This is a genomic window from Kluyvera sichuanensis, assembly GCF_014218705.1.
GTDB lineage: Bacteria > Pseudomonadota > Gammaproteobacteria > Enterobacterales > Enterobacteriaceae > Kluyvera > Kluyvera sichuanensis.
The window spans coordinates 1-54086 of sequence record NZ_JABBJF010000009.1 but is presented as its reverse complement, the minus strand read 5'-3'; the positions used below and the strand labels follow the sequence as shown (position 1 = coordinate 54086).

The following is a 54086-nucleotide window of genomic DNA, read 5'->3' as shown; positions in this document are numbered from 1 at the left end:
AGGCGCTCCATCACCGCACGCGGGTAGCCGGAGCAGGAGCCAATCTTGATGCCGGCGTTACGCAGTGCCGCAATCGTGTCGATAACCCCGGCGATCGGCGCGGAAAAATCGACAACTTTGGCAATTTGCAGCGGCATAAAGGTGGCATAAATCTCATCGATATCTGCCGCATTCATCGCGCGGCCAAACTTCGCCTGCCAGCGGGCATCGACGGACGGCAGTTTGCCCAGCGCTTCAATATGCTGCCACTTGCCCAGCCCCATCGGCACGCGTGCTTCGGCAAGCGTTATCTCCACGCCAAACGCCCGGCGGAAAGCTTCGACAAAAATCTGCGTCGGCGCAAAGGAGCCAAAATCGACGGTGGTGCCCGCCCAATCGAGAATAACGGCGTTAATACGGTTCATGATGGCTCCTTATTTTGTCCAGTACATCGCATGGCGAACGGCGGTCAGCAGGGCAGCGATATCGGCGTCATACACCTCACCGATGTTGCCGATCCGGAAACAGTCGCTCTGTGATACCTTGCCCGGATAGATAACAAACCCCTGATCTTTCAGGCGGCTATAAAACGCTTTAAAGCGGTACTGCGGGTCTTCTGGAGAATAGAACGCGGTGATGATCGGTGAATGCAGTGCGTCGTCCAGCAGGGTGGTAAAGCCCAGTTCCCGCATACCGGCAACCAGGTTGCGCTGGTTTTGCTGATAGCGCTGATAACGCGCCGCCACGCCGCCTTCTTCCGCCAGCTCTTTCAGCGCCTGAGCAAACGCCAGCACGGTATGGGTTGGCGAGGTGAATCGCCATTTGCCGTGGTTATCTTCCATGCAGCGCCACTGGGCGTAGAGATCCAGCGACAGCGAGCGGGAGCGGCCTTTGCACGCGGCGAGTTTGTCCGCGCGGGCAATCACGAAGGCAAAGCCCGGCACGCCCTGAATGCATTTGTTGGCGGAGCTAATCAGGAAATCGATATTCAGCTCGGCAATATCCATCGGAATACCGCCGAAGCTGCTCATCGCGTCCACGATATAGGTTTTGCCGTACTGACGGGCCAGCACGCCGACCTCATCAATCGGGTTGAGCATCCCGGTGGTGGTTTCGCTGTGTACCATGGCGATATGGGTGATCGCCGGGTCGGTTTTGAGGATCTCAGCGATCGCCTGCACGTCCGGGTGGGACACTTCGCTGCAGTCATAGGCGTGATGGGCGATATCCATCATCCCCGCCATCTCCACCATGCGAGCGCCGTAGGCACCGTTGCTGACAATCAGCACCTTATCCTGCTTGCCGAGCGCGCTGCCCAGCACCGCTTCCACAGCGTAGCTGCCGCTGCCCTGCAGAAGCACGGAGGTGTAGCCGTCAGCGGCGGTTGCCAGTTCAGTCAACTGCTGGCGGATAGATTCCACCACGCCGATATTGTAATCATCGTCCCAGGTGCAGCTATCGAACAGCATCGCTTCTTTCACGGTGCGTGAGGTGGTCAGTGGGCCGGGGGTCAGCAGCAGATAGTTACGCGAAGTCATGTTATTTACCTTTGGTCTATACCAGATTTGCATTTATCATGACGATCTTTTCGGCAAAGGGTCAAAGGGAAAATGGCTCTGCAACAAAAAATTCATCTGCGTCTGTATAATGGCGGCAGAGAAAAGTGACAGCGAGCGACTATGAAAGCGATTCCGGGCGATGTCCCACAGTACCTGTTGATCAAGGCGCAGCTGCAGGCGCGCATCCAGAGCGGCGCGCTGAAAAGCGGCGATAAGCTGCCGTCTGAACGTGAACTGTGCGCGATCTTCAACACCACGCGTATCACCATTCGCGAAAGCCTGGCGCAGCTGGAGGCCAGCGGGCTTATCTGGCGCGCCGACCGTCGCGGCTGGTTTGTCACGCCGGAACGCCTGTGGCTCGACCCGACCCAGAACACCAACTTCCACAAGCTGTGCCGCGAGCAGGGCCGTGAGCCGAAAACCGCGCTGCTGAGCGGCGTGCTGACCACCGTGCCGGTGGAGGCGATGGAGCCGTTACAGCTTCAGCCGTTTGACCAAATCTACCTGCTGACCCGTCTGCGCTACGCCGATGGCCGCGCTGTCTGCTACAGCGAAAACCACTGTCTGCCCGCCCGCGTGCCGGAGCTGTTGCAGTACGATCTCAACGGCAGCCTGACCGAGGTGTATGAGTCGCACTACAACCTTGTCTATACCAGTATGCATCTGTCGTTTTACCCGACCGCCATGCCAGCGCAGGCCGCGCAGGCGTTGGGCGTGATGGAAGGGCGCCCGGCGCTGCTGCTGCGCCGTCTTAACTACGATCAGCACGGGCGCGTGCTCGATCTGGATATTGAATACTGGCGTCACGATAGCCTGCGTATTGAGGTGGATACCCACTAACCGCCGTTTGCCGGATGGCGTTGCTGCGCGCCATATCCGGCCTACAAACGATCCTGCCGATTCGCGCATCAATAAATCCTTCATCGTATTGTCACAAAAGCCGTTTAGCGTAAAAAGCAAATCTGGTATAGGCCAGAAACACAAAACGCACGCTATGAGGCTATTACGATGAAACTTTCCCGACTTGCTCTGCTGTCTGTTTTTGCCCTCGCCAGCGCCCCGTCATGGGCGGAATCGGTGGTCACGGTTTACTCCATCGACGGACTGCACGACGGTGACAACAGCTGGTATCAGTCACAGTTCGACGCGTTCACCAAAGCGACCGGCATTACCGTGCGCTACGTTGAAGGCGGCGGCGGCGTGGTGGTGGAGCGCCTGGCGAAAGAGCGCACTAACCCGCAGGCCGACGTGCTGGTGACCGCACCGCCGTTCATTCAGCGTGCCGCTTCTGAAAAACTGCTGGCAAGCTTTAAAACCGACGCCGCCAGTGCGATTCCGGATGCCAACGACCTCTACTCGCCGCTGGTGAAGAACTACCTGAGCTTTATCTACAACGGCAAGGTGCTGAAAACCGCCCCGGCCACCTGGCAGAGCCTCCTCGACGGCCAGTTCAAAAACAAACTCCAGTACTCCACCCCAGGCCAGGCCGCTGACGGCACGGCAGTAATGCTGCAGGCCTTCCACAGCTTCGGCAGCAAAGACGCCGGGTTTGATTATCTCGGCAAACTGCAGGCCAACAACGTCGGGCCATCCGCTTCTACCGGCAAGCTGACCGCGCTGGTCAATAAAGGCGAACTGTATGTGGCGAACGGTGACCTGCAGATGAACCTCGCGCAGATGGAACGTAACCCGAACGTGAAAATCTTCTGGCCTGCTAACGACAAAGGCGAGCGCAGCGCGCTGGCTATCCCGTACGTGATTGGCTTAGTTCAGGGCGCGCCGGAGAGTGAAAACGGCAAGAAACTGATTAACTTCCTGCTGAGCAAAGAGGCGCAAACCAGCGTCAGCGCGCTCTCCTGGGGGATGCCGGTGCGTAGCGACGTGACCCCGAGTGACGATCACTATAAAGCGGCAACCGCCGCGATGGCGGGCGTGCAGAGCTGGCAGCCAAACTGGGATGACGTCGCCGTCTCGCTGTCAGCAGACATCTCCCGCTGGCATAAAGTGACCGATAGCGAGTAAGCCTGATGCTGATGAAAACGACCGCCGTTCCTGCCCCTGCAATGCAGGGGACCTCGGGGATTGTCCTCGACTCGCTGCGCGTGGCGTACCACGGCAACGTGGTGCTTAAACCGCTCTCTTTGACGATTGAACCCGGCGAAGTGCTGGCGCTGATTGGCCCTTCCGGCTCTGGAAAAACCACGGTGCTGCGCGCGGTGGCGGGCTTTGTCCAGCCTGCGGGCGGTCGCATTCTCATCGGCGATACGGACGTCACTCAGTTGCCGCCTTATAAACGCGGGCTGGCGATGGTGGTGCAGAACTACGCGCTGTTCCCGCATATGAAGGTGGAAGATAACGTTGCCTTTGGCCTGCGCGCGCAAAAGCAGCCAAAGGCGCTGATTAAGGAACGCGTGACCCAGGCGCTGAAAACGGTCGGCATGAGCGACTATGCCACCCGTTATCCGCACCAGCTGTCCGGCGGCCAGCAGCAGCGCGTGGCGATTGCCCGCGCTATTGCCGTGCGCCCGCGGGTGCTGCTGCTGGATGAACCGCTCTCGGCGCTGGACGCGCAGATTCGCCACAACATGGTAGAGGAAATTGCCCGCCTGCACCGCGAACTGCCGGAACTCACCATTCTCTACGTCACCCACGACCAGACCGAAGCGCTCACCCTGGCGGATAAAATCGGCATCATGAAGGACGGCTCGATGATCGCCCACGGCGAAACCCGTACGCTGTACCGTCATCCACCGAACCGTTTTGCTGCCGAGTTTTTAGGGCGCGCCAATATTCTTTCCGCCACCGCGCTGGGCATCACGGATGCACCGGGGCTGGTGGACGTGAGCTGCGGCGGCACGGTGATCCGCGCCTTCAGCCAGGGCAGCCATCACGGTTACAACAAGCTGCTGTGCATTCGCCCACAGCACCTGAGCCTGGCGCCGCGCTCGGCCGTCAGCAACCGCTTTAATGCCACGCTGCAATCGGTGAACTGGCAGGGGGATCTCACCCATCTGCTGTGCGATGTGACTGGTGAAGCGGTGCGTATTGTCCTGACGCACGTGGACCCGCTGCCGAAACCCGGCGACAAGCTGGCGCTATGGTTCGAACCCGATGATGCGGTTTTGATTGAGGTATAACGATGTCGCTCTCTCTGACCCAGACCAAACCGCTGCCCAACCTGCGCCCGCTGCTGTGGCTGTTGTTGCCGCTTTTGGTGCTGACCACGCTGTTCTTCTGGCCGCTTTCGCTGATCGTCGAGCAGGCGCTGCGCGACGCCAACGGCAGCGTCGGGCTGGACACCTTCTGGCAGGTGATTGAATCCCGGCGCTTTGTCAGCGCGCTGATGAACACCCTGCAAATTGCGCTGACCGCTACCGCAGGCTGCCTGCTGCTGGGCAGCGTGCTGTCGTTGATTCTGGTGTTTATTCCGTTTCCCGGCAGCGAACTGATTGGCCGGGTGGTGGATACCTTTATCGCGCTGCCCACTTTCCTGATAACCCTGGCTTTCACCTTTATTTATGGCTCGGCAGGGCTGCTCAACGGCACGTTGATGCATCTGTTCGCCTTCGAGCTACCGCCGGTGGATTTCCTCTATTCGATGCAGGGGGTGATTCTGGCGGAGATCACCGTCTTCACCCCGCTGGTGATGCGCCCGTTGATGGCGGCGCTGCGCCAGATTGATAAAAGCCAGCTTGAGGCCGCCAGTATTCTCGGCGCGCATCCTCTGCGGGTGATTGCGCAGGTGATCTTCCCGGCGGCGCTACCGGCGCTGATGGCGGGCGGCAGCCTGTGTCTGCTGCTGACCACCAACGAATTCGGCATCGTGCTGTTTATCGGCGCGAAAGGGGTCAATACGCTGCCGATGATGGTCTACAGCAAAGCAATCCTGGAGTCCGACTATAGCGTCGCCTGCATGATTGCGTTGATTAACATTGTGCTGTCGCTGGGGCTGTTCTCGCTCTACCGCCTGGCGGCCGCGCGAACGGGCGTAAGGGGATAACCATGTTGATTTGGTCGCGCAAAGGGCGCGTTGCGGCGGGCGTGGTTGCTACCGCGCTTGCCAGCGTCTTCTTTTTCCTACCGCTGGCGGTGATTTTAATGTCCAGCCTGAGCCAGCAGTGGAACGGCATCCTGCCCAGCGGTTTCACGCTCAACCATTTTGTTAATGCCTTTCGCGGTGCGGCGTGGGATGCGCTGCTTGCCAGCCTGATGATTGGTTTTTGCGCCAGCCTGTTTGCGCTGCTGTGCGGTGTTTGGGCGGCGCTGGCGCTGCGTCAGTACAGCGGCAAGGTGCAAAAGGGGCTGAGCATGTTGTTCTATTTGCCGAGTGCGATTCCTTCGGTCTCCGTCGGGCTTGGCATTCTGGTGGCCTTCAGCCAGGGGCCGCTGCAGATGAACGGCACGCTGTGGATTGTGCTGGTGGCGCACTTTGTCTTGATCTCCGCGTTCACCTTCAGCAACGTTTCCACCGGGCTAGCGCGGGTGTCTGCCGATATTGAAAATGTCGCTTCAAGCCTTGGTGCCTCGCCGTGGTATCGCCTGCGTCACGTCACGCTGCCGCTGCTGATGCCGTGGATGGTGTCGGCGCTGGCGTTGAGCCTTTCGCTATCGATGGGGGAACTGGGGGCGACGATGATGATCTACCCGCCGGGCTGGACGACGCTGCCAGTGGCCATCTTTAGCCTGACCGATCGCGGCAATATTGCCGACGGCGCAGCGCTGACTATTGTGCTGGTGGCGATGACGCTGCTGCTGATGATGAAGCTGGAGCGTATAGCGAAACGGTTAGGGCAGAAATAAAAAACCTCTCCCTTAAAAAGGGAGAGGGAGCACATTGGTGCCGCTGAAGTACTGTGAAATAAAGCACCACACTCAACGGTCCCCTCGCCCCTTTGGGGAGAGGGTTAGGGTGAGGGGAAAAAGAGGGCACATTGCACAGGAAGATCCCCTCTCCCCCTTTAGTGAGAAGGTGGGGGTGAGGGGCGTATGTTGGCTCGAAAGTCAAACCCTCACCCCAACCCTCCCCGTAAAAGGGGAGAGAGGGTTTATCACACGAACTTAGAACCAGGCTTCAAACATCCCGCCGAAGTTCAGCGAATCCAGCTGCTCGTCCTGCGTTCCGTTCACCTTCGCCGTACGCTTGTTATCCACCTGACCGCCGGTCACGTAGAAGCGCAGCATTGGGCGGAATTCCGGGCCCATACCAATCGCGATGTTCTGCGACAGGGTCAGCTTCCAACCGTGGTTATCACCGCCCTGATCGTAATCTACGCGCTGGTAACCCGCTTCCAGCCAGGTGGAGTGCACGTCGTTCCAGAAGTACATTGGACGAACGATCGCGCCGTAGTTTTTACGGTTGTCGGTGTTGTCTTTGCTGTTGTCGTAGTCGTGGAAGGCCAACAGGTATTCCACCTGCGCCTGCTGGGTGAACTTATAGTTACCTTCGAAGCTGGCGTAGATAGCGGTCAGCCCGTCAGTTTTGTTGAATACGCTGTTATCCGAGTTATCGGAGTAGCGCAGGATAACTTTGTTCACGCCGCTGTCGTCGCTGTTGGTGTGGCTGAACAGCAGGCCGCCCTGCCAGGCATCAAGCTGCTTGTCGTTATCCACTGCTTTAGAGTCGAAACCGTAGTTAGCGTAAACCTCAACGTCAATCGGGCCCGCTTTGATGTTGTGGGTTTTGGTGGTCAGCGCGTAGTGGCCGTCGTCACCGGTGTCAGAGTTACCGGTACAGGTGATGCGCGATGGGTTAGACGCATCGGCCATCACTTCCGGGCTACAGGATTTCACCTGCGACACGGTAGCGACGTCGAACTGCACGCCGCCCACGTCAAAGTTTTTCACCCCTGCGCCCTGGCCGTCGTGGTTCATCCAGAAGTAGTCGTTGATACCCTGTTGTGGACGCTGGTGGAAGTCGCGGCCCGCCCAGATATAGGCGTTAGGGTTAGATTCCAGTACGTTGGTGACGCCAACGTAGGCTTTTTTCAGGTTAACTTCGTCACTCCAGTGGTCGAACATGACGTTGATATCCCAGATCGCGCCTTTGCTGCTCTTAAAGGCTTTCGTTAGCTGGAATTCACCGCCGTTCCCTTCGTTACCCAGACGACCAATTGCTGAGGCACCGTTATAGGAACCGTCCACGCCGACGTATTTCTGGTCGCCGGCCTGGAAGTGTGCACCGTAGCGCGCATAGCCGCTGAACTTCAGGCCGAACGGCACGGCCATATCTGGCGTTTGTGCGGCGCTTTGCGGGTTGGTTTCCAGATCCACTTTTTTGGCCTGGGCGGCATCCATCTTAGCCTGGCGGTCTGCCAGCGCTTTATCGACGGCCTTGGCCACAATGGCGTCAATTTGTTCCTGAGTAAACTCTTGTGCCATTGCAGAGGAAAGCGGGCAAAGGGCGGCAATAACCGCCATAGCTAATGGAAGTTTTTTTACAGTTTTCATGGTTATCTCAAATTAATTAATTATATTTTCAGACAATAACCATCCCGTTCGGGTGGATAACTATCATCGCCACCAAAACAAGCTGATTTTATTTATTTTCTCGTAGGGTACCGTTAAATCGTTAGCGTAATTAATGTCTCCGAAGTTAAATGAAATTTAATATTAACGTTGGTAAAGATGAATGATTTCTTCCGAAAGTTCACGAGCAAGTAACGAATTCATCAAATGATCCTGCGCGTGTACCATAATTAGGGTCATGGGCTGACGCGCGTCACCTGCATCCTGCTCAATAAGCCGGGTTTGCATATGGTGCGCCTGACGGGCATAGCCATCGGCTTCCCGCAGGAGATTTCTGGCTTCCTCCATTTCACCCTGTCGTGCGGCGTGTAGCGCCTCAAAGCACAGCGATCTGGACTGGCCCGCGTTAATGATTATTTCCATTACCGCGTCCTCTAACCTAACCATAATAATATCCTCTAACTATTTAAAGTTATGATAAAAAGAGGTCGGAAATAATATATCAATGCTTACTGTTAAATTTATCTGACTTAACTAACGGTTCCAGGTTATGGCGCAGTTGATTTTAACGCCTGCACTTTGTTTTTCATTAATGAACGACTTTCGGGGTACAGCAATAGTCAATACATGGCCGCAGAGGTCAGCATATAAATAACGCACATGACCACCGTGTTTAGCGTCCATAAATAATGGTTCGCGAAACCACGAGTGATAACGAGAGTTCATTTAAACATCTTTTTCGCGCGCTGAATAAATCAGCGGCAGAGCATAATTTTGTTCATTGATGCCCATCCTCTAAATGTAAAAAGTTATTGCGATTGTGATTTGATATGAAACTGAAACCGGTTTCTATTCATAAAATCAAGAAGTGTGACATCCATCAATTTCTCATGCTTATGAGACTAATTATTTCGTCCTGGCTCACAGAAAATTGTCGTTTGGGGGTGAGAGAAATGCGCATCAATTGGACAAGTCATGTCAGAGGGGCGGGAGGTAAGCCTGATAAGCGTAGCGCCATCAGGCTTGGTGCGGCACGTTGCCGGATAGCGGCTTCGCCTTATCCGGCCGACGCTGACTCGATGCTATTGGGTCGGGCACTGAATGCTGTTAATCGCCTTCTCATAGGCAGAGCGATCGTTCTTATCCAGCGCCCGCGTGGCGCTCTGCACCGCGGTTTTGTTGTCTTTTGACTCCAGCACGCGGTTGGCAAACTGCGTATCGCTCAGCCCACTGCTGGCAGGGCAGTTCTGCTTCACGTCCTTCACCACCTGCTGTTTTTGCTGCTCAAACTTAAGACCTTCCAGCGGTGAGGCCAGTGCCACGGCGGGCAGCAGCAGGGAGATGGCGAGCGAAACAACAATACTGACTTTTTTCATTGCGAATATCCTTATGTTCATGCGCTTAGTTAACTATAGACGCATTCCTCGGCACGTCATTTTGCGAGGCGCTTTCCGGTCAAATGAAGGTGTTGCACTGGTACGCTAAAACCTTCCGTAGCGGCTCGTAGAAGCGGTAATTCGCGCCTGCTTTCTCGGCATCTTGTACGTAGAGTCCTACCATTAGCTCTCTGGGTGACGGAACGCCATGACCACCTCCACACCGCACGATGCGGTCTTCAAACAGTTTTTATGCCACCCGGAAACGGCGCGGGATTTTTTGGCTATTCATCTGCCGGAGGCGTTGCGAGCGCTGTGCGACTTGCAAACGCTAACGCTGGCATCCGGCAGCTTCATTGAGCCGAGTCTCCGTGCCTATTATTCCGATGTATTGTGGTCGTTACAGACCACGGAAGGTGAAGGCTATATCTACGTGGTGATTGAACACCAAAGTTCACCTGACCCGCATATGGCCTTCCGGCTGTTGCGCTACGCACTGTCGGCGATGCAGCGTCATCTGGATGCAGGCCACCCGACGCTACCGTTGGTGATCCCCATGCTTTTTTATCACGGCATGCAAAGCCCCTATCCCTTCTCGCTGTGCTGGCTGGATGAGTTCGCGAATCCGGCGGCGGCTCGCGCGCTGTATGCAGACGCATTTCCGCTAGTCGATATCACGGTGGTGCCTGACGACGAGATTATGCATCACCGGCGAATCGCGCTGCTGGAGCTGGTGCAAAAGCATATTCGTCAGCGCGATCTGCTGGGGCTGGTGGATAAACTCGCCCTGTTGCTGGTTACGGGATGTGCTAATGACAGCCAGATGGAAGCGCTGTTTAATTATTTGCTGCGGTCAGGAGATGCGGTGCGCTTTCATGAGTTTCTCCAGGCTGCGGTAGCGCGTTTACCTGAACAGAAGGAGAAGATGATGACGATTGCGGAGAGACTGCGCGAAGAGGGGCATCTGGCGGGATTGCAGGTGGGGGTTCAGCAGGGGTTGCAGCAGGGTATCCAGCAAGAGGCGCAGCGCATTGCCCGTACCATGCTGGAAAACGGAATAGATCGCGCTCTGGTTGAAATGATAACAGGGCTTTCGGCTGACGAAATTGCCTCGCTGTGCCACTAAAATCTGACCCGATAGCTCGCGCTATCGGGCAGCACACTGCTACGCCGTTTTCGTTCTGCGGCGTGAGTCCAGGGAAATCAGCACCACCGAGGAGAGGATCAGTAGCGTGCCTAGCCAGTCTGGCAGGGTGAAACTGATACCTAACAGCAGCAGCGACAGTAACGCGCTGCTGAGCGGCTCGGCGCAGCTGAGGATGCTGGCTTTCGGGCCGCCGATCATCTGTGCGCCTTTAAGGTACAGGCTGAAGGTGAGGGAGGTGCCAATCACCACCAGGTAGAAGAAAGCCAGCAGCAGGTTGCCGGTAATCACCACGTTTGCACCATCTCCCGCGTAGAACGGCAGCAGCATCGCGCCGCCGAGCAGCATGCTCCAGCCGACGATCGGCAGTGTGCCGTAGCGGGCGATCAGCGTGGAAGGATAGGTGGTGTAGAACGCGGCGGCGAAGGCCGAGGCGATCCCCCAGAACAGCGCCGCGCCGGAAATCGATAGCGACGTTGGGTCGCCGTGGGTGACCAGCAAAAACGTACCGATAAGCGAGGTCGCAATGGCGGCAAAGACAAAGCGCCCTGGGCGCGCTTTGCGCACAATGGCGAACCAGGCGACGATAATGGTTGGCGACAGGAACTGCAAAATGGTCGCCGTGGCGGCGTTGGATTTTTCAATCGCCAGCAGGAAGGTGAGCTGAACGGTCATTGCGCCGACCAGGGAGAAGAGCAGCAGGCTGAGAATGTCTTTACGCTCTTTCAGGATGCGGAAAATGCCATCGCCGTGCAGGAAAGAGAACGTCAGCAGGATAAAGCCACCGGAGAGCAGGCGGATCATCGTCAGAAACGGCGACGGCATCTGACTGTGCTCCATGATGTACTGCGCACAAACGCCTGAACTTCCCCACAATATCGCTGCAACTAAGACGTTCAGCATCCCTTTTCTGGTGGCACCCATTTTTCCTCAACCCTGTCATATGATTTTATTCTGGCGGGCATCATAGCATGGGCAGAGGCTTGCCCCCAGCGGTGCGCCGGGGGCAAAAGGGTTAGCTGAGATCGACGTTTTTACTGCCGAACAGCCAGGTGAGCAGGAAGCCGAAGAAGTAGGCCACCAGCAGGCCCGCGGCGTAGACCGCCATCCCAGCGTAGATGCCGCTATGGGAAGTCATCAGCGGCAGCGCCACCAGGCCGGAGGGGCCAAAGACGGTGTTGAGGCCGACTGGCAGCCCCAGCCAGGCCACCAGGCCGATAAAGAAGCCCCCGCAGGCGCCGCCGAGACAGGCGGTGACAAACGGCTTCATGCGCGGCAGCGTAACGCCGTAAATCAGCGGTTCGCCCACGCCGAGCAGGCCGGGAATGATCGCCCCTTTAATCTGCGTACGCAGCAATGAATCCTGCTTTGCACGGACGTAGAGCGCCAGCGCCGCGCCAACCTGGCCCGCACCGGCCATCGCCAGAATGGTGAACAGCGAGTTAAAGCCCTGGGCTTCCATCAGCGCAAAATAGACCGGCACAAAACCCTGATGTACGCCGAACATCACCGCCAGCAGGAACAGACCGGCCAGCACCGCGGAGCCGAACGGGTTACCGTTGAGGTGCAGGAACAGCCAGGACATCCCGGTAAACAGGTAGCCGCCGATAGGCATAATCACCACGAAGGTGACCGCGCCCATAATCAGCAGCGTCACCGCCGAGGTGAGGATCATATCCAGGTTAGCCGGCATGATGCGGCGGACCTGTTTTTCCACCCAGGCGCCAATAATCGCGGCGATCAGTACGCCGATAATATTGCCGCGTGGGTCGATACCGTGGCCGAAGAAGTCGGTGATGCCGGAGTAGAAGCCGACGGTGGCTTTCGGGTCATAGCCGAGGATAAACAGCGCGGCGATGATGGCGCCGTTGACGCCGGAGCCGCCAAAGGCTTTCTGCGCGTTATAGCCAATCAAAATACTCAGGAAGGTAAACATCCCTTTGCTGAAGATTTTCATGTAGCTGATGATGCCAACCAGCGTGGCGTTGGGGTGCGCGTTCTCCAGCACAAAGAGTTGCTCGGCGAGCGTGGCAAAGCCCAGCAGCAGCCCGACGGCGATAAAGCCCGGAATGAGCGGAGTAAAGATGGTGGCAAACTTCGCCAGAAACTTCTGCACGCCGCCGGTCTGTTTGCTCTTCAGCTCCTGCTTTTTGGCGCTGGCAATATCGGCCAGTGACCCACCGCTGGCTGGCTCATCGCGAGTAACGGGTTCATTTTCCAACAGCTCGTTCATCATCTCTGCCGCGGTCTGTGCTTTGCCCGGGCCGAGGATTATCTGGAACTGCTCCTCGCTGACCACCACGCCCAGCACGCCTTCCACCTGGCGGATGGCCGCTACGTCGGCGTGCACATCGCTGCGCAGGGTTAAGCGCAGGCGGGTCATGCAGTTACCGGCCTGCACGACGTTCGGTGCGCCGCCAACCAGGTCGAGGAGGCGGGCTATCATCGCTTTATTTATTTTGGCCATTCCACGGTATCCCAGTCAGTCGAATTAGTTTTTTAACGCTTTACGGATAAAGCCGTTGTTGTCCGCCAGCAGCTGTTTTGCCTCGTCGGCGCTCAGGTTTGCCAGCACCATGACGATGGCGGTTTTACAGTGGCGGCCGCAGGCGTCCAGCGCCGCCTGCGCGGTGGTGCGGTCGCATTCGGTGGCCTCCATCACGATGGAGATCTGACGCTCGATAAGCTTGGCGTTTGTCGCTTCCACATCCACCATCAGGTTGCTGTAGACCTTGCCGCTGCGGATCATCGCACCGGTGGTAATCATATTCAGCACCAGCTTTTGCGCGGTCCCGGCCTTCAGACGAGTAGACCCGGTCACCACTTCCGGGCCAACGACCGGGGTGATGGCGATGTCCGCGCGCTGCGCCATTTCGCCATGCGGGTTGCAGCTGACGATGGCGACCAGTGCGTTCTGCTGGTGGGCATATTCCATTGCGCCGAGCACGTACGGGGTGCGGCCGCTGGCGGCAATGCCGACCAGCACATCGCGTTCGTTAAAGCCCAGCGCCTGTAAATCTTCTGCGCCGCGCGCCGCGTTATCTTCCACGTTTTCGACGGCTTTCAGGATAGCGGTATGGCCACCGGCAATCAGGCCGACGACCTGCTCTGGACGAGTGCCGAAGGTGGGCGGGCATTCGCTGGCGTCGAGAATGCCTAAACGCCCGGAGGTGCCTGCGCCGATATAAATCAGGCGGCCGCCGCGGCGGAACGCGTCGGCTACGCTATCAACAAGTTGAGCAATTTGCGGAATGTAGGGGGTGATCGCATGGGCAACCAGCTGATCTTCGTTGTTAATCACCGTCAACATCGCTTCGGTGGAGAGGGTGTCAATGTTAGCGCTGTTGGCGTTGCGGCGTTCGGTCAGCAGTTTGCTCAGGTCGATACTCATCAGGAAACCTCATCATTCTCAGTGGCAGGCAGTATAAGGAATTAATTATTCCAATCATGTGAAGGGTATCACGATTAGCACGTTGAGGATACGCGGTGATTTCGATGAGAGCAGGAAGTTCGCGGCAATAGTATTGGAATATTTTATTACCGCGAAAGGGATTATTGCGCTACGCGAGGCTTCAGCAGGCCGAAGAACAGCGCCAGACCGTAGGAAATGGCCATGGCGAGACTCATCTTAAGCATCGTTTCGCCGCCAAGGCCCGCAAGCGGTGCGGCGATGCCGCCGCAGACGAACATCAGCGTACCCATCAGCGCGGAGGCGGTGCCTGACTGCGCGCTCTCCACCGCGTTCATCGCTTCGGCCCCGGAGACGGTACTGATGCCGCTCATAAACGACACGGTAAAGAACAGGCCGACCAGCGCCAGCACGGTGTGCTGCTGCCAGGCGAGCAACAGAGTCACCAGCGCGCAGAATACCGCCAGCAGCAGGCCGCGGCGCAGCAGGGTTTCTGCAGGGATGCGGCGGGCCAGGCGGGAGAAAATCAGCGCGGCGATAATCAGCCCGATACCGTTCAGGCCAAACAGCAGGCTGAACTGCATGGCGCTCATGCCGTATTCGCTTTGAATGACAAACGACGACGAACCGATGTAGGAGAACAGCCCAGCCATCATAAAGGCCTGAATCAGGCAGTAGCGCATAAAGCGGCGGTTCTTCAGCACCGGTGTGCCTTTAGCCTGCTGCGTGGTATTCGCGCTTTTTGGCGGTAGCGTTTCATGCAGCACGACAAGGCTCAGGAGCAGCAGTACCGCGCCGATCCCCGCCATCGTCCAGAATAGAATGCGCCAGTCGAAGGCGGTGATGATATAGCCGCCCAGCACCGGTGAAAGCACTGGGGCGATGCCGTTGACGGTCATCAGCAGAGCGAAAAACTGCGTCAGTTGCGTGCCCTGGTAACGGTCACGGGCGATGGATCGTGACAGCACGGATCCGCCTGCACCCGCGAAGCCTTGCACGAAGCGCCAGACGATCAGCATATGGATATCGTGGGTGATGGCGCACATTGCTGATGAGAAGATAAACAGCAGCAGAGAGATAGCCAGCGGTTTGCGGCGGCCGATGCGGTCGCTGAGCGGGCCGAAAAACAGCTGCCCGAGACCGAGGCCGATGAGTGCGGCGGTGAGGGACAGTTGGGTCTGGGTGCCGGTGGCACTCAGTTGATCGGTGATTTCCGGCAATGCCGGCAGGTAAAAGTCGGTACACAGTGGGCCGATGGCACAAAGCAGGCCCAGCACCACGACCCAGGAAGGGGAAATACGCGGCATGAAAGCTCCTTTTTATTTTTCATAATCAATGTGGGGGATGGTGCTCGTTGCACCCTCACCCCGGCCCTCTCCCTGGAAGGGAGAGGGAGAAAAAGATCCCCTCGCCCCTGCGGGGAGAGGGTTAGGGTGAGGGGAAACCCCGCACCAACACATCAACTCGCTCCGCCCCCCAGCGACTGCCACAGCGTGATCCGGTTCGCCAGATCCGTCTCCTGCAACGCAATCAGCGTCTGTTGCGCCGACCATAACGTACGCTGCGCCGTCAGCGCGGTCAGGTAATCCCCAACCCCCGCCTGATAGCGCTTCATCGCCACGTCCAGCGTCTGCTGTTCCGCCGCCACGTACTGGCGCTGAGCGTCCAACTGCTCGCTCAGCGTCTGGCGGCGCGCCAGCGCATCCGCCACGTCTTTAAACGCGCTCTGAATCGTCTTTTCGTAGGTGGCAATCAGCCCCTTCTTCTCCGCTTCGGCGTAGCGCAACTGCGCCAGATTGCTGCCGCCGGTAAACAGCGGCAGTGAAATGGAAGGTGCAAACGACCAGATGCTCATACCGTGGCTAAACAGTGAAGATAGCGCATCGCTGCCCACCCCGGCGCTGGCGGTAAGCGAAATGGTCGGGAAGAAGTTGGCGCGCGCCGCGCCGATATTGGCGTTGGCGCTCTTCAGATTGTGCTCCGCTTCCTGAATATCCGGGCGCGTTAGCAGCACGGACGACGAGACGCCTGCCGGGACCAGCGAGATGGTGTTGGCGGCCAGGCTCTCCAGCGTACCGGGGAGCAGGGAATCCGGCACGGTGGTGCCTGCCAGCAGGTTAATGGCGTTTTTATCCTGCATCACCAGCGTCTGATAGCTGGCGACGCTGGCGCGAGCCTGCTGATAGACGCTCATTGCTTCGCTGACGTCGGTGGCCGCTGCGGTGCCAACCTGCTGCTGGCGCTGGACGATTTTCAGCGAATCCGCGGCGCTCGCCATGGTCTGCTGCGCCAGCGCCAGATTGCTGTTGTCCGCTGCCAGCGTTACCCACGCGCTGGTCAGTTCGGCAATCATCGTCAGGCGAGTGTTCTGCGCGGTGTACTCGCTAGCAAGCCAGGTTTCGCGCGCCGCGCGGGACAGGCTCTGGTTACGACCAAACAGATCCAGCTCGAAGCTGGATACAGCGCCGTCGGCCTGCGCAGTCGTGCTCACCCCGCTCGCCAGCGTGCGGCTGCGGGTGTTGCTGAGTTCAGCGTTGGCGGTTGGCATCAGCGACGCACGGGTTTCGCCGTATTGCGCGCGAGCGGCGTCAATATCGGCAATGGCTTTTTGCACATCGCGGTTGCTGCTGAGTGCCTGGCTCACCAGCTTTTGCAGACGCACATCGTTCACCACCTGCTGCCAGTTACCGACAACCGCGGTGGCTTCGCCGTGGTTGCCCGGCAGGCTCGCCGGGATGGGGGCGTCCGGGCGCTGGTAGTTAGGGTCCATCGACACGCAGCCGACGCTCAGGAACGCAATAAATAACAAAGACAAACGAAACATAGCTTACTCCTGACGACCGCGTTTGCCGGCAAACAGACGTTTCACCAGCACAAAGAACAGAGGAACAAAGAAAATCGCCAGCAGGGTAGCCGTCAGCGTACCGCCGATAATCCCGGTACCGATGGCGACGCGGCTGTTAGCGCCCGCCCCGGTGGCGACCGCCAGCGGCATCACCCCGGCGATAAACGCCAGCGAGGTCATGATGATTGGGCGCAGACGGGTTTGTGCCGCCCGCATGGCCGCGCGGGTCAGCGAGTAGCCCTGGGCCACGGAGGCCTCGGCGAATTCGACGATCAGAATGGCGTTTTTCGACGACAGCCCGATGGTGGTCAGCAGCGCCACCTGGAAGTAAACGTCGTTGCTGAGCCCGCGCATCCACGCCGCCAGCGCCGCGCCGAGCAGGCCCAACGGGATAACCATGATGACCGAGAACGGCACCGACCAGCTCTCATAGAGTGCCGCCAGACAGAGGAACACCACCAGAATCGAGATGGCGTACAGGCTCATCGCCTGACCGCTCGCCAGTTTTTCCTGCAGCGACAGGCCGCTCCATGCCCAGGTGGTGCCAGCAGGCAGGCTGTTCGCCAGCGCTTCCATCTTCGCCATGGCAACGCCGGAGCTAAAACCGTCGGCGTTCTCACCCTGAATTTCATAGGCCGCGGAGCCGTTGTAGCGCACCAGACTTTCCGGGCCGTACTCCCAGCGGGTGGTGGCGAAGGCGGAGAATGGGGTCATGCTGTCATCGCTGCCGCGCACGAACCATTTGCCGAGATCCGACGGCACGCCGCGGGCGTCGCTATCGCCCTGGATATAGACCTTTTTCACGCGCCCACGGTCGATAAAGTCGTTTACGTAGGTGCCACCCCAGGCGCTGGAAAGCGTCGAGGTCACGTCGCTGAGCGACAGGCCCAGCGAGACGGCTTTGTTGTTGTCGATATCCACCTGAAGCTGCGGCATCTGTGGCAAATCGTTGGCGCGTACGGCGTGCAGCGATGGGTCCTGGTTGGCGGCCTGAATCAGCTGATTGCGCATTTTTAGCAGCGTATCGCGGTCGGTTGCGCCGTTGGCCATCAGCTCAAAGGTGAAGCCGTTGCTCTGCCCCAGGCCGTCAACGGCAGGTGGGGTCATGGCGAACAGCGTGGCATCGCGAATGCTGCTGAGCGCTTTGGTGGCACGCAGCGCAATGGCCTGTGCGCTGTTCTCTTCGCCCGGACGCAGCGACCAGTTTTTCAGCGCTACGAAGGCCATCCCGGCGTTCTGCCCGCTGCCGCTAAAGCTGAAACCATCGACGGTGAAAATGACGTTGGTGTTGGCTTTCTCTTTGGTCAGGAACCAGTCGATCACCTGCTGGCGCACTTCGGCGGTACGGGAAGCCGTGGCGCCTGCGGGCAGGGTGTACTGCACCATCACATCACCCTGATCTTCTACCGGCAGGAAGCTGCCCGGCAGTTTCCACATCGCCAGCGCCATGCCGCCGCAGATGGCGAGATAAACCACCATCACCGTGCCGGAGCGGCGCAGGACGTTCATGACGCGGTGTTTGTAGCCGTGTTCAGTGGCGCTGTAGAAGCGGTTAAATTTGCCGAAGAAGCCCTTTTTATGCGGCGGCGTGTGGCGAAGAATAGAGCCGCACAGCGCCGGTGTCAGGGTCAGGGCGACCACCACCGACAGCATCATGGCGGAGATAATGGTGACCGAGAACTGACGGTAGATAACCCCGGTGGAGCCGCCGAAGAAGGCCATTGGCAGGAATACCGCCGACAGTACCAGCGCGATGGCAATCAGCGCGCCGGAGATCTCGCCCATCGATTTTTCGGTGGCTTCACGGGCGGGCAGCCCTTCGTCGCGCATAATACGCTCGACGTTTTCCACTACCACGATGGCATCATCCACCAACAGGCCTATCGCCAGCACCATCGCAAACAGCGTCAGGGTGTTGATGGAGTAGCCAAACAGCGCCAGCACACCGAAGGTACCGAGCAGTACCACCGGCACCGCGAGCGCGGGGATCAGCGTCGCGCGGATGTTTTGCAGGAACAGGTACATCACGCAGACCACCAGAGCGATGGCCTCAAACAGCGTTTTCACCACGTCTTCGACGGAGATCTTGATGAATTCGGTGCTGTCTTTCGGGAAGGCAACGTCGTAACCCTGCGGCATATTGCGCTGGAACTCGGCGATTTTGTCCTTCACGCGGGTAGCGGTATCGAGCGCGTTAGCGCCTGGCGCCAGCATCACCGCCACCCCGGCGGCCGGGTGACCGTTGAGTTTGGCGGTAGCGGTGTAGTCTTCGCTGCCCATCTCGACGCGTGCCACGTCGCCAATGCGCACGACCGAACCGTTGGATTGGCTTTTAACAATAATATCTTTGAACTGCTCGACCGTTTGCAGGCGCGACTGCGCGCGCACGGTGGCGGTAAGCTGCTGGGTGGCTGGTGACGGCAGCGCGCCGATTTTACCGGCAGAAACCTGCACGTTCTGCGCTTCAATTGCCGTTTCCACGTCGGACGGCATCAGCGAATAGGAGGCCAGTTTTGCCGGGTCCATCCAGATGCGCATGGCGTATTCCGCGCCGAACACCTGCAGGCTGCCGACGCCTTCAATACGCGCCATCGGATCCTGCATATTGCTGACCAGCCAGTCGGCGATATCCGAGCTGGTGGCTTTGTCGGTGGTGTCGTAAACCGCCATGATCAGCAGGAAGCTGCTCTGTGATTTCACCACCGTGACGCCCGCCTGCTGAACCTCGCTCGGCAGACGGGATTCCGCCTGCTGCACTTTGTTCTGCACCTGAACCTGCGCGGTATCCGGGTCGGTACCCTGCTCGAAGGTAACGTTGATACTCACCGTGCCGTCGGAGCTGCTGGTGGAGGAGAAGTAGAGCAGGTTATCGAGGCCGGTAAGCTGCTGCTCAATCACCTGGGTGACGCTGTTTTCCAGCGTGTCGGCGGAGGCCCCGGTGTAGGAGGCGGAAATCTGGATGGTTGGCGGCGCCACGTCCGGGTACTGCGCCACCGGCAGCGTCTGGATTGCCAGCATCCCGGCGAGCATGATCAGAATGGCGATTACCCAGGCGAAGACCGGGCGACGCACGAAGAAGCGAGAGAACATCAGGCTTTGCCTCCGTTATGCTGCACGGCGACGGGTTTGACCGTCTGCCCGACCGTCACTTTATCGGTGCCTTCCACAATCAGCTGGTCGCCGTTTTTCAGGCCGCTTTGTACCAGCCATTTGTCGCCGTAGGTGCCGTCGGTTTCCAGCGTGCGCTGCTCAACCTTGTTATTGGCATCCACCACTAACGCGGTGGCGTTGCCCTTCACGTCGCGGGTGATACCTTGCTGCGGGGCAAGAATCGCATCGCTCATCACCCCTTCATCGATGCGGGCGCGGACGAACATGCCGGGAAGCAACTGCTGGTGCGGGTTGGGGAATACGGCACGCAGGGTGACCGAGCCGGTGGACTCATCCACCGCCACTTCGGTGAGCGCCAGGCGGCCTTTTTCGCTGTAGGTGCTGCCGTCTTCCAGGGTTAGCGTCACGCTAAGGGTGTCGCTGTTGGTCGCCAGCGATTGCTTGCGCAGACGCAGCAGGTCGACGCTGGAGCGGGTGAGGTCAACGTAGATGGTGTCGAGGCCGCGAATGGTGGCAAGCGTAGTGGTCTGCTCGGCGGTGACCAATGCCCCCGGCGTAACGGAAGAGATGCCGATGCGCCCGGCGATGGGCGCGGTGACGGTGGTCCAGTCGAGGTTAATACGCGCGCTGTCTAACGCGGCTTTTTTCGACTCGACGCTGGCTTTGTCCTGTGCACAGGTGGACTGCGCATCGTCGGCATCCTGCCGCGATACGCCGTTATCTTTCACTAACAGCGCATAACGCTGCGCCTTTTGACAATCGGCGACGACCAGCGCCTGCGCCTGCTTCAGCGCGGCGGCGGCTTCGTTATAGGTGGCGCGGAAACTGGCCGGGTCAATCTGGTACAGCGGTTGGCCCGCCTTGACGTTATCGCCTTCATTAAAAAGCCGTTTCTGGATGATACCGGAGACCTGTGGACGCACCTCGGCGCTCAGCGCGGCGGTGGTGCGCCCGGTCAGGTCGCTGACCACGGAAACGGGTTGGCTTTTTAATGTGACAATACCGACTTCCTGAGCGGGACGCTCCGGTGAGGCGGTGGGGGCATTATCGCATCCGCTCAGGAGAAATAATGCAGCGATGGTGGTTGTTATGTATTTCATATTTTTCTCAGGGTGAACGACACCCTCCTCGCCGAATAGGGATGAGGATTTTGGGTGCGAAAAAGCCTGCGTCTCCGGTGGGCTGGAAACGACAAAAGGGGGATAAAAATATCCCCTGGTATCTAAATGGAATTAATTATTTTGCGGATACGAGCATATTAATAATTTCCTGATAGATTTTTTCCATCTCGTCAGAGGCCACCTGTTGGGGAACCTGACGACGATAAATGGTGCCTTCAACCATCACGGCCATCACTTCTACGCAGCAGCGAATGCGCGTTTCACTCAGCTCAGGATACGTTTGACGCAGGTGCTCGCAGGCGTTGTTAAACATGCGTTCATCGGCGGCTTTCAGCCAGGCGGCGACCTGTGGATTGCGGGTGGCTTCGGCGGACATCTCCAGCATCAGTGCATCGTCGTCTTCGCTCAGCGTTTCGCGCCATGCCAGCATGTGCGGCATCAGATGGGTTTGGGTTTTGCCCTCCATCTCGGCGATGCGATGGTCGATAATCCGGCGGATCATCTCTTCGATAATGGCGTCTTTGTTGCTGAAATAACGGTAGATTTGCCCTACGCTGAGCTTCGCCTCGGCGGCAATCTGGGACATGCTGGCGGCATGAAAACCGCTCTGGCGGAAACAGCGCCGCGCGGCGGTAATGATGTCGTCCTGCCGGGCTTTTTGCCGGGCCTCCAGTTTGCTGCTCATTGCGAGTCTCCACCGTTTTGAAACGATGAGAACGATCGTTCTCATTTCGTGTTCATTATACGTAGCGAAAGCGTGATGAAAAGCATTTTCTGATACTGATTTTTTATTTTTTTCTTTGTGCAGAAAATAATGGAGAAAGAAAGAATTTTTTGTGAAATTACTGAGGACGGCCAATAAAAATAATGGAGAAAATATGCCTTTTGTTATTAAAGAAATTATTACGCAGGAAGATAAAGACGAATTACTGACTGGGCTTCGTGCCTATAACCGCCAGTTTGTGGATACCACGGATTGGTGCGATGTCTGCGTTTATCTGCGCGACGAGCAGGACGTGATGCGCGGTGGCCTGATTGGTCAACGCAAGGGCGATTGGCTCAGTATCGACTACCTATGGGTGTGCGAAACGGTGCGCGGCGACGGGGTCGGCAGCGAACTTATCAAGCGCGCAGAGGCGCTGGCGCGGGAGAAAGGCTGCTGCCATGCGCTGGTGGATACCATCAGTTTTCAGGCGCTGCCGTTTTATCAGAAGCAGGGGTATGAATTGGTGAAAACGCTGGAGGATTTCCCGCTGGCAGGGATGGCGCGGCATTATCTGACCAAGGCATTGTGAGGGTTGCCGGATGGCGTAGCCGCCATCCGGCGCTGTTTTACGCGTGTCGGGTTTTCAGCGGCGCCTCTTTCAACCACCACGACAGCAGGAACGCCACCACCATAATGCAGGCCGCCATAATAAACGCCGCGTGAATCGCCGAACCAAAGGCACTGAGATAGTCGCTGCGAATCGCCTCAGGAAGCTGGTGAATCGCCACCGGGTTCATCCCTTTTGGAATCGCCGCCCCTTCCGGTAACAGATTGGTCAGCCGGGATTGCAGCACTGAGGTAAACACCGCGCCAAACAGCGCCACGCCGATGGAACCACCAATCGAGCGGAACAGCGTCACCCCGGAGGTCGCCACGCCATAAAGGTTCGCCGCCACGGTGTTTTGCACCGCCAGCACCAGCACCTGTGTAAGGTGACAGTTATGTAGTGAACATCGGAACGAATCCGGGAACAAGTGAAAGAAAGCGGGATCAGATGGGACAAAGTCAGGCAGATTAAGGCTTGGCGGCAACCTGCTAGTTCACGGGCAGTGACGATGGGGTCGGCGTTAAAATTAGATCATCACTGGGAGCCTGTATACTTCTGACAGATAAATTTGTAACAGTGTTCGACTGTGTTTAATGCTTTTACATTGCGTTTAAATAGCGTGTTCCAAATCGATTTGAAGCTTTTTTGTAATCGTTTCGTACTGCTTTGATCGAGTTGAATCACAGTTTGATTCGTATCAACTTGTAACGAGCCATAGGCCGGTTAAGTTGTCCTGATGGATATCTTAACCGGCCTTTTTGCTATCACTCAAAGGGCCTGCTAAGGCTGCATTCTCACCACTCTCAGGTGACCCTTTTTTGGCCCCAGACTCAAGTAAGACTAGTAAGCGATCCTTCTCATAATCAGGGCACTGGATAAGTTTCAGATTCCTCTCGTCTTTCAGTTGCAGGACTGTGTCCACGCCTTTTCTGGCAATCAACTCAAACAAAGATTTTTTCTCCTCTTCGCTGAGTATGTTGAAAATCGAAGCAAGCCCAGTTTCATAATTAGCTGTAGGCTCATGTAGCACTTGGCGAGAAGGTTTAGCATCATAAGCAGGGCTAGGCGCTTGTCTTTCAAATACCTCTTCATGGCTGCTTTCTTTAGGAAGCACTTCCAGCTCCCTACCCAACAACCATTCAATAGAGACATTTTCTTGTGTCGAAATTTTCTCAAGGACTTCATAACGAGGGATTGAGCCTTGCCGAGAGAAGTAGTTTTTAAATGTGCTTAAATTTATGCCCCAATCCTTTGCTGCTTGATACTTACTTCTGCCTTTCAGTAGCTGTTCCAGTCTTTGCGTGAAACGTTCTTTTTCAATCGACTTAAAAGAACCATAGGTTTCTTTTTTGTCTGCCGCTGCATTGCTGTTATTAATCATAATAAAACCAATTAGTTAGATGGTAATCGTTAAGGGTTTATTTATCGGCTTAAAAAAACCTTGATTAGGTCTTTTTAAGGACTTATGCTTTATCCAGACAGATACCCGCGCAGTTATCCGCGCGGATAACTTTTTAGGATAGATGAATCATGAACCGAAATGAAGATCTGACTGATTGGCACCCTGAGACGATTAAGGCGGAAATCCACAAGCGTGGTTTATCTTTCCGTTCTTTATCGGTTCAGGCTGGCTATAAAAAAGACTCTTTAAAGAGTGTTTTGCGCACTCCATGCCGCCCGTATCAGCAAATTGTTGCTGATGCTCTCGGCGTTCCACCTGAAACCATCTGGCCGAGCCGATACAGCATTCACAGCTACATGAATAAGGCGGTTTAACTATGTTTGTCGTTGCTAAGGAATTGGTCGGTGCACCTGGTTTACCTAAAACCGTAAAAGGGATTCGTGAAGCGTTATCGCGTTATTCGGCTGGTGCTGAGGATAAAGTCCGTAAACGCGCTGGCAGTAAAGCTTTTGAATACCACATCTCCGTGCTTCCTCCTGAAGTACGTGCTGAATTGCTGACTTCAAAAGGCCTGGTAGAAACATCCTCTGGTGTCATCTCCCTGCCAGAACGTACGCAGGTTAACGCTGACTCAGCCACCAGTTTTGAACGTCAGCAGCTGTGGAAGCACTGGGAAAGTGCCACCAACGAACAGCGCCAACGTGCTGAGCAGCGTACTAATGCGGTTTCTCTTGTCGCTGAACTGGTTGATTCAGGTTTAACGCTGCGTCTGGCTCTGAGAACGGCAGCAATAAAACTGCATATGAGCGAAGGTTCACTGCGTAACCTGTATTACCGGGTGCAGAACCGTAGCCGTGATGTCTGGGCACCTGTTTTGCTTGATCGTCGGCTGCGTGAAAAGTGCAAAACCAACCGTGAAGCGCCAATCAGTGAGGATGCCTGGCAGTTCTTCCTCGGCGATTATCTCCGTCCGGAAGAGCCTTGCTTCACAAAGTCGTATGAACTGCTCCAGATTGCAGCGCGGGAATATGGCTGGGAAATCCCATCTGAGCGCACCCTGCGTCGTCGTGTAGACCGTGAAATTGATGCTCGGGTCATTGTGGCCACCCGCAAGGGTGATAACGCGCTGGCGCGTATGTTCCCAAGTCAACAGCGTACTGTCGCGCAGCTGCATGCAATGGAATGGATCAACGGTGATGGTTACCAGCATAACGTCTTCGTTCGCTGGTATAACGGCGAAGTTCTTCGCCCAAAAACATGGGTCTGGCAGGACGTTCACAGTCGTAAAGTTATTGGCTGGCGTACTGATGTCTCTGAAAACAGCGACAGCATCCGTCTGTCATTGATGGATGCTATCTCCGAGTTCGGCAAACCTGAACACGTCACCATCGATAACACCCGTGCAGCAGCGAATAAATGGCTCTCTGGTGGTGTTCCTAATCGCTATCGCTTCAAGGTTAAACCAGATGACCCGATGGGGATTCTGCCAATGCTGGGGATTCAGGTTCACTGGACCAGCGTGATAGGTGGTAAGGGATGGGGTCAGGCTAAACCAGTTGAACGTGCGTTCGGTATTGGTGGCCTGGGGGATTATATCGATAAGCATCCTTCACTGGCTGGCGCATATACCGGGCCAAATACGCAGAATAAACCTGATAATTACGGTGACCGGGTCGTTGATGTTGAGACGTTTCTTTCCGCAGTCAATGAGGGGATCGCCATGTACAACGCCCGTTTTGGTCGTGAAACCGAAATGTGCCAGGGCGAGCTGTCATTTGACCAGGCATTTGAGCGTAGTTTCAGTAACGCCATTGTCACTCGCCTCAGCGATGAACAAATCCGCCAGCTCATGCTTCCTGCGGAAGCGGTAACGGTGAAAACCACCGGTGAATTCTTCCTCCAGTGCGGCGGTTCTTTGTATGGCCGTAAAAACAGTTACTGGAATCCGGTTCTGGCCAATATTCGCCAGCGCAAAATTACAGTGCGTTTCGACCCTCGCAATCTTCACAGCGAAGTGGCGTGTTACGACCTTGATGGCCGTTTCCTTTGCATGGCGGAATGCCGTTCAGCTGTTGCGTTCGGCGATACCGAAACAGGTCGTGAACATAGCCGCCAGCGTAAGCAGATGATGACCCATACCAAACGCGCCGCCAAGGCTCAGCGCCGCATGACGGCAATAGAGGTGAACGACCTGCTGCCAAAAGTCGCGCCGCCAGAACCACCGCAGCGGCATGTTGTTGAACGTGTCTTTGCCCAGGGTAATGCACTGAAAAAAGTTCAGGAAGTCCAGGAGCATCAGCACGAGAACGATGTGATTTTCCAGACGCTGATGAAAAATGTCAGTAAATCGAAGAAATAAAAAAGCGACGTTTGAGCCGCCGCTTTTGAGAAGTGTTTAAAAACGTATTAACAATGGAAAAATACAGGATTAAAAACGATGACGCAAATTAACCATGATGTAATCCGTAATACCGTAAAAGGTCTGATTGATGACAAAACAATTTCTGGTGCTGCTCTGTCGCGTGAAACAGGGGTGTCTTCGTCTGCCCTTTCTCAGTTTATTAACGGTAAATACAAGGGCGATAATGATGCCGTGGCGGCATCAATCAGCACGTGGCTTGAATCCCGTAAGACGGCCCAGAGTGCACTGCCGGAAATCCCTGACTATGTCGTGACGCCGACCTCTGAAAAAATCACTGCGGCGCTGACGTATGCGCAGCTGACTCACACCATTGCGCTGATTTATGGCCATCCTGGTGTAGGTAAAACGGAAGCGCTGAAACAATACGCTCGTACCGGTAATAACGTCTGGCGTCTTACCGCCAGTAAATCCCGCACGAACGAGCTGGAAACCATGTACGAACTGGCGCTGGATATGGGCATTTCAGATGCGCCTTATCAGCGCGGCGCATTATCCCGCCTGCTGCGACGCCGGCTGCGTGACACTAATGCCTTAGTCATCATTGATGAAGCTGACTGGCTGAACTATGACGCCATCGAAGAGCTGCGCATCCTCCAGGAGGAATGCGGCATCGGGCTGGCGTTTATCGGTAACCATAAAGTCTATGACCGCCTGACCGGTGGTAGTCGCACCGTAGACTTTGCCCGTCTGTTCTCTCGCGTGGCAAAGAAAATTGTCATCAACAACGTGCTGGCTGCTGATGTGGATGCGTTCTGCGATGCATGGAAGGTTGACGGCCGCGATGAACGCAAACTGTTACGTGCGATTGCAAAGCGCCCTGGCGCTCTGCGCTCTCTCTCCCATATTCTGCCGCTGGCCCATATCTACGCCAGTGGTAAAAGCGAGCCGGTTAACTCTGGCCACATTCATTCAGCAATGCTTGAACTGGGGCATGCTGAAATCGTGGAGGAATAATGCCGTGATTAGTGAACTGATCTCTTCTCATATTCAGCAAGCGATGGCCACAGAGGCGTTGTTGAACAAAAAAGGCTGTCTGGTTACGGAGTTTCGCCAGACTCGTTCTCGTCCCGTTCTGGAGGTGTCATGTCCTCCGGCTGAACTGCTAAACAGTGCTGTGCGTATTGTTGAGCGTAACAATTCAGGTTCCCGCTCCGTGTGGGTAGCCAGTTTCAATGGTTGCCGGATTATCTGGCGCTGAGGAATCAAAATGGCAAAACTTATTTTTACAGTAATTACCAAGGATGTGTTTTCCGAAGGTGGTCAGGTTAAGGAAGTAGTCGATATCAATGCAGTTATGGAAGACGTAAATCATGAATGCCCATCGGCTGCTGACCACCTGGTCAATATCATTAATAAAATGGCACCACAAATTATTAAGGCCGCAAATTTCCATTATGTAAATGAATGGAAAGCGCGGACCGGGAATACCGAATCCAATACCACTCATTAAGGCGAATAGATGAATAATTCAAATACCGTACCTGTGGGTTACCGCACCAATGCTCAGGGGCATTTAATCCCTGAGTCTCAGGTCAAACCCGTGGATAAGCTGCGTGATGAAGTCGTGATGACGATCGTCGGCGCAGCACGTCAGCAGCGTCAGTTGCTGGCAGCGTTCAAACTGGAGTCTATGCAGAGAATCGCCGACTTCACAGACCTTTCGGCGTCTGAGTATGGCGTGGAGTATGGCGGCACGAAAGGCAATGTGACCCTGGTCAGTTTTGACGGCCGTTACAAGCTCATTCGCGCAGTTGGTGAGCATCGCGTATTTGATGAACGTATCCAGGCGGCTAAAGCGCTGATTGATACCTGCATCAGCGAATGGTCTGGCGGTGCGGATGAACGCATTATGGCCCTGGTAGATCATGCCTTCCGCGTTAACAAGCAAGGTCGCATCGACATCAACCAGGTTCTGGGCCTCCGTCAGCTCGATATCAATGACCCGAAATGGAATGAGGCGATGGACGCTGTTGCTGATGCAATTCAGGTTTCCGGCACTAGTCAGTATTTGCGTATTTATGAGCGTCAGGCGGATGGTAACTATCAGCAGATTTCGCTGGATTTAGCCAAGCTTTAAATACTTTTAAATAAAACTTCAAATTGAAAACGGCGCTTGCGTCAGGGATTCGTTCGCGCCGAATTCAGCAAAAGGAATATTTTATGAGCGAACAACAATTAATTTCGATGATTATCGACCTGAAATCCTGGCATCAAAATCGCGTTGATAAATGCCAGATGGTTATTGACAACAAAGACGCTGATATCTGTTTAGAAATGGGCGAAAGCGAGGTGCTGGAATTTGGGGCTGACACCAAAGAAGCCCGTTTCATCCGAATTGGTGTCCAACTGGCACTTCTTCAGTTCCAGCCTTTTCCGATCACCATGAAACCGGCGGATGACAACATGGAGGATGAAGACGATGAATAAACCTCATGTTTTCGATGCAGCCCTGGCGATGTGGGGTTATGACCGTCAGGTTCTGGCAACAGCCGAAGAATGTAATGAGCTAGCCGCTGCGTGCACTCGTTTTGTTACTCATAAAGCGAACGGCAACCGTATCGCCGAAGAAGCTGCCGACGTTGAAATTATGATTGAGCAGCTTCGCCATAATGGAATGAGCGACATGATTGATCAGCATAAAACACGAAAAATGGCCCGTTTATCTCAACGCGTAGGGGCTGAGATATCTGATGCGGTATCACCAGCCAGCCCGTCAGTATCTTCCTTACTTGAAGAAGCTGCAGAGCAACTTGAAATGGCACAGGCGCTTTATATCGACAGGCAATCCAGTAACCGTCTTGCTGCCGCCAGAACCCGCCGTTGCATCGCCGTTCTGATGCATGCGGCCCAAAGCATGATCCGCGAGCAGCAACAGGCAGAACAACCCCAGGGAGACAAATGATGATCGATGCAATCAAAGCCGTGCTGTCCGATAAGGGCGAAATGACCTGTCTGCAACTGGTCAGTGCGACGGGAACCAGTGCCCAGTTGCTTATCAAGGCGCTACGCAAAGCGGTGGCACGTTCCGAGCTGAAAGAGCGTAACGGTTATTACGACATTATCCGCAGCAAATCACCTGTAGCGGCTCGACGCTCATTTAGGTGGATTGAGGGTACTGAGATTCCCCGAAGTGTGATGTACCTGGCTTCCGGGCCACGGTCAGCTGAAACGGTGCTTGTTCTGGTTGAGCTGGATGACAAAAAGCAGATGCAGGGCTGGCCACAATTTGAAAGTGCGTTAATCGATATTCGAATGGGGCATTTTCAGTGCTCCAGAACCGGGCAAATTATTACCCGGCATGTCCTTAGATACCTGCCTATTGATGTGCAAGGAGTTGCCTGATGGTAATCGTCATCGTTTGTTATATCGCTGGCGGCATACTGACCTTCGTGCTCGTTGCTGCGCTGCGTGGTAGCAAAATCATGGATAAAGAGGCTGATTCAATCAGCGCTCTGGTTGCGGCTGTAGCCTGGCCATTCACTCTGATGGCACTGATTGGGTGTATCACTCTCTGGTGGCTGTTTGATGTGCTGGAGCTGCTGTTTTTCGCCACCTCAACCTATTTCAGGAGTCGCAAATGACAACCACTATCACAAAGGAACAATGGAACGGTATCCAGAACACGCTAGGTGATTTGTATACCAGGGTTGAATTTAAGCTGTCTTCTGGAGAAAAAATTGCAGTTTATAAGGCCATTGTCTCTGAAAATAAGCTGGCGTTAATAGTCTGGATTGATGATACCCGCAGTGAAGCATGGGGCTGGCCGTCACATAAGGATTTTCGTCCGATTACGAAGGCAGTATGGCGTCGTAAAACGTATAAGCCAGGCGCTTCCATCATCCGCCGAGCGTCAAAAACCAGAGACGGCCTGCGCTGGTTGAAACGCAAAGAAAATGCGCACCTCCATGAGGTTGTGGAATACTGGGTATGTCATTTCAGCACCGCATCATCGTTGGTTCGTCAATTTAAGAAAATTGATGGTCTTGAGCTGGTATCACCACTGAGTGAGGTAATGGCTGATGCGAGCTAATACTATCAAATTGATCCACGTCGCGCGTCGTACTCTGGGTCTTGATGATGAGACTTATCGTGTTTTTCTTAGCACTGTTGTGCCGGGTAAAAGCAGTTGCCGTGATATGAGCTCGGCGCAGCTGCAGGCCGTGCTGGATGCTCTTAAAGAGCGAGGTTTTAAGCCTGTTTCATCTAAACCAAAAGCACCATCGGGGATTGCCGGCAAAATTCGGGCGGTATGGTTCACCATGTTCAATCAGGGTTTTGTCACCAGTAACGACACTGCAGCGATTGATGCGTATGTAAAGCGCATAACCCGGCAACAGAACGGTGGCGAAGGTGTGGCAAAGCTGAACTGGTTGCGTGATGAGAAAGCTCGAACCGTTCTCGAAAGCCTGAAACGGTGGCATATGCGGTGCATGCTGGAGCGTTTACCAGACACCGGTATCAAACCTACTTACGACCGTGTATGTGAGCGTTATCAAATCATGTTGAACATTTGCAAGGGGGAAAAATGAAACCAGAGTCTAGCAAAATCAGAGAGCTTTCAAACGCAGAAGTCCATGCCGCTGAGCTGATTGCAAGTGGCTGGCCAGAGGAGTTAATTCACGGTTTGTTAAAACCCTCAGCCCCTGTCTATCGCACAACCGTTATTGCTGAACTGACTCAGGATTTTAAACTTGAAATGATGTCAAAAATGAATCTGTACCGTGTTGTTTGTAATCTGGAAACAATCAGAACACAGGCTATGGCTGCTGGTGAATATGATGCTGCTGCAATCGCAGCAGCTCGATTAGCGGATCTATTACCTTCAGTCCCCCAGCCCTAATTTTTCTTTCAGCAATTTTTCTGCAAGGGCGCTGCCGATCTTGCGCAGGAGGGCGACTGGAGCCTCCTGCGCTTCTTCTTTCAGCTTTTCAAATACGGGGCGTTGGTTTAATACTGCCGCAAAATCATGTCCCGCTTGTGTCAACCGTATTGGTTTGATTGCAAAATTCCATGAGATGCCTGTACTTTTCTGCGTCGGATGCAGGCCCAAAGATTCAAAGCCTGTCTCCAGTTTGAGACTACTGATGAACCCGTTCTCGGCCAGAAGTAGCAAATGAGCAATCAATATGTTCTGTTCCTTCTCATCGACGTCAAACAGACCAAGTTCTTTAAGGGTGATGTAGGGTTCTGGGGATTCAATAAAACAATTTAGCAACTTCTTCATTTCATCAAGATCGAGTTTCATCCAAGTATCTCACTGTTAGAAAATTGTCCCGGCTCTTTGTGACCATGATGCCGCCACGGGGCAACGTTATCAGTAAATGCTTTTCAGACAAAACGGTGATAAATTTTAATCATTATTTTTAAGGGGGTTATATGAAGTATTTGTTAGCAATAGTCGTAATGGTAGTTAGTCTGGCCTCTTATGCGGCAGAGGAGTCGGGCAAGAAAGACCCTGCATCTGGCCTCTGGACATGTAACGGCATCAAGCTTCATATGGGCGTTGACCTGGTTTCCTGGCAGAATCTTGATGATGGTGATACCTATGTGCAGACAGAGCCGCCGTCACCAGAGAATGACAAAGAAATTTCCGTGCATGGAACTTCGTATACCTTTGCTTCAATGCGTAACCCGGCAGTCATCAAGTTTTTTATAGTCGATAAATCGGGGAAAAAATTATATCTCCATGACGATATAAAATTCTTCAAGCTTCACCCATGCAAACGTGACAGCTGATGTCATCAACAATCCCGCCAACGTGCGGGATTTTTTGTATACTGACTGTGCACTTACCTTGAGGAGGGTTTATGTCACAACAGTCGGAGCTTTTTGAACACGACCCGGCCATTCACCAGTTGCTTGACCATATCGACAATATCCCTGTCGGTGAGCTTGAGCACCAATGGCCACAAATGCTGGTTGCACTTGTCGATGTGATGGAGGCAGAATTGAAGCGCCTCGGAATTGCTGAAGACAGCCGCTTGCTGGCGCGTAAACTGGCGCTGGCCATGTCCCACTATATGGGCGGACGTCAGTATTATCTGCCATCCGGGGACAAGCTTGTGACAGCGTTACGGGACGATCTTATCTTCTCCCGTTTCGATGGCCGCAACCTTGAAGACCTGCGCCGCGAGCATCGTTTATCTCAGACGCAGATTTACGATATCATCGCCCGTCAGCGCAAGCTTCATACCCGTCGTCGCCAACCGGATTTATTCCCGCACTAATTATCTGTAACAACCGACTGCGCTCGAGAGTGCGGGTTGTACTCAGATACCGGAATCACCTCTCTAATCAGCTTTTTCTTATCCTCGGATGCAGATCCACTCACCGGATAAGCTGATGCCCCAAATACCCCGTAGTCTGAAAGCGTCATTGCTGGCGATTGCTATTGCCGGTGGCGGTTATCATGAAATGACCCGCGAGACCCTTATCCACGTCGAGGGGATCGAATATACCCCGTACCGCGACATTGCCGGCATCATGACCGTATGCGTTGGCCATACTGGCGCTGATATCCAGATGCGCACCTACACCTATAAAGAGTGCATGGCCCTGCTGGACAGTGATTTAAAGCCCGTTCGGGCAGCCATTAAACGGCTGGTAAAAGTCCCTTTAACCGATTATCAGCGCACCGCACTTGAGACGTTCATTTTCAATACCGGCACCGGGGCATTTTCCCGTTCGACCCTCCTCAAAAAACTGAATGCCGGTGATTTTGAAGGTGCTCGCGACCAGATGCGTCGCTGGATATTTGCGGCCGGGAAACCGTGGAAAGGACTGATGACGCGCCGTGAAGTTGAGATGGCCATCTGGTCAGTCGGAGGTGTTGATGACCTTCGCTGATCGTCTTATCGCTGCCGGCGCGGTTGCACTCCTGGTCACCGTGGGTGCGGTCTGGGTAAAGGCTGAGAAAACGCACAGCGATAACGTCCAGTTACGCCGGGACTTGCAGACCCAGACGCAAGCCAGAAACACAGCAGAATGGCTGCTACACGGCCAGGAGCAAACCATCCAGATATTCAGTGCCATCCGCGCGGCCAATGCCGCAGCACGGCGCGAAGACGAGAGGCTGCGCGATGAAGCTCAGAACCAGATCACCCTCATCCTTGAAAAAGAAGAATGCGCTAAGCACGATGTGCCTGCTGCTGCTGTTGAGTGGTTGCAGCGGGTCGAGAACCGCGCCCGTTCCGGTGGTGGTGACCCCGCTGCCTATTGATGCAGAACTGCTGGCGGAAACGCCTGTGCCAGTACGCCCCGCGCCGTTTACATACGGTGCATCAGTGGTCTGGAATGCCACGCTATTAACAGCACTTGGCCAGTGCAATCGCGATAAGAACGATGCCCGCCAGCAGGATTTAAAAAGGATTGAAATTTATGGACGCCGACCTGCTTCAGGAGGCTGAAGAGTTTCTGCGGGAACTTTGGCAGCAACAAGGTTGCAGCTGGCCTGGACCACAAATCCAGCGCCCTGAGCCTGACCGTATTTGTGCCTTATGTCGTCGCAGGCTGGGGATTGTTGAGCTGACTGGCCAGTATGAGACGTTGTGTCAGCGTTGTTATTCAGGGAGTTAAACGTGGGCATTTTTGAATATATCGGTCTGTGGCCATATCTGTTACCAGTAGCTTTTGGCGGGATTGTCTGGGCTATGCGCCGCACGTTCGCCAGTACCGAACGGGTAGAAAAGCTGGAAAATCGCCTCACCGAGATGGAAACCAAATACGCCAATATGCCTGGCGTTGAAGATATGCAGGAAATGCGCCTGCGTATGACGGAGATTGCTGGAGATATGAAGGTTATCGGCCAGCGCGTGCAGTCAATGACCCACCAGATTGAATTGTTACTGGAAAATGCGGTGAACCGGAGCAAATGATGATTAACGATATTCTGACTGAAGACCAGAGGCTGGTCATTCTTCGCAGCCTGATGGACTGCAACAACGAAGCGAACGAAAGCATTCTGAATGACTGCCTTGATGCCTACGGCCACAACATTTCACGCGATCTCGTTCGTACTCATATTGACTGGCTGCAGGAGCAAGGGCTGGTTACGGTTGAAAACCTGCGTGGTTTTTATGTCGTCACCATTACTGGCCGGGGGCAGGATGTCGCCGAAGGTCGTTCCCGCGTATCCGGTGTTAAAAAGCCCCGTGCCCGCTGAGGTTAGCTATGGAAACGACAAAACCCACTCGCGGCCGCGCGTCGAAAGTTGATCTGCTGCCTGAAGACGTCAAAAAAACGCTTCATGCCATGCTCAGGGATAAAGCCATTCCACAGGCGCAGATCCTGGAAGAGATTAATGCGCTGATTGATGATGCTGGGCTACCGGAAGACATGCGGCTTTCCCGTTCTGGCCTGAACCGTTATGCCACCAGTGTCGAGCAGGTGGGACAGAACCTGCGTCAGATGCGGGAAATGACACAGGCGCTCACCAGCCAGCTCGGCGATAAGCCGATGGGTGAAACGACCAAGCTCATACTGGAGATGGCCAGAAGTCAGCTCTTTAAAGCATTGATGCGCCAGATTGAAGATCCAGAAGCCGAAGTCGATATCGACATGCTCAAAAATGCCATGCTGGCGGCCCAGCGTCTGGAATCAACAGCCATGTCCAGTCATAAGCGCGAAAAAGAAATTCGCCAGGCCTTTGCAGAAGAAGCGGCTAATGCTGTCAGTGACGAACTGCGCGGTACGGATGGGATGAGCGAAGAGCTTGAGCAGCGTATTCGCAATGTGTTGCTGGGGAAAGCGTGATATGACCGCAACTACAAAACGACTCACCCCACTCAGCGAACCGCGCCAGATTGACCTGAAGGAAGAAGCCAGCAAACTCGGCGTGGATATTGTGACGGATGCCGGCAGTCTGAACCCGGCGAGCGAAGCCGTTTTCCTTCCCTATCAGGCCCGGTGGTTCAGCGATGACAGTCAGATTTGTATCGCTGAAAAATCCCGCCGTACCGGTCTGACCTGGGCAGAGGCTGGCCGTAATGTCATGACGGCCGCAAAGCCACGTAAACGCGGTGGCCGCAATGTCTTTTATGTCGGCTCCCGGCAGGAGATGGCGCTGGAGTACATCGCCGCTTGTGCGCTGTTTGCCCGTGCTTTCAATCAGCTGGCAAAAGCCGACGTCTATGAGCAGACCTTCTGGGACAGCGATAAGAACGAAGAAATTCTGTCGTACATGATTCGCTTTCCGAACAGCAATTTTAAGATCCAGGCGCTGTCCTCGCGGCCGTCCAACCTGCGTGGGTTACAGGGGGACGTCGTTATTGATGAAGCCGGTTTCCATGAGTCGCTTGATGAACTGCTGAAAGCGGCGTTCGCGCTGACTATGTGGGGCGCTCGTGTGCGGATTATCTCCACGCATAACGGCGTTGATAACCTGTTTAACCAGTACATTCAGGACGCGCGAGAGGGGCGAAAAGATTATTCCATTCATCGTATTACCCTGGATGATGCCATCAGTGATGGCCTTTACCGCCGTATCTGCTACGTCACGGGGCAGGGCTGGTCCGCCGAAAAAGAGAAAAAATGGCGTGACGACCTTTACCGCAATGCCCCGAACAAAGAGAGCGCCGACGAGGAATATGGCTGCGTACCGAAAAAGTCCGGCGGTGCTTACCTTTCCCGCGTACTGATTGAAGCGGCGATGACGCCGGAGCGTGATATTCCGATCCTGCGTTTTGAGGCTCCTGACGATTTTGAATCCTGGTCGCCAGAACTGCGGGAAGCGGAAGTTTCAGCGTGGTGCGAGAAAGAACTGGCTCCATTGCTGGCTGCGCTCAACATCCAGCATAAACACGCCTTCGGTGAAGACTTTGCCCGTAATGGCGACCTGACCGTTTTTGTCCCGCTGGAAATCACCGCCGACCTGTATAAGCGTGAATGCTTCCGCGTCGAGCTGAAGAACGTCACCTATGACCAGCAGCGTCAGATCATGCTGTTTATCCTGGCGCGTTTACCTCGCTTTATCGGCGCCGCTTTTGATGCCACCGGTAATGGTGGGTATCTGGCTGAAGCTGCGCGTCTGGTGTATGGCCCGGAGATGATTGACAGCGTGCACCTGTCAGCAGCCTGGTATCAGGAATGGATGCCAAAGCTAAAAGGTGAATTTGAAGCGCAGAACCTGGTTATCGCCCGTCACCAGACAACGCTGGATGACCTGCTCAATATCAAGGTCGTTAACGGCGTACCCCAGATTGATAAGGGCAGAACCAAAGACGCCAATGCCAGTGGCACTGGTGGCAAACGTCACGGTGACTTTGCGGTAGCGCTTGCGATGGCGGTACGCGCTTCTTATATGAATGGTTTTGTCATCGACGAAGACAGCGTGCAGGCGTTGCCCGGTAAGCGCCGGGAAGATGCGCACGATGATGAAACCCATGATGACTACCACGAATTTGAAAGAGGATGCTGGTAATGGGCCGTATTCTGGATTTAACGGGCAATCCCTTCGATTTTGATCCTGATTTGCAGACGGCGCAGGAATCACTGGTGATGATGGCAAAGCGTACCCAGGAGCACCCGTCCAGTGGTATCACGCCAAACCGTGCCGCCATTGTCCTGCGTGACGCCGAACGCGGAGACCTGACGGCTCAGGCTGACCTCGCCTTTGATATGGAAGAAAAGGACACGCATCTGTTTTCCGAGCTGTCAAAGCGCCGGCTGGCCATTCAGTCTTTACCCTGGAGCATTCAGCCACCGAAAGACGCCACTCCGCAGGAAAAGAAAGATGCGGCAATGCTCGATGAGATGTTGCAGGACGCTGCCTGGTTTGAGGACGGCATTTTTGATGCCGGCGACGCCATCCTTAAGGGTTACAGCATGCAGGAGATCGAATGGGGCTGGCTGGGTAAGCAGCGCGTACCCGTTGCGCTTCACTGGCGTGATCCTGCGTTGTTCTGTACGCCAGAAAGCAATCTGAATCAGCTCAGGCTGCGCGATGGCAGCGCCGACGGTGTTGAACTTCAGCCGTTTGGCTGGTTCCGCCATCAGGCAAAGTCCCGCTCAGGATATGCCGGCACGCTGGGGCTGGTCCGAACGCTGGTCTGGCCGTTTATCTTCAAAAACTATTCGGTGCGTGATTTTGCTGAGTTTCTGGAGATTTACGGTCTGCCGATGCGCGTGGGCAAGTACCCAACCGGGGCAACCTCCCGAGAGAAATCCACTCTGATGCAGGCGGTCATGGATATCGGGCGTCGTGCTGGCGGTATTATCCCGATGGGTATGGCGCTGGAGTTCCAGAGTGCGGCCGATGGTCAGGCAGACCCGTTCCAGGCGCAAATCGGCTGGGCTGAGCGCTCCATGTCAAAAGCCATTCTGGGGGGAACGTTGACCACGGAAGCCGGTGACAAAGGTGCTCGTTCTCTGGGTGAAGTTCATAACGAAGTCCGTAAAGAGATCCGTAATGCCGACCTGCGGCAACTGCGTCGCTCTGTCAACCGTGACCTGATTTATCCGTTACTGGCAGTCAACAGCCGAACCACCCTCGACCCGTGCCGTTTGCCGGGTATTGTGTTTGATTCCGGGGAATACGAAGACCTCTCTATGTTTGCGGAGGCCATTCCGAAACTGGCGGCAGGTATGCCGGTGCCAGTGTCCTGGATTCAGGAAAAACTGAATATCCCGCAGCCTAACGGTGACGAGCAGGTATTCCGTGCCGCGCCAGTGGCTGAAGGTCTGCCAGCGGTAAACGGTCAGGCCAGTCTGAGTGCGACAGACCTGAAGCAGACTGATGATATTGACGATATGGGCGCGGCGGTGACGCCGGATGCGTTTAAACAGGCCATTGATCCGCTTTTAAAGCCCGTTATTGCCAGCATTATTAAAAACGGCCCTGAATCGGCGATGCAGGATGCGGCGACGCTCTATCCCGAACTGGATGATGCAGCGCTTATCGACCTCCTGACCCGCGCTATCTTTGTCGCTGACCTGTGGGGGCGTATCGATGGCACAAGCAGTTGATTTGGCATACGCCGCCCGGTTACCCCCAAAAGAGGCGGTCTCTTACTTCAGAGCCAAGGGCCATAACGTCACCTGGAACTGGTATGAGCAACTGACGGACGCGCATGCCCGCGCGTTTACCGTCGCTAAAGCGGTGCGGCTTGATGTGCTGAACACCCTTCGTGACGAGGTTGATCGCGCTGTCCACGACGGCATCACACGTCAGGAGTTTACCCGGACGCTGGCACCGCGCCTGCAGAAGCTGGGATGGTGGGGAAAGCAGATTGTTGTCGATACCGAGGGTAATGCTAAGGAAATCGAACTGGGCAGCCCGCGCCGTCTTGCGACCATTTACAACGTCAATATGCGCACGGCTTATAACAGCGGCCGTTATGCGCAGATGATGAATAACGTTGAGGATTACCCGTTCTGGCAGTATGTGGCCGTTATGGACGGGCGAACCCGCCCGGAGCATGCTGCGCTGAATGGGCTGGTTTTTCGCTATGATGACCCGTTCTGGAAGACGCACTACCCGCCGAATGGCTGGAATTGCCGCTGCCGCGTCAGGGCGTTGTCTGCTGAACGTATGAAAGCGCTGGGGCTGAAAGTCAGTTATGGGGCATCTTTCGTGCACACCCATGATGTTGACGCCGGCATTGATGAGACCACGGGTGAAATCTTCAGGACGGAATCCACGACCTTTGATAACGGCCGCGTGAAAATGACGCCCGATGTGGGCTGGTCGTATAACCCAGGTTCGGCGGCGTTCGGCACTGACCAGACGCTTATCCGTAAAGTTATCGAGACCCGCGACCCGCAGCTGCGTGAGCAGGTTATTCAGTCGCTCAACAACAGCCGCGAGCGCCAGCTGGCGTTTTCAGTGTGGGCAAAACGTACCCTCACCAGTGGCCGCGCCGGTGATGCCATTCAGACGCTGGGTTTCATGTCTGAATCCGTTGCCGCCGTGGTCAGAGCGCGAGTCGGTGCTGAACCAGCCCGGTTATTGGCGATCAGCGAAAAAGGTTTGTCTGATGCGGTTTCAGCTGCAGACACAAAGCTCAGTGATGCCGATGTACAACAATTGCCGGCGCTGATGGCTCAGCCTCAGGCGGTGTTGTGGGATAGCGCCAGGAATGTGCTTATGTATGTAACGCCTGCAGATGATGCCGGACAGCAGATAGTTATCCGCACAGAGCCCGCAGTGAAGAACGGTGGAGACCTGCTTGACCAGGTCGTCAGCCTGTCACGGGCAAGCCTGAGCAGCCTGCAATCAGCGGTGAACGCTGGCTCGCTTGAAGTGATTGAGGGCCGTCTGGGGCTGGAGGAGGCACCATGAGTATTGATTTAGCTGTTGTGCTCGATATCAACAGGATCCAGACGGCGTTCATCAGCCTGGGCGCAATGGCCAATGATGGGGCCATTCCACGTGCCGCAGCTGCTGCACTGCTTTCCTCAACGGAGAACGCCTTTGAACAGCAGGCTGACCCGGTCACCGGTGAGCATTGGGCCAGCTGGAGCGATCCTTATCTTGCGTGGCGTGAGAAACATAATTATGTTCCTGGTACTATCCTGACCCTGAATGGCGATCTGGCCAGGAGTATCACCACGGACTATGGCCCGGACTGGGCGCTGATTGGTTCGCCGATGATTTATGCTGCGATTCACCAGTGGGGCGGAAAGGCGCGATATACTGTCCTGAGAGCTCGTCCATATATGGGGCTTGATAAGGTCGGTCGCAAAGAGATTTACGCTGCTATCGAAAAACGTGCTCAGGCTGCTCTCAGGCCATAGTATGATGTTTGCTATACGTTGACGCTTATAAAATCTTTTAAACGCGTACAGAGAGATTTAAACGTGTTTTAAATGGGGTTGCGTCCGTTCTCCCGCTTCGCTTTCTATCCGGTTCGTTGTTTTCAGTCAGATACCGGAATCACCTGCATTTTCTTCCCCGCGTAAAAATGGCCTGAGTTTCTCAGCAACGAGCAGGCCATGAAAACAAAACCTTCCTCTTTTGGTATCGCCATTCTTGCGGCCACCGTCGGTGATGACGGCTGGTGCCAGTTGCTTCCCGCCGGGCGTTTTCGTGCCCGTGATGGTCGGCCGTTCGATGTTGCTGATGGCTGGTATATGGATGCAGCCATCGCTGCACGTCTGATTGATGGCGTCCGGGCTCTTGGCCAGGACGTGCTGATTGATTACGAGCATAACCAGCTGCGCAAGTCTGAAGGGCTTTCGCCTGATGAACTGAAAGCGGCTGGATGGTTTAACGCTGATGAAATGCAGTGGCGTGAAGGCCTGGGGCTTTTTGTTAAGCCTCGCTGGACACCTGCGGCGCTGACCTATCTGGCCAACGAAGAATTCGGCTTCCTTTCGGCCGTTTTTCCTTACGACCTTGTTACTGGTGCACCAACCGTGCTGCGCATGGTGGCGCTGACCAATGACCCTGGCGCGACTGGCATGCAAAAACTGGCGGCGCTGGCTGCTTCCTTTGATGAACTCACTAACCACCCACATGAGGGACGTCCCATGAATGAAAACCTGCGTCAGCTGCTGGCGCGACTCGGTATCACGCTGGCTGAGAATGCTGCCGTGACCGATGAGCAGGCCACAGCCGCACTGTCAGCTTTTGATGCGCTCAAGGGCAAGGCAGATAAGCACGATGAACTGAACACCCGTGTGACTGCACTCAGTGCTGAACTGGTTACGGCAAAAGCCGAATCCGGCACGCCAGACCTCACCAAATGGGTACCGGTGGAAACCTATAACGCCATTCGCCAGGAGCTGGCAGAGGTCACTGGTAAACACTCCACGGTTTCCCTTAGCGCTGTTCTGGATAAGGCGGAAACCGAAGGCCGTATCTTCAAATCCGAGCGGGCTTACTTTGAGCAGGTTGGCGCTCAGGTTGGGGTTGTCGCACTCTCTGCTCAGCTCGATGCCAAGCAGCCTATTGCGGCGCTGACTGCACTACAGACTACGACGACCAGTATCCCTGATACCCGCCGCGAAGGTCTTACGGCGCTGTCTGCCGATGAAAAATCAGCAGCAAAAGCACTCGGCATGTCTGAAGCCGAATACCAGAAACTCAAAGAGGAAGGCGATAAATGATCGTTACCCCGAGCTCCATTAAGGCCCTGATGACCTCATTCCGTAAGGATTTTCAGGGTGGTCTGGATGGTGCGCCATCCCAGTACCAGAAAATTGCCATGACGGTACCGTCATCCTCCAAATCCAATACCTATGGCTGGCTGGGTAACGCGCCGCAGCTGCGTGAGTGGGTCGGTGCGCGAGTTGTGAATCAGATGGCGGCCAGCGCTTACACCGTGGCCAACAGAACCTATGAAGGCACCGTCGGCATCAGTCGTGATGATTTCGAAGATGACAACCTTGGCGTTTACAGCCCGATGTTCTCTGAGCTGGGCCGTTCTGCGGCTGTACAGCCTGACGAGCTGGTGTTTGGCCTGCTGAAAGATGGCTTTAACCAGGCATGTTATGACGGCCAGAACTTCTTCGATACCGACCATCCGGTCTATTCGAAAGTGGATGGCACCGGGACGGCGACGTCTGTTGCGAACGTCTTCCAACAGGCCGCTGACTGGACGGGTGATAGCTGGTATCTGCTGGACTGCTCCCGTGCTATCAAGCCGCTGATCTTCCAGGACCGCCGCAAGGCTGAACTGGTTGCAAAAACAGCCATCACTGACGAACACGTCTTTACCGACAACGAATTCCTGTTTGGTGTCAGCTGTCGTCGTGCGGTGGGCTTTGGTTTCTGGCAGATGGCGATGGCCATGAACGCCGATCTGACACTCGACAACCTCTGGACCGGCTGGACCACCATGCGCAAATTCCACGCCGATGGTGGCCGTCCACTGGGGCTGCGTCCTACTCACCTGGTGGTTACTCCGGGCAATGAGAAAGCGGCCATCCAGTTGCTGGAGCGTGAACTGATTGCCGGCACCAACGGCGTCGTCAGTAACGAAATGAAAGGCAAGCTGGAACTGGTGGTCGCTGACTACCTGTAAGTTACCTGCAGTCTTAAACCGATGTTAAAGGCGGTTAATCCGCCTTTAACCTGCCGTTTAACGTGGATTCAAAGGGAGAACCCATGTCATGTCAGAAGAACTTAAGCAAGGCATTGATGGCACTTCACCGGCTCGCGAAACAGCTGGCAATCAGCTTTTCGACCTGGTTGTCAAATGTTACCGGGACGTATACCGCCGCGCCGGCATCCCGTTCACCCGTGGCGAGAATCGCGTGGTGGGCGTCACTGAAGCGCAAGTGCGTATTCTCGAAGGCGACAGCGTCCTCAAAATCGTATCTGGCTCGCCAGCACCGGACGCGGAAGAGCCAGGGACCGTGGACAACGTGGGCCTGGGCAGTGAGCTGAAAACTGAAGAACTGAATGAGCCACCGTTGAACGAGCGCATCATTCTGGCCGTCGCGGGTCTGGACAAGTCTAACGCTGAGCATTTCACCTCTGCGGGAAAACCGCGCGTGGCTGCTGTGTCTACCGCTCTGGGGGAAATCATCTCCAGTGAGCAGCTCAATGCGGCGCTGGCCTCACAGGGTGAGGACGCGTAATGACTTATGCCACTGTCGCGGAAATGGCGTCCCGGTATCAGCGCCGCAATCTGGATCTACTGACCAAAACACGGACGGATAATAACCAGCCGGATGACGTCATCATTGATGCAGCGCTGGCTGACGCGACTGCGATGATGGATAGCTACATTGTCGCCCGCTACACATTACCGCTGACGGTGGCTCCGGCGACCTTGCCGCAGGTCTGCTGCGTCATTGCCTGGTACTTCCTGCAGGACACGCGAGCGACTGAACAATCAACACAGCGCTATAAGGACGCCATCCGCTGGCTGGAAGGCGTCCGGGACGGAAAGATTCCGCTTGGCACCGACACTGCCGGCAGTGCCCCAGATGGTGAGAATCTTGCTCAGGTGGTTTCTGATGCGCCTGTTTTCTCGCGTAAACAGCAGGGTTTTATCTGATGATTGGCGATACCGAAACCGCGCTGCTTGAGGCTGTTAAAGGACTTTTCGGCAACACCTTGCGCGATGTCGATACGCATCCGGGCACCTGGGATGATGTGGCTATCAAGCGCATGCTGCTCAGTGAGCCAGCGGTCTATATCGCCTGGCTGGGCTGTGGTCCCGGACGAACCTCTCGTGAGGTTGAAAGCCATTGGGTCCTCTACGTATGCGCCAGCATGCTCAACGGTCGTGAAGGTGACCGGCTGGGTATCTACCAGATTGTTGAGCGCCTTGTGGCGGGGATTAACTGGAAGACATTCGGCTCTACCACCGGCATGAAGCTGACCAAGGGGCAAAACCTCTATACCGATGCGCAAGGTGGCGCGGGTTGTGCGCTTTACGGCCTTTATTTCAGCGGGACCACGCCCATTGATACCAGCATTGATCTCAGCTCTCTGGATGACTACGAACGCCACTGGCAGACGTGGAAACAACCAGACGGCACACCGCCTTTTGAGGCGCATATCAACGTAAACGAGAAACAACCATGACTGATGTGCTGAAGATTAAGCCGGCTCCCGGCCGCACAGTTCGCGACCCGCAGACCATGAAACTGCTGGCCGCAGACGGTGAGACCAAGCCGCAAAACAGTTTCTGGCTGCGCCGCCTCAAAGATGGCGACGTGCTCCCGGTAGAAGCCACTAAGAAAGGTGCGAAATGAGCGATATCTCTTTTGATTCGATTCCAGCAGGCGGCGCGATTCGCGTTCCTCTGGCGTATATCGAGTTCAACAACAGCAACGCCGTTTCCGGCACGCCTGCGCCACGTCAGCGTGTTCTGATGTTCGGCCAGCGAGCTTCTGACGTTAATCAGAAGCCGGTGGGGTCGGTGCCGGCGAATACGTTGACACGTATTTACTCCCCGTCTCAGGCGTCTGCCGCATTCGGTCAGGGGTCGATGATCCACCTGATGGCAACCGAGTTTCTGAAGCTCAACCGCGTTGCGGAGCTGTACTGCATCGCCCAGGGCGATGGCACGGGTGTTGCTGATGCCGCCACCATTAAGCTGAGCGGTACAGCAACGGAGAACGGCACGCTGGTGACTTATATTGCTGGTGTTCGTATTCCTGCCACCGTTAAGACCGGCGATAAAGGCGCGGATATCGCGCAGAGTCTGGCTGACCTGATTAATGCAAAATACGATCTGCCGGTGACAGCGACTGTTGTACCCGATAGCGGCGGCGCGAACGCCGACCCGACGCATGCCGATGTGAAGTTATCGGCTAAGTTTCTCGGCCGCTCCTGCCCGACGGATACGCGCTTCAACTATTACGATCAGGAAATGACACCTGGTGGCATTGTGGCCACCGTCACCTATCCGGCAGACACCAACAGCAACCCGGACCTGTCAGACTCCATCGCCGCGATGGGTGACCTGCAGTTCAAATACCTGGTCATGCCTTACACCGATCCGACCAACCTTAACCTGCTGCGTACCGAACTGGTGGAGCGCTGGGGGCCAATCAACCAGGCCGACGGTATTGCATTTACCAGCTATCACGGCCCGATGGGGAGCCTGACCACGTTCGGCCAGTCCCGCAACGATCACCTGCTGTGCTGCCTTGGCGCACCAGCGACACCACAACCGCAGTATGTCTGGTGCACCAGTATTGCTGCTGTGGCGGCTGCGTCACTGAGCATCGACCCGGCCCGACCTCTGCAGACGCTGGTCGTCAGTAACCTGATGCCGCCGAAAGAGACAGACCTCTTCACCTGGCCTGAGCGTAATGGTCTTTTGTTTGACGGCATCAGCACCTTTACCGTCAACGACGGCGGTCAGGTGCAGCTTGAGCGTCTTATCACGACATATCGCACCAACAGCTACGGCGACCCGGACCCGTCCTACCTCAACGTTGAGACCATCGCGACGCTGAGCTATCTGCGCTATTCGACCCGCGTGCGTATTACACAGAAATTCCCGCGTCATAAGCTGGCTGACGACGGTACGAACTTTGCGCCGGGTCAACCAGTAGTAACTCCGGCGATTATCAAAACGGAGCTGCTGGCGCTGTTTACTGAGTGGGAGGAAGCCGGTCTGGTGGAAGACTTCACCACCTTTAAAGACGAACTCTACGTGGTGCGCAACAAAAGTGATCGTGACCGTGTTGATGTGCTGGCCGGTCCGAACCTCATTAACCAGTTCCGCATCTTCGCGGAACAGATCCGCTTCATCCTCTAAGGGGGGAACATGGCAGGAAATCAACGTCAGGGCGTCGCCTTTATCCGCGTCAACGGCCTTGAGCTTGAAACGCTGGCGGGCTGTACCTTCACCCCTGCGGGTGACACTCGGGAAACCGTTAAAGGCAGTCGTGTCTATGGCTATAAATCGACGCCGCGTGAAGCCACACTGGAATGCAAAATCCCTGGTGGCAGCGGTATTGGTCTGGATGAAGTCATCAACTGGACGGATGTGACCGCCGAGTTTAAAGCCGATACCGGGGAAACCTGGATGATGCCAAATGCCTGGCAGACCGACGAACCACAAAACAGCGACGGTGAAATCACCATTAAGCTCGCCGCTAAAACCAGCAAACGTATCGCGTAAGGAGTCACCATGACCGAGTTTAAAAGCCCTGAGCAGGAAGCAATGGAGTTTCATGAGGAGATTCTGAATGCACTCAAAAACGGTACATTCCGTCTGCTTGATGGCATCCCGTACGGCACCGGCGAAGAGATGGAAATGCAGTATGACATCACCTTCCGTGAACTGACTGCCGGCGACATCATTGATGCGCAGATGGCCTCTGAGCGTGTCGTGGAGACCAAAGCAGGACCACAGCTGGTGAGTTCACCTTCTCAGATGGGGCTGGAGATGTTGCGCCGGCAGATTGCAAAAGTGGGCGTGATTAGCGGTCCATTGTCGCTGGTTCTGCTCAAAAAAATGTCCCAGCGCGATTTCCATCGTGTTTCGCTGGCGACTGATTTACGTGATGTTGCTCAGGCTGCGGCGATGACCCCTGAACGGGGGCGAGTGGCTGCAGTGTCGGAGTGAGATTGAACAGGCGGCTATAGCGGTCGGCGTCATGCTTAAAGGGGGCCCGGAATGGGCCCTTTCTCTTCCGCTCTCCCGCCTTTTCCGACACTGCAAGCAGGCTGAAACCCTCTTTAAAAGGTAATTATCATGGCTGGGCAATTTCGCGCCTCAATCATTATTGATTTAATGGGCAACATTGCCCAGCGTTCCCGCCAGTTCTCCGGGAACATCTCCTCAATGGCTCGCAGCAGCCAGACGGCGATGAACGGTCTGCGCAATTCCGTCGCCAGTGTTTCAAACTCCATTGACCGCCTCGGTTCCTCGGCAACCCGCACGTTCGGCATGCTTACTGCTGGCGGTGCGACGATAGCCGGCCTCGGTTACACAGCCAATAAGCTATTCATCAGCATCGCGTCCACGCGAGAAAACCAACGTATCGCGCTCAACTCTCTCTACAAAGGCAACCAGCAGCATGCGTCAGAAATGATGCAATGGGCCATTCAGAACGCCAAAGACTCCACGTGGGGTCTGACTGGTGTTATGCAGGAACTGGTCAGCAGTAAATCGTTCGGTATGTCGGATAAAGAGACCACTAACTTTATCACCATGCTGCAAGACCAAGGGGCACTCAAGGGCTGGGATTTAAATGCAGCGCAAGGGGCATCTCTCCAGCTCAAACAGATGTTTTCTCGCCAGCAGATTACGGCAGCTGATGCCAACTTGCTAACAGGCTACGGTATCAACGTTTATCAGATTCTTGCAGATAAATGGAATAAAGATGTCAAGGAAGTCCGCAAGGCTGGTGAAAAAGGCAATCTAGGTCTGAAGTCTATTATTCAACTGTTTCAGGCTTTAAGTGAGGAATCGAAAGGGGCCCAGAAAACAGCGATGAACAGCTGGACGGGGCTGACCGCGCAGATGGGCGATGTGTGGGAAGACTTCGCCGATAAACTGATGAATAAAGGGCCTTTCGACATACTTAAAGGCCGTGTTAAAGGTGTGCTCGACTGGTATGGCCAACTGAGTAAACCTGGAGCAAACGGTGTAAGTGGTGTTGACCAGCTAACCGATGAGTTAGCCGCTAATTTCCAGACGGCTTTTGATACGATCAGCAGCGCTGCTCAGGAGACCTGGCGTTACCTGAAAATGGGTAAAGATGCCCTCAGTTGGGTGGATGACAATATTGTCAGCCTGAAAACGATGGCCAAGGTTATTGGTGGTATCTGGCTGGCGAACAAGGCGCTACGGATGGGCGGCGCTATCGTTCGTCCAACCTGGCAGGTTGCTACCTCACCATACCGTGCCTATCGGTGGATGCGCGGCCGAAACCAGCCAGGTGCGGGCGGGCCGGGTATGCCACCTATCATGAGCAATCCGCAGCTCATCCAGCAGGTCTTTGTCACCAACTGGCCAGCGTCGTTCGGCGGTGGTGGCGACGTCTATGCGGGTAATGGTAAACGCAAGCGTGGGCCGGGACGTGGTCGTGGCACCAGTGTCCCGGTTGTGCCATCACCTGCAGCAGCTCCTGCCGCAAAAGCGGGGCTGTTTTCCCGCATCTTCAGCGGCGCTGGCTCGATGCTTGCCGGCGCAGGCTCAGCCATCAAAGGTGCTGGTAGCTGGGTGGCCAACAGTGCCATTGGTCGTGTGGCTGCAAAAGGTGCCAGTGCGCTGGGCTGGCTTGGGCGCGGCGCAGGCCGTATGTTCTCCCGCTTTGGTGGGCCGTTGATGGCTGGCGCAATGATGGTGCCAACGTTGATGGATGAAAACGCGACGGCTGAAGATAAAGGCTCTGCTATGGGTAGCACAGCCGGCGCATGGGGTGGCGGCGCACTGGGCTCGTTGCTCGGCCCGGCGGGTACTGTTGTCGGTGCCACTCTCGGTGGTGTTCTTGGGGATTATCTGGGCGGATGGCTGGGGAATGTTTACGAGAAATTTGCCGGGAACGACAGCAGCGGCCAGCAGCAGACCCCGCCACCAGAACAGAAAGTCAGTGCTCAGGCCCAGTTGAAAATCCAGCTGGCTGACGGCCTGCAGATCACCAGCACCAATATTCAGGAAGACGGTATGGGCATGAATGTCTGGACCGGTCAGAACCTTTACCCTTATTAACGGGACAAATCATGTTTGAAAGTACAGTCGCTAGTGTGAACTCTCTCAGGGATGGACTGGGGGCGCTGGGTTTAAAAAATAGCAAACCGGATGGTAAAGGAACATTTCGCAACGTGCCGTTCCTGATTTTCCGTGACCAACGCATGACCGGTGGTCGTCGTCTCGTTAAACGCGAATATCCACTGCGCGATAAAGGTGGTGCGATTGATCTGGGTCGAAAACTCCATGAATTTTCCTTCTCTGCCTGTCTGTTGGGCAAAGATGCAAAGCAGCTAAAGGAAAATCTGATTGAGGCGCTCGATGATGCCGGCGCAGGGGAACTAACTCACCCGGATTTTGGTACGCTGCAGGTATTGGTTGAAACATGGGAATGCCGTTACGCTGCTGATGAACTCAATTACTACGAGTTCACAATTACTGTTTACCCGGCCGCAGAAGATGAGGCACCAGAGACATCAGCAGATACTGCAGCCGCCGTAACCGTCAAAAAGGATAGCCTGTTTGGTTCTCTGGGGGATACGCTCTCCGATGCCTGGCAGACAGTTCAGGAAGCAACAGATGGCGCCACGGCCGTTGCAGATGCTATCAGTGGTGTTTATGACGATATTGCTAGTGCGATTGAAAATGTCGGTATTCTGGGTAGTGTTAACGGGCTGTTGTCTGCCGTTACCCAAGTTAAAGGGATGGCAACACGGCTGGTTAATGCGCCAAAATTACTGGCCGCGAATTTGTTGGGGGCGTTTTCTGGGATCGCATCTGTTGCGGATAATGATGCTGGATTTAAAGCATATGAACGCATTGGCGTTAATCTGAAGCGTCGACAGGCTGCTACGGACACCTCTCATCTTGATCCGGCCGCTGCAGCGAACATCAATACGCTGTATTATGTTGCGACCGTCGCCACACAGACCAGTCAGGCGGAAGCGGCATCTGCCGTTCTTACTGATGCGCTGGCCACTGATGATGGACTCTCCCGCACTCCAGAACTGACGACCACGACGCCAGTCAGCTCAGTCTCCACACCTTCAACAACTCAGCAGGACTCAGCTGCCGGAATCACCCGGAGCGATTCAACTTCTGTAGCCTCAGAGAACAGTCCGGCATCGTTTCCACTCTTTGAAAGCCAGGCTGATATCGAACGGGTTACCAGTGAACTGGGCCAGATGCTGGATGACAGCACCATTGCTGCTTCTGATGCCGGATTTACGGCCAGCAGCCTTGAACTGGCCACATTTCGTCTTGTGGTGATTAACGATTTGCGCACTCGCGGTATTCATCTGGCGAACGTACGCAACGTCACCCTAAATCAGACGGAGCCGGCACTGGTTGCCCTGTATCGCGAAACTGGTGACAGCCTTTACTGGCAGCGTTTTGGTCGCCGAAACAGTGTACCCAATCCGCTCCTGATGCCAGGGGGCGTTTCTCTGGAGATCCTTGATGGCTGACGTCGAATTACGCACCGCAGGAAAGATTTTTGCCGGGTGGACGACCATCAATATTAACCGCTCCATCGAATCACTCTCCGGCTATTTCGAACTCGGTGTCAACGTTCAGCCAGAAACCGATTTATCATCACTTTCTCCGGGTCAGCCTTTTACCCTCACCATTAATGGCCAGACGGTCATTACCGGTTATCTCGATGGCCGTCGTCGCAACATGACGGCCGACTCTATGTCCATCACCATCTCCGGCCGGGATAAAACTGCTGACCTGATTGACTGCGCGGCTATCTATCAGGGCCGCCAGTGGAAGGGGCGCACGCTTGAGCAGATTGCGCGTGACCTGTGCGGCCCGTATAAGGTGACCGTCCGCTGGGAACTGACCGACAGTGAATCCTCAGCGCCGTTCCCGTCCTTTACACTCGATTACTCGGAAACCGTCTACGAGGCGCTGGGGCGTGCCAGCCGCGCCCGTGGTGTATTGATGACCAGCAATGCTGCCGGCGAGCTGGTCTTCACCCGCGCGGATGAAACCCAGACCGATAAGTTGATCCTCGGTGAGAACCTGATTGAGATGGAGTTTGAAGAAGACGATCGTGACCGCTTCAGTGATTACATTGTCGCTGGACACGGCCGCGCCAGCGGCAAAGCCGGTGACGACCAGAGCGCAAAAAACATCGCCAGTCAGAAAGCAGAGGTGAAAGACTCCGATATCACGCGCTACCGCCCGACGATTATCCTTGCTGACAGCAAAACGGATTCCAAAGGTGCCAGCGGCCGCGCGACACGTGAAATGCGTCGTCGCCTGGCTAAATCACGCACCTTCGAGGCAAAAGTAGACGGCTGGCTGCGCCGCGATGGTTCGCTGTGGATGCCTAACCTGCTGGTCGATATCGATGCATCCCGCTTCAGTATCACCACGGGACCGCTTCTGGTCAGCAAAGTCGTACTGGCGCTGGATGATCGCACCGGCATCATGACCACGCTGACGCTTACCCCGCGCGATGGCTGGCTGGTACCAATTGAACCGGACAGTAAAACGAAAAAATCCCGTAAAAGCGAAGATAAGAGCGGCGTGGATGCGCTGGCTGAAGAGTATTACCGCAAGCACCCGGAGAAACGCCCATGAGTGAACAGGCATTTCAGCGTCTGATTGCTCCCGTCATGCGCCGGCTGCGGCTGATGATTGGCCGCGCCGTGGTAACGCTGGTCAATGACAGCCTGAAGATGCAGAACCTCCAGGTGACGAGCCTTGATGATGGTCCACTGGATGACGTCGAGCGCCCTCTGCAGTACGGTCAGATTAGTGTCCCGCTGGCTGGCTCTGAAGCCATTATGGTGAGTCTTGGCGGCGATACTGATTCCGCCGTTGCTCTGGTGGTTGATGACCGTCGTTATCGTCCTGTCGGTCTGGTCGCGGGCGATAGCGGTCTTTATCACTACGAGGGGCACCGCATCCGCTTAACCAAAGACGGCCGGGCCATTGTGACCTGCAAAACGGTTGAGGTGTATGCCGATGAAAGCGGGTTGTTCGATATGCCAAAAGCCCGGTTTACCGGTGACCTTGAGGTAGATAAAAATCTTCAGGTTAAAGGTACAACTGACCTTCAGGGTGAGGCCACTGCGCCGGATATCATCGTGGATGGCAAATCTACCAAACGACACGTCCATGAAGAACATGACGGCCCATTAACCAAGGAGATGCAATGACAGACCTGGCATTCGTCTGGATTAATGGCCGGGGCGATATTGCACAGAACGGCGAGGACATGCTGACCGACGACAGCCTGACCAATGACGTCATCATTTCTCTGCATACGGATCGTCGTGCGCTGGATTCAGATGATATTCCCGGCGATAACACTGACCGTCGTGGATGGTGGGCAGATACCTTCCGTGACCGTCCTATTGGCTCAAGACTGTGGCTGCTTTCCCGTGAAAAGACACTCAATTCAGTGCTCACTCGCGCTGCTGAATATGCGCTTGAGGCGCTGGTATGGCTTAAAGAAGCCGGCCGCGTGAAAAAGATAGCCGTTTACGCCAGCCAGCCGGAAAGCGGCTGGTTGCAGCTGGATATTGAATTCACGCTGCCGGATGGCTCTGTCAGTCCTTATTCCTTTAAATCGCAATATAACGGAATTTAACATGCCTTATAAATCGCCTACGTTGCCTGAATTAATCGCGCGTGCTGAAGGTAATATTCAGCAGCGTTTAAAAGGTTCCGCGACAGGAAATAAGGAAAAAGTCCTGGGCGTGCTGGCGCGTGCGCAGGCTGGTCTCGATGCAGGTCTGCATGAGCATATTTCCTGGGCATATCGCCAGATTATCCCCGGTGATGCGGATGAAGCTGAATTGCTCAAACATTGCCAGTTCTGGGGTATTCGCCGCAAGCAGCCGACGCCGGCAAGCGACCCGATTACGGTCACGGCCAGCGCTGCCGGCACTATTCCAAAAAATACCCGCTGGCAGCGTGCCGGCAACATCCTTTATGCGCTTGAAGCTGATTTTGATGTCGCAGCGGCCGGAACCGTCAATGTCCCTGTTACGGCGGTAGTGTCAGGGACTGCCGGCAATGCTCCTGCGGGTACTGCATTGACGCTGGTCACGCCTGTCGCGGGGATTTCTTCAGATGCCGTGGCCACAAACGGATTGACTGGTGGTAGTGATATTGAGCCGGTCTCTGAACTGCTGGCACGGCTTGAATTTCGCGCCCAGCATCCGCCATGCGGCGGTAATAAATACGACTATGAGCGCTGGGCGCGGGAATGTGCAGGTGTAACTCGTGCATGGTGTCTGCCGACCTGGCAGGGGCCGGGAACGGTAGGCGTTGCGTTTGTGATGGATGGTAACAGCAGCATTATTCCGGGTGATTCTGATATTGCCAGGGTGACGGATTATATTGCAGGGCATCCGAATCCGATTACCGGCGTTATTGAGGGGCAACCAGAAGGGCCGGAGGTGACCGTATTTGCACCGAAATTAAAGCCTCTGGATATGACTATTAAAATATCGCCTAAAACGGATGCGCTGAAGCAGGATATTGCCAATGGGATGGCTTCGCTTTTTTATAACAAATGCGAGCCAGGCAGCACGATGACCACTTCCAGCCTCATCCGTGTGATTGCCTCAAGCCAGAGCCTGACTGACTTTGAGCTGTCGTCGCCCACCACTGCCACCTATTCAGCGGCTGATGAGCTATTGGTTCCGGGGACGATCACATGGATATGATGAGGTTTCAGCGAGTATTCCTGCAGCTGCTTCCCACTGGGCTCGCCTGGAACAAAGAACCCGGTTCAGAACTGAGCAAGATTGCCGGGGCTCTTGCCGATGGCCCGGAACAGGATGATGCCTCAATTGATCGTCTGCTTGATGAGCGTTTCCCTGACCAGTCTGTGGTTTTGCTTGAGGACTGGGAAAAATGGCTCGCTTTGCCGGATTGCACTAGCGCTGGCCAGACATTTGACGAGCGCCGGACCGCAGCTGCAGAGAAGTACAGAATGGTCGGGAGCCTTAACCGTCAATTCTATATCGAGCTTGCCGCAAAGTATGGCTTCGATATCGAGATAGAGTCGTACAGCGACGGCGCTTATGCCACCTGTTTGGATAACTGCCTTACCCGATTACGTAAAAACTACGGACGTTTCACGTCACATATCATCGTGAAAACCAGTGTGGATAATCGCAACGCCACCGTTCTTGATAATTGCCTTACTCCACTGGTCGTTTATTCCGGCGGCGTAATTGAATGTCTGCTTGAGAAATATAAACCCGCTCATCAGGTGTTTATTTATATTTACCAATAAAAGGAATCAGTCATGTTCCATCTTGATAATAATTCCGGCGTCAGTGCGATGCCGCCACTCGGAGCCGTGCAAAGTTCGGCCCCGCGTTGGTTTACTGAAGGTGGTGGTGGTGTACCTGCTTCTTATCCCGGCGCAGCATGGTTCAATATGATTCAGGCCGAGCTGCTGAATTTGTGTGCTGCCTATGGAATCTCTCCAGATAAAGCCAATTTAAATCAGCTTAAACTGGCGATTGAGGCTGCTGTAAACCAGCGTGCACCTCTCGCAAGTCCGGCGTTCTCCGGTGTACCAACGGCACCAACGGCAAGCCAGTCAACTAACAATACGCAGATTGCCACGACTGCTTTTGTTAAAGCTGCTTTGGCGGCGCTCGTCGATTCATCCCCGGCAGCACTGGATACATTGAATGAACTGGCAGCCGCGCTGGGTAATGACCCAAACTTTGCCACTACGATGACAAATGCCCTGGCAGGTAAGCAACCACTGGACAATACATTAACCGCTCTCAGCGGCAAAGATGTCGCAGGTATTCTTTCATACCTTGGTTTAGGAAGTTTGCCAACATTCGGAACGGCAGCATCAAAAGATGTTGGTACCGGAGCTGGTCAAATCCCAGATATGTCGTCATTTC

General features: G+C 55.1%; 62 protein-coding genes and 2 pseudogenes (1 of these 64 running past the window's edge). 48 read left to right on the top strand and 16 right to left on the bottom strand.

From position 1 onward, the window contains the following. Both phnX and phnW read right to left on the bottom strand, forming a co-directional pair. Positions 1–404: the start of a phosphonoacetaldehyde hydrolase gene (phnX, locus tag HII27_RS12095; protein WP_185668115.1), read on the bottom strand. It extends 406 nt beyond the left edge of the window; 404 of the gene's 810 nt are visible here — the first part of the coding sequence; its start codon is at positions 402–404; its stop codon lies off the left edge, out of view. A 9-nt stretch (positions 405–413) separates the two neighbouring features. After that, a complete protein-coding gene (gene phnW / locus HII27_RS12090; RefSeq protein WP_185668114.1) occupies positions 414–1517 on the bottom strand; it encodes a 2-aminoethylphosphonate--pyruvate transaminase in 1104 nt (367 codons plus the stop codon). Between the two features lie 141 nt (positions 1518–1658). Here phnW and phnR point away from each other — a divergent pair, with 141 nt between their 5' ends. From phnR to phnV, 5 genes are all read left to right on the top strand, one after another. Further along, the gene (gene phnR, locus HII27_RS12085) at positions 1659–2378 is read left to right on the top strand and encodes a phosphonate utilization transcriptional regulator PhnR (protein ID WP_035895042.1); all 720 of its coding nucleotides are present in this window, start codon (positions 1659–1661) and stop codon (positions 2376–2378) included. Between the two features lie 168 nt (positions 2379–2546). Next, the gene (gene phnS, locus HII27_RS12080) at positions 2547–3560 is read left to right on the top strand and encodes a 2-aminoethylphosphonate ABC transporter substrate-binding protein (protein ID WP_185668113.1); all 1014 of its coding nucleotides are present in this window, start codon (positions 2547–2549) and stop codon (positions 3558–3560) included. Between the two features lie 5 nt (positions 3561–3565). Further along, a complete protein-coding gene (gene phnT, locus HII27_RS12075) occupies positions 3566–4675 on the top strand; it encodes a 2-aminoethylphosphonate ABC transport system ATP-binding subunit PhnT (protein WP_185668112.1) in 1110 nt (369 codons plus the stop codon). A 2-nt stretch (positions 4676–4677) separates the two neighbouring features. Then, a complete protein-coding gene (phnU, locus tag HII27_RS12070; RefSeq protein ID WP_185668111.1) occupies positions 4678–5538 on the top strand; it encodes a 2-aminoethylphosphonate ABC transporter permease subunit in 861 nt (286 codons plus the stop codon). A gap of 2 nt (positions 5539–5540) precedes the next feature. After that, positions 5541–6338, top strand: a complete 798-nt coding sequence (gene phnV / locus HII27_RS12065; RefSeq protein WP_185668110.1) for a 2-aminoethylphosphonate ABC transport system, membrane component PhnV — start codon at positions 5541–5543, stop codon at positions 6336–6338. A 258-nt stretch (positions 6339–6596) separates the two neighbouring features. On the opposite strand, the gene HII27_RS12060 is transcribed toward phnV, so the two are convergent. The 3 genes from HII27_RS12060 to HII27_RS12050 form a co-directional block, all read right to left on the bottom strand. Further along, on the bottom strand, positions 6597–7985 hold the full coding sequence (locus HII27_RS12060; RefSeq protein WP_185668109.1) for a carbohydrate porin: 1389 nt from the start codon (positions 7983–7985) through the stop codon (positions 6597–6599). Positions 7986–8147: 162 nt separating this feature from the next. Beyond that, on the bottom strand, positions 8148–8450 hold the full coding sequence (locus HII27_RS12055) for a PTS lactose/cellobiose transporter subunit IIA (RefSeq protein ID WP_185668108.1): 303 nt from the start codon (positions 8448–8450) through the stop codon (positions 8148–8150). 635 nt (positions 8451–9085) lie between these two features. Beyond that, on the bottom strand, positions 9086–9379 hold the full coding sequence (locus HII27_RS12050) for a YicS family protein (RefSeq protein ID WP_185668107.1): 294 nt from the start codon (positions 9377–9379) through the stop codon (positions 9086–9088). 208 nt (positions 9380–9587) lie between these two features. Between HII27_RS12050 and HII27_RS12045 the strand changes: the two genes are divergently transcribed. Next, on the top strand, positions 9588–10505 hold the full coding sequence (locus HII27_RS12045; RefSeq protein WP_185668106.1) for an Rpn family recombination-promoting nuclease/putative transposase: 918 nt from the start codon (positions 9588–9590) through the stop codon (positions 10503–10505). Between the two features lie 39 nt (positions 10506–10544). Here the strand turns inward: HII27_RS12045 and HII27_RS12040 are convergent, their stop codons facing one another. From HII27_RS12040 to HII27_RS12005, 8 genes are all read right to left on the bottom strand, one after another. Next, positions 10545–11447: an EamA family transporter gene (locus HII27_RS12040; protein ID WP_185668105.1), complete on the bottom strand. Its 903-nt coding sequence runs from the start codon at positions 11445–11447 to the stop codon at positions 10545–10547. A 91-nt stretch (positions 11448–11538) separates the two neighbouring features. After that, the gene (gene murP / locus HII27_RS12035) at positions 11539–12990 is read right to left on the bottom strand and encodes a PTS N-acetylmuramic acid transporter subunit IIBC (protein ID WP_185668104.1); all 1452 of its coding nucleotides are present in this window, start codon (positions 12988–12990) and stop codon (positions 11539–11541) included. Positions 12991–13014: 24 nt separating this feature from the next. Next, positions 13015–13914, bottom strand: coding sequence for an N-acetylmuramic acid 6-phosphate etherase (gene murQ / locus HII27_RS12030; protein WP_185668103.1), 900 nt, complete (start codon positions 13912–13914; stop codon positions 13015–13017). Between the two features lie 161 nt (positions 13915–14075). Further along, entirely contained in the window at positions 14076–15239 is a 1164-nt protein-coding gene (locus HII27_RS12025) for a multidrug effflux MFS transporter (protein ID WP_185668102.1), read from the bottom strand. A gap of 152 nt (positions 15240–15391) precedes the next feature. Continuing rightward, positions 15392–16756: an efflux transporter outer membrane subunit gene (locus HII27_RS12020; protein ID WP_185668101.1), complete on the bottom strand. Its 1365-nt coding sequence runs from the start codon at positions 16754–16756 to the stop codon at positions 15392–15394. A gap of 3 nt (positions 16757–16759) precedes the next feature. Continuing rightward, positions 16760–19867, bottom strand: a complete 3108-nt coding sequence (locus HII27_RS12015; RefSeq protein ID WP_185668100.1) for an efflux RND transporter permease subunit — start codon at positions 19865–19867, stop codon at positions 16760–16762. Continuing rightward, positions 19867–20988, bottom strand: a complete 1122-nt coding sequence (locus HII27_RS12010) for an efflux RND transporter periplasmic adaptor subunit (protein WP_185668099.1) — start codon at positions 20986–20988, stop codon at positions 19867–19869. The genes HII27_RS12015 and HII27_RS12010 overlap by 1 nt, the downstream gene beginning before the upstream one ends. A gap of 136 nt (positions 20989–21124) precedes the next feature. Further along, positions 21125–21694 carry a TetR/AcrR family transcriptional regulator gene (locus HII27_RS12005; RefSeq protein WP_185668098.1) on the bottom strand — a complete coding sequence of 190 codons (570 nt, stop codon included), beginning with the start codon at positions 21692–21694 and terminating at the stop codon, positions 21125–21127. Positions 21695–21887: 193 nt separating this feature from the next. On the opposite strand from HII27_RS12005, the gene HII27_RS12000 reads away from it, so the two are divergent. Beyond that, positions 21888–22304, top strand: a complete 417-nt coding sequence (locus tag HII27_RS12000) for a GNAT family N-acetyltransferase (protein ID WP_185668097.1) — start codon at positions 21888–21890, stop codon at positions 22302–22304. A gap of 37 nt (positions 22305–22341) precedes the next feature. Here the strand turns inward: HII27_RS12000 and HII27_RS11995 are convergent. Both HII27_RS11995 and HII27_RS11990 read right to left on the bottom strand, forming a co-directional pair. Beyond that, a pseudogene (locus tag HII27_RS11995) lies at positions 22342–22701 on the bottom strand (EmrB/QacA family drug resistance transporter); the annotation flags it as partial. 366 nt (positions 22702–23067) lie between these two features. After that, a complete protein-coding gene (locus HII27_RS11990) occupies positions 23068–23703 on the bottom strand; it encodes a hypothetical protein (RefSeq protein WP_185668096.1) in 636 nt (211 codons plus the stop codon). A gap of 149 nt (positions 23704–23852) precedes the next feature. Here HII27_RS11990 and HII27_RS11985 point away from each other — a divergent pair, with 149 nt between their 5' ends. From HII27_RS11985 to HII27_RS11930, 12 genes are all read left to right on the top strand, one after another. Beyond that, positions 23853–24098: a helix-turn-helix domain-containing protein gene (locus HII27_RS11985; RefSeq protein ID WP_185668095.1), complete on the top strand. Its 246-nt coding sequence runs from the start codon at positions 23853–23855 to the stop codon at positions 24096–24098. 2 nt (positions 24099–24100) lie between these two features. After that, the gene (locus HII27_RS11980) at positions 24101–26083 is read left to right on the top strand and encodes a transposase domain-containing protein (RefSeq protein WP_185668094.1); all 1983 of its coding nucleotides are present in this window, start codon (positions 24101–24103) and stop codon (positions 26081–26083) included. Positions 26084–26161: 78 nt separating this feature from the next. After that, positions 26162–27100 carry an AAA family ATPase gene (locus tag HII27_RS11975; protein WP_185668093.1) on the top strand — a complete coding sequence of 313 codons (939 nt, stop codon included), beginning with the start codon at positions 26162–26164 and terminating at the stop codon, positions 27098–27100. 253 nt (positions 27101–27353) lie between these two features. Continuing rightward, a complete protein-coding gene (locus HII27_RS11970) occupies positions 27354–27596 on the top strand; it encodes a hypothetical protein (RefSeq protein WP_182928250.1) in 243 nt (80 codons plus the stop codon). Positions 27597–27605: 9 nt separating this feature from the next. After that, on the top strand, positions 27606–28223 hold the full coding sequence (locus tag HII27_RS11965) for a DUF3164 family protein (RefSeq protein ID WP_182928251.1): 618 nt from the start codon (positions 27606–27608) through the stop codon (positions 28221–28223). Between the two features lie 83 nt (positions 28224–28306). Continuing rightward, positions 28307–28573 carry a hypothetical protein gene (locus HII27_RS11960; RefSeq protein ID WP_182928252.1) on the top strand — a complete coding sequence of 89 codons (267 nt, stop codon included), beginning with the start codon at positions 28307–28309 and terminating at the stop codon, positions 28571–28573. Then, the gene (locus tag HII27_RS11955) at positions 28566–29048 is read left to right on the top strand and encodes a nucleoside triphosphate pyrophosphohydrolase family protein (RefSeq protein ID WP_185668092.1); all 483 of its coding nucleotides are present in this window, start codon (positions 28566–28568) and stop codon (positions 29046–29048) included. Before HII27_RS11960 ends, HII27_RS11955 begins: the two co-directional genes overlap by 8 nt. Then, positions 29045–29488: a hypothetical protein gene (locus HII27_RS11950; RefSeq protein WP_185668091.1), complete on the top strand. Its 444-nt coding sequence runs from the start codon at positions 29045–29047 to the stop codon at positions 29486–29488. The genes HII27_RS11955 and HII27_RS11950 overlap by 4 nt, the downstream gene beginning before the upstream one ends. Further along, positions 29488–29727: a hypothetical protein gene (locus HII27_RS11945; RefSeq protein WP_023293655.1), complete on the top strand. Its 240-nt coding sequence runs from the start codon at positions 29488–29490 to the stop codon at positions 29725–29727. The genes HII27_RS11950 and HII27_RS11945 overlap by 1 nt, the downstream gene beginning before the upstream one ends. Then, positions 29724–30176, top strand: coding sequence for a hypothetical protein (locus HII27_RS11940; RefSeq protein ID WP_185668090.1), 453 nt, complete (start codon positions 29724–29726; stop codon positions 30174–30176). Before HII27_RS11945 ends, HII27_RS11940 begins: the two co-directional genes overlap by 4 nt. Next, a complete protein-coding gene (locus tag HII27_RS11935) occupies positions 30166–30675 on the top strand; it encodes a gp16 family protein (RefSeq protein ID WP_023293653.1) in 510 nt (169 codons plus the stop codon). Before HII27_RS11940 ends, HII27_RS11935 begins: the two co-directional genes overlap by 11 nt. After that, the gene (locus tag HII27_RS11930; protein WP_032676848.1) at positions 30672–30986 is read left to right on the top strand and encodes a hypothetical protein; all 315 of its coding nucleotides are present in this window, start codon (positions 30672–30674) and stop codon (positions 30984–30986) included. The genes HII27_RS11935 and HII27_RS11930 overlap by 4 nt, the downstream gene beginning before the upstream one ends. Here HII27_RS11930 and HII27_RS11925 read toward each other — a convergent pair. Next, positions 30969–31391, bottom strand: coding sequence for a DUF2513 domain-containing protein (locus HII27_RS11925; protein ID WP_023293652.1), 423 nt, complete (start codon positions 31389–31391; stop codon positions 30969–30971). The genes HII27_RS11930 and HII27_RS11925 overlap by 18 nt on opposite strands. A gap of 131 nt (positions 31392–31522) precedes the next feature. Between HII27_RS11925 and HII27_RS11920 the strand changes: the two genes are divergently transcribed. From HII27_RS11920 to HII27_RS11785, 29 genes and pseudogenes are all read left to right on the top strand, one after another. Continuing rightward, positions 31523–31882: a hypothetical protein gene (locus HII27_RS11920; RefSeq protein ID WP_023293651.1), complete on the top strand. Its 360-nt coding sequence runs from the start codon at positions 31523–31525 to the stop codon at positions 31880–31882. Between the two features lie 71 nt (positions 31883–31953). Next, a complete protein-coding gene (locus HII27_RS11915; protein ID WP_023293650.1) occupies positions 31954–32373 on the top strand; it encodes a Mor transcription activator family protein in 420 nt (139 codons plus the stop codon). Between the two features lie 115 nt (positions 32374–32488). Further along, on the top strand, positions 32489–32992 hold the full coding sequence (locus HII27_RS11910) for a lysozyme (RefSeq protein ID WP_191092075.1): 504 nt from the start codon (positions 32489–32491) through the stop codon (positions 32990–32992). Then, on the top strand, positions 32979–33365 hold the full coding sequence (locus HII27_RS11905) for a hypothetical protein (RefSeq protein WP_023293648.1): 387 nt from the start codon (positions 32979–32981) through the stop codon (positions 33363–33365). Before HII27_RS11910 ends, HII27_RS11905 begins: the two co-directional genes overlap by 14 nt. Beyond that, positions 33283–33552: an Rz1-like lysis system protein LysC gene (gene lysC, locus HII27_RS27600; RefSeq protein WP_071788873.1), complete on the top strand. Its 270-nt coding sequence runs from the start codon at positions 33283–33285 to the stop codon at positions 33550–33552. The genes HII27_RS11905 and lysC overlap by 83 nt, the downstream gene beginning before the upstream one ends. A 171-nt stretch (positions 33553–33723) precedes the next feature. Further along, positions 33724–34020 (top strand): DUF2730 family protein, encoded by a 297-nt coding sequence (locus HII27_RS11900; RefSeq protein WP_023293646.1) that lies wholly within the window; start codon positions 33724–33726, stop codon positions 34018–34020. After that, positions 34020–34307, top strand: a complete 288-nt coding sequence (locus HII27_RS11895; protein ID WP_023293645.1) for a VpaChn25_0724 family phage protein — start codon at positions 34020–34022, stop codon at positions 34305–34307. The genes HII27_RS11900 and HII27_RS11895 overlap by 1 nt, the downstream gene beginning before the upstream one ends. 8 nt (positions 34308–34315) lie before the next feature. Further along, entirely contained in the window at positions 34316–34897 is a 582-nt protein-coding gene (locus HII27_RS11890; protein ID WP_023293644.1) for a DUF3486 family protein, read from the top strand. Position 34898: 1 nt separating this feature from the next. Then, entirely contained in the window at positions 34899–36563 is a 1665-nt protein-coding gene (locus tag HII27_RS11885) for a hypothetical protein (protein WP_185668089.1), read from the top strand. Next, positions 36563–38107 carry a DUF935 domain-containing protein gene (locus HII27_RS11880; protein ID WP_023293642.1) on the top strand — a complete coding sequence of 515 codons (1545 nt, stop codon included), beginning with the start codon at positions 36563–36565 and terminating at the stop codon, positions 38105–38107. The genes HII27_RS11885 and HII27_RS11880 overlap by 1 nt, the downstream gene beginning before the upstream one ends. Further along, positions 38091–39422 (top strand): phage head morphogenesis protein, encoded by a 1332-nt coding sequence (locus tag HII27_RS11875; RefSeq protein WP_023293641.1) that lies wholly within the window; start codon positions 38091–38093, stop codon positions 39420–39422. The genes HII27_RS11880 and HII27_RS11875 overlap by 17 nt, the downstream gene beginning before the upstream one ends. Beyond that, complete coding sequence (locus HII27_RS11870; protein ID WP_023293640.1) at positions 39419–39877, top strand: phage virion morphogenesis protein; 459 nt, start codon at positions 39419–39421, stop codon at positions 39875–39877. The genes HII27_RS11875 and HII27_RS11870 overlap by 4 nt, the downstream gene beginning before the upstream one ends. A 198-nt stretch (positions 39878–40075) precedes the next feature. Beyond that, positions 40076–41191 (top strand): phage protease, encoded by a 1116-nt coding sequence (locus HII27_RS11865; protein ID WP_185668088.1) that lies wholly within the window; start codon positions 40076–40078, stop codon positions 41189–41191. After that, positions 41188–42108 (top strand): Mu-like prophage major head subunit gpT family protein, encoded by a 921-nt coding sequence (locus HII27_RS11860; RefSeq protein WP_023293638.1) that lies wholly within the window; start codon positions 41188–41190, stop codon positions 42106–42108. The genes HII27_RS11865 and HII27_RS11860 overlap by 4 nt, the downstream gene beginning before the upstream one ends. 88 nt (positions 42109–42196) lie before the next feature. Beyond that, a complete protein-coding gene (locus tag HII27_RS11855; protein ID WP_185668087.1) occupies positions 42197–42667 on the top strand; it encodes an HI1506-related protein in 471 nt (156 codons plus the stop codon). Further along, on the top strand, positions 42667–43089 hold the full coding sequence (locus HII27_RS11850; RefSeq protein ID WP_023293636.1) for a gp436 family protein: 423 nt from the start codon (positions 42667–42669) through the stop codon (positions 43087–43089). Before HII27_RS11855 ends, HII27_RS11850 begins: the two co-directional genes overlap by 1 nt. Next, positions 43089–43622, top strand: a complete 534-nt coding sequence (locus HII27_RS11845; RefSeq protein WP_023293635.1) for a phage protein Gp37 — start codon at positions 43089–43091, stop codon at positions 43620–43622. The genes HII27_RS11850 and HII27_RS11845 overlap by 1 nt, the downstream gene beginning before the upstream one ends. Further along, on the top strand, positions 43619–43792 hold the full coding sequence (locus tag HII27_RS11840; protein ID WP_185668086.1) for a DUF2635 domain-containing protein: 174 nt from the start codon (positions 43619–43621) through the stop codon (positions 43790–43792). The genes HII27_RS11845 and HII27_RS11840 overlap by 4 nt, the downstream gene beginning before the upstream one ends. After that, entirely contained in the window at positions 43789–45309 is a 1521-nt protein-coding gene (locus HII27_RS11835) for a phage tail sheath subtilisin-like domain-containing protein (RefSeq protein ID WP_185668085.1), read from the top strand. Before HII27_RS11840 ends, HII27_RS11835 begins: the two co-directional genes overlap by 4 nt. A gap of 9 nt (positions 45310–45318) precedes the next feature. Continuing rightward, entirely contained in the window at positions 45319–45675 is a 357-nt protein-coding gene (locus HII27_RS11830) for a phage tail tube protein (RefSeq protein ID WP_023293632.1), read from the top strand. 9 nt (positions 45676–45684) lie between these two features. After that, positions 45685–46122, top strand: a complete 438-nt coding sequence (locus HII27_RS11825; protein ID WP_185668084.1) for a phage tail assembly protein — start codon at positions 45685–45687, stop codon at positions 46120–46122. Between the two features lie 129 nt (positions 46123–46251). Further along, entirely contained in the window at positions 46252–48213 is a 1962-nt protein-coding gene (locus HII27_RS11820) for a tape measure protein (protein ID WP_023293630.1), read from the top strand. A gap of 11 nt (positions 48214–48224) precedes the next feature. Then, positions 48225–49658, top strand: a complete 1434-nt coding sequence (locus HII27_RS11815; protein WP_185668083.1) for a DNA circularization protein — start codon at positions 48225–48227, stop codon at positions 49656–49658. Continuing rightward, positions 49648–50781, top strand: coding sequence for a phage baseplate assembly protein (locus tag HII27_RS11810; RefSeq protein WP_185668082.1), 1134 nt, complete (start codon positions 49648–49650; stop codon positions 50779–50781). Before HII27_RS11815 ends, HII27_RS11810 begins: the two co-directional genes overlap by 11 nt. Further along, the gene (locus tag HII27_RS11805) at positions 50778–51362 is read left to right on the top strand and encodes a phage baseplate assembly protein V (protein WP_163181547.1); all 585 of its coding nucleotides are present in this window, start codon (positions 50778–50780) and stop codon (positions 51360–51362) included. Before HII27_RS11810 ends, HII27_RS11805 begins: the two co-directional genes overlap by 4 nt. Beyond that, on the top strand, positions 51359–51796 hold the full coding sequence (locus HII27_RS11800) for a phage GP46 family protein (protein WP_023293626.1): 438 nt from the start codon (positions 51359–51361) through the stop codon (positions 51794–51796). The genes HII27_RS11805 and HII27_RS11800 overlap by 4 nt, the downstream gene beginning before the upstream one ends. 1 nt (position 51797) lies before the next feature. Further along, on the top strand, positions 51798–52880 hold the full coding sequence (locus HII27_RS11795; protein ID WP_185668081.1) for a baseplate J/gp47 family protein: 1083 nt from the start codon (positions 51798–51800) through the stop codon (positions 52878–52880). Next, positions 52871–53455, top strand: coding sequence for a YmfQ family protein (locus HII27_RS11790; RefSeq protein WP_185668080.1), 585 nt, complete (start codon positions 52871–52873; stop codon positions 53453–53455). The genes HII27_RS11795 and HII27_RS11790 overlap by 10 nt, the downstream gene beginning before the upstream one ends. A 249-nt stretch (positions 53456–53704) precedes the next feature. After that, positions 53705–54086, top strand: a pseudogene (locus tag HII27_RS11785) (phage tail protein); the annotation flags it as partial.

What these genes read in the sequence shown, in the direction of transcription:
- HII27_RS11975 (WP_185668093.1), top strand. Translation starts at nt 26,162, where the DNA reads ATGACGCAAATTAACCATGATGTAATCCGTAATACCGTAAAAGGTCTG.
- HII27_RS12000 (WP_185668097.1), top strand. Translation starts at nt 21,888, where the DNA reads ATGCCTTTTGTTATTAAAGAAATTATTACGCAGGAAGATAAAGACGAA.
- HII27_RS11805 (WP_163181547.1), top strand. Translation starts at nt 50,778, where the DNA reads ATGAGTGAACAGGCATTTCAGCGTCTGATTGCTCCCGTCATGCGCCGG.
- HII27_RS11855 (WP_185668087.1), top strand. Translation starts at nt 42,197, where the DNA reads ATGTCAGAAGAACTTAAGCAAGGCATTGATGGCACTTCACCGGCTCGC.
- HII27_RS11905 (WP_023293648.1), top strand. Translation starts at nt 32,979, where the DNA reads ATGACCTTCGCTGATCGTCTTATCGCTGCCGGCGCGGTTGCACTCCTG.
- HII27_RS11890 (WP_023293644.1), top strand. Translation starts at nt 34,316, where the DNA reads ATGGAAACGACAAAACCCACTCGCGGCCGCGCGTCGAAAGTTGATCTG.
- HII27_RS11790 (WP_185668080.1), top strand. Translation starts at nt 52,871, where the DNA reads ATGGATATGATGAGGTTTCAGCGAGTATTCCTGCAGCTGCTTCCCACT.
- HII27_RS11875 (WP_023293641.1), top strand. Translation starts at nt 38,091, where the DNA reads ATGGCACAAGCAGTTGATTTGGCATACGCCGCCCGGTTACCCCCAAAA.
- HII27_RS11860 (WP_023293638.1), top strand. Translation starts at nt 41,188, where the DNA reads ATGATCGTTACCCCGAGCTCCATTAAGGCCCTGATGACCTCATTCCGT.
- murP (WP_185668104.1), bottom strand. Translation starts at nt 12,990, where the DNA reads ATGGCCAAAATAAATAAAGCGATGATAGCCCGCCTCCTCGACCTGGTT.
- HII27_RS11830 (WP_023293632.1), top strand. Translation starts at nt 45,319, where the DNA reads ATGGCAGGAAATCAACGTCAGGGCGTCGCCTTTATCCGCGTCAACGGC.
- HII27_RS11955 (WP_185668092.1), top strand. Translation starts at nt 28,566, where the DNA reads ATGAATAAACCTCATGTTTTCGATGCAGCCCTGGCGATGTGGGGTTAT.
- HII27_RS12040 (WP_185668105.1), bottom strand. Translation starts at nt 11,447, where the DNA reads ATGGGTGCCACCAGAAAAGGGATGCTGAACGTCTTAGTTGCAGCGATA.
- HII27_RS11935 (WP_023293653.1), top strand. Translation starts at nt 30,166, where the DNA reads ATGCGAGCTAATACTATCAAATTGATCCACGTCGCGCGTCGTACTCTG.
- HII27_RS12060 (WP_185668109.1), bottom strand. Translation starts at nt 7,985, where the DNA reads ATGAAAACTGTAAAAAAACTTCCATTAGCTATGGCGGTTATTGCCGCC.
- lysC (WP_071788873.1), top strand. Translation starts at nt 33,283, where the DNA reads ATGTGCCTGCTGCTGCTGTTGAGTGGTTGCAGCGGGTCGAGAACCGCG.
- HII27_RS12005 (WP_185668098.1), bottom strand. Translation starts at nt 21,694, where the DNA reads ATGAGCAGCAAACTGGAGGCCCGGCAAAAAGCCCGGCAGGACGACATC.
- HII27_RS11930 (WP_032676848.1), top strand. Translation starts at nt 30,672, where the DNA reads ATGAAACCAGAGTCTAGCAAAATCAGAGAGCTTTCAAACGCAGAAGTC.
- HII27_RS11870 (WP_023293640.1), top strand. Translation starts at nt 39,419, where the DNA reads ATGAGTATTGATTTAGCTGTTGTGCTCGATATCAACAGGATCCAGACG.
- HII27_RS11985 (WP_185668095.1), top strand. Translation starts at nt 23,853, where the DNA reads ATGAACCGAAATGAAGATCTGACTGATTGGCACCCTGAGACGATTAAG.
- HII27_RS11815 (WP_185668083.1), top strand. Translation starts at nt 48,225, where the DNA reads ATGTTTGAAAGTACAGTCGCTAGTGTGAACTCTCTCAGGGATGGACTG.
- HII27_RS12010 (WP_185668099.1), bottom strand. Translation starts at nt 20,988, where the DNA reads ATGAAATACATAACAACCACCATCGCTGCATTATTTCTCCTGAGCGGA.
- HII27_RS11970 (WP_182928250.1), top strand. Translation starts at nt 27,354, where the DNA reads ATGGCAAAACTTATTTTTACAGTAATTACCAAGGATGTGTTTTCCGAA.
- HII27_RS12020 (WP_185668101.1), bottom strand. Translation starts at nt 16,756, where the DNA reads ATGTTTCGTTTGTCTTTGTTATTTATTGCGTTCCTGAGCGTCGGCTGC.
- HII27_RS11845 (WP_023293635.1), top strand. Translation starts at nt 43,089, where the DNA reads ATGATTGGCGATACCGAAACCGCGCTGCTTGAGGCTGTTAAAGGACTT.
- HII27_RS12045 (WP_185668106.1), top strand. Translation starts at nt 9,588, where the DNA reads ATGACCACCTCCACACCGCACGATGCGGTCTTCAAACAGTTTTTATGC.
- HII27_RS11800 (WP_023293626.1), top strand. Translation starts at nt 51,359, where the DNA reads ATGACAGACCTGGCATTCGTCTGGATTAATGGCCGGGGCGATATTGCA.
- HII27_RS11990 (WP_185668096.1), bottom strand. Translation starts at nt 23,703, where the DNA reads ATGATTAATAACAGCAATGCAGCGGCAGACAAAAAAGAAACCTATGGT.
- HII27_RS12015 (WP_185668100.1), bottom strand. Translation starts at nt 19,867, where the DNA reads ATGTTCTCTCGCTTCTTCGTGCGTCGCCCGGTCTTCGCCTGGGTAATC.
- HII27_RS11880 (WP_023293642.1), top strand. Translation starts at nt 36,563, where the DNA reads ATGGGCCGTATTCTGGATTTAACGGGCAATCCCTTCGATTTTGATCCT.
- HII27_RS11820 (WP_023293630.1), top strand. Translation starts at nt 46,252, where the DNA reads ATGGCTGGGCAATTTCGCGCCTCAATCATTATTGATTTAATGGGCAAC.
- HII27_RS11865 (WP_185668088.1), top strand. Translation starts at nt 40,076, where the DNA reads ATGAAAACAAAACCTTCCTCTTTTGGTATCGCCATTCTTGCGGCCACC.
- HII27_RS11795 (WP_185668081.1), top strand. Translation starts at nt 51,798, where the DNA reads ATGCCTTATAAATCGCCTACGTTGCCTGAATTAATCGCGCGTGCTGAA.
- HII27_RS11915 (WP_023293650.1), top strand. Translation starts at nt 31,954, where the DNA reads ATGTCACAACAGTCGGAGCTTTTTGAACACGACCCGGCCATTCACCAG.
- HII27_RS11885 (WP_185668089.1), top strand. Translation starts at nt 34,899, where the DNA reads ATGACCGCAACTACAAAACGACTCACCCCACTCAGCGAACCGCGCCAG.
- HII27_RS11840 (WP_185668086.1), top strand. Translation starts at nt 43,619, where the DNA reads ATGACTGATGTGCTGAAGATTAAGCCGGCTCCCGGCCGCACAGTTCGC.
- HII27_RS11835 (WP_185668085.1), top strand. Translation starts at nt 43,789, where the DNA reads ATGAGCGATATCTCTTTTGATTCGATTCCAGCAGGCGGCGCGATTCGC.
- phnW (WP_185668114.1), bottom strand. Translation starts at nt 1,517, where the DNA reads ATGACTTCGCGTAACTATCTGCTGCTGACCCCCGGCCCACTGACCACC.
- HII27_RS11895 (WP_023293645.1), top strand. Translation starts at nt 34,020, where the DNA reads ATGATTAACGATATTCTGACTGAAGACCAGAGGCTGGTCATTCTTCGC.
- HII27_RS12025 (WP_185668102.1), bottom strand. Translation starts at nt 15,239, where the DNA reads ATGCCGCGTATTTCCCCTTCCTGGGTCGTGGTGCTGGGCCTGCTTTGT.
- HII27_RS11960 (WP_182928252.1), top strand. Translation starts at nt 28,307, where the DNA reads ATGAGCGAACAACAATTAATTTCGATGATTATCGACCTGAAATCCTGG.
- HII27_RS12050 (WP_185668107.1), bottom strand. Translation starts at nt 9,379, where the DNA reads ATGAAAAAAGTCAGTATTGTTGTTTCGCTCGCCATCTCCCTGCTGCTG.
- phnR (WP_035895042.1), top strand. Translation starts at nt 1,659, where the DNA reads ATGAAAGCGATTCCGGGCGATGTCCCACAGTACCTGTTGATCAAGGCG.
- murQ (WP_185668103.1), bottom strand. Translation starts at nt 13,914, where the DNA reads ATGAGTATCGACCTGAGCAAACTGCTGACCGAACGCCGCAACGCCAAC.
- HII27_RS11940 (WP_185668090.1), top strand. Translation starts at nt 29,724, where the DNA reads ATGACAACCACTATCACAAAGGAACAATGGAACGGTATCCAGAACACG.
- HII27_RS11950 (WP_185668091.1), top strand. Translation starts at nt 29,045, where the DNA reads ATGATGATCGATGCAATCAAAGCCGTGCTGTCCGATAAGGGCGAAATG.
- HII27_RS11980 (WP_185668094.1), top strand. Translation starts at nt 24,101, where the DNA reads ATGTTTGTCGTTGCTAAGGAATTGGTCGGTGCACCTGGTTTACCTAAA.
- HII27_RS11920 (WP_023293651.1), top strand. Translation starts at nt 31,523, where the DNA reads ATGAAGTATTTGTTAGCAATAGTCGTAATGGTAGTTAGTCTGGCCTCT.
- HII27_RS11925 (WP_023293652.1), bottom strand. Translation starts at nt 31,391, where the DNA reads ATGAAACTCGATCTTGATGAAATGAAGAAGTTGCTAAATTGTTTTATT.
- HII27_RS11965 (WP_182928251.1), top strand. Translation starts at nt 27,606, where the DNA reads ATGAATAATTCAAATACCGTACCTGTGGGTTACCGCACCAATGCTCAG.
- phnS (WP_185668113.1), top strand. Translation starts at nt 2,547, where the DNA reads ATGAAACTTTCCCGACTTGCTCTGCTGTCTGTTTTTGCCCTCGCCAGC.
- HII27_RS11945 (WP_023293655.1), top strand. Translation starts at nt 29,488, where the DNA reads ATGGTAATCGTCATCGTTTGTTATATCGCTGGCGGCATACTGACCTTC.
- phnT (WP_185668112.1), top strand. Translation starts at nt 3,566, where the DNA reads ATGCTGATGAAAACGACCGCCGTTCCTGCCCCTGCAATGCAGGGGACC.
- HII27_RS11850 (WP_023293636.1), top strand. Translation starts at nt 42,667, where the DNA reads ATGACTTATGCCACTGTCGCGGAAATGGCGTCCCGGTATCAGCGCCGC.
- HII27_RS12055 (WP_185668108.1), bottom strand. Translation starts at nt 8,450, where the DNA reads ATGGTTAGGTTAGAGGACGCGGTAATGGAAATAATCATTAACGCGGGC.
- phnU (WP_185668111.1), top strand. Translation starts at nt 4,678, where the DNA reads ATGTCGCTCTCTCTGACCCAGACCAAACCGCTGCCCAACCTGCGCCCG.
- HII27_RS11825 (WP_185668084.1), top strand. Translation starts at nt 45,685, where the DNA reads ATGACCGAGTTTAAAAGCCCTGAGCAGGAAGCAATGGAGTTTCATGAG.
- HII27_RS11910 (WP_191092075.1), top strand. Translation starts at nt 32,489, where the DNA reads ATGCCCCAAATACCCCGTAGTCTGAAAGCGTCATTGCTGGCGATTGCT.
- phnV (WP_185668110.1), top strand. Translation starts at nt 5,541, where the DNA reads ATGTTGATTTGGTCGCGCAAAGGGCGCGTTGCGGCGGGCGTGGTTGCT.